Origin of the sequence: Flavobacterium tiangeerense (assembly GCF_007830355.1) — a bacterium.
In the GTDB taxonomy this organism is placed as follows: domain Bacteria; phylum Bacteroidota; class Bacteroidia; order Flavobacteriales; family Flavobacteriaceae; genus Flavobacterium; species Flavobacterium tiangeerense.
On sequence record NZ_VLKO01000010.1, the window covers coordinates 57672 to 115342 of the forward strand.

Genomic DNA, 57671 nt, shown 5'->3' on the forward strand with positions numbered 1-57671 from the left:
TCTAATCTTTCGTCACCAAAAGGGCGAATATGCAAAGATGCATCTATTTTAGTATTTGAAACTTTGTTGTCAGTTAGATCAACCTCATTATAACCTGTTCTTGAAACTTTATCAGTTGGCAAAGTAGGAGCAGGAATTACAGTTGACACTTCGTCACCATAAACATTGATACCATCATATCCGTAATGAGTTCTATCTCTACCAGCTACCGTTTTATCATCATAATTTACAGCATGCCATTCTGTTCCTCGCATGTAAGCAAAGTTGGCTTTAGCAGCAAAATACTTATTAAAAGCTTTAGCCATACGAACTCCATAGTCTACATAGTCATTTGTTCCGGCTGCTTTTTGGCTGGTTTGACCAAATTTAGCATACGCTCGAATTCCTTCACTAGTAAATGGACTTTTACTAGTCATGAATAATATACCATTAAATGCATTGGCACCATATAATGCAGAAGATGCTCCTGGTAACAACTCCACTGATTGCACATCAATTTCAGAAACACCGATTAAGTTTCCTAAAACAAAGTTTAATAATGGTGAAGAGTTATCCATACCGTCTACTAACTGCATAAATCTTGTATTTGCTACTGTAGCAAAACCTCTAGTGTTAATAGACTTAAAAGACATACTTGAAGTGTTCATTTGAACTTCTTTCATGTTCTCTAAACCATCGTAAAAGGACGGAGAAGCCGTTTTCTTGATTTCAGCGATTCCCATTCTCTCAATAGTAACTGGTGATTCAAGAACGCGCTCCGGAGTTCTAGACGCAGAAACTACGATTTCATCAAGCTTGTTCTCCTCATCTAGTAATTTCACAGCAACCTTTTGGCTACTTGAAGTAATAGATACTCTTTGTGAAGTGAAACCAACAGTAGACACCTCTATAACAAAGGGCGCTCTTTTTGTTGTTTTTAAGGTAAATGCACCTGTTACATCACTTGTGGTTCCTGCAGACTCTCCAACAACCTTGATGTTGGCTCCAGGAATTGGCTGGCTGTTACTGTCTGTAACAACACCTGAAATTGTGCTTTGCGCAAAAGATAGGCTGCAAAAAAACAATGTCAAAAAAAGTAAATACACTCTCATTGGTCTATAATTTGTTGGTTTATATAGCCAAAGTACAAATATTTTTGATATTATTAAAAAAGTAACAAATAAATTTCATATTTAGCATATATTTTAATGGAATTAAGATTAATTCACATTTTGTTATTGTTACTATTCTGTTAATTTTTATAGTCTAAAAATAGGTTTTCATTATGCATGCATACAAAAAATGAATATTTCACAATTATTATCTTAATTTTTAGCTATTTCGTAAAAGTGTAAAAAACCAGAAAAATCAAGTGCTAAAAGAATTTATATCATATCATAAAACAAAAAATATTGCCCATAAAAAAACCCCGAAAAATTAATTTCGGGGTTAAACTTATATCGAATTAGAAACTATTTATTCAACAGTAACAGATTTTGCTAAATTTCTTGGTTGATCCACATTACAACCGCGCATTACTGCAATATGATAGGAGAGCAATTGTAAAGGTATAGTTGTAATTAATGGCGATAAAGCGTCTGATGTTTCAGGTATCTCAATCACATAATCAGCTAATTCTCTAACTTGCGTATCCCCTTTTGTAACTACTGCTATAATCCTTCCACTACGGGATTTAATTTCCTGTATGTTACTTACAATTTTGTCATAATGACCTTGTTTTGGCGCAATAACAATAACCGGCATTGACTCATCTATCAATGCGATAGGTCCATGTTTCATTTCAGCGGCAGGATACCCTTCAGCATGAATGTATGAAATCTCTTTTAACTTTAAAGCTCCTTCTAGTGCAACTGGAAAATTATAGCCACGACCAAGGTATAAACAATTAGGTGCATCTTTAAACACTGCTGCAATTTCTTGAGCTTTAGCATTCGTTTCAAGAGCCTCTTTTACTTTTTCAGGTATAATTTCAAGCTCTTCTAAGTATGCGTGAAACGCCGAGTGTGACAATGTTCCTTTGGCTTTTGCTAATCTCAAAGCAATCATTGTTAAAACAGTAATTTGAGTAGTAAACGCTTTGGTAGAGGCAACCCCAATTTCTGGACCAGCATGTGTGTAAGCACCTGCGTGAGTTTCTCTTGAAATAGAAGAACCCACTACATTACAAACTCCAAAGACAAAAGCACCATTTTCTTTCGCCAATTTTATAGCAGCCATTGTATCGGCAGTTTCACCAGACTGTGAAATTGCAATAACGATATCTTTTTTGTTTATAATTGGGTTTCTATATCTAAATTCAGATGCATATTCTACCTCTACAGGTATTCTTGCAAATTCTTCAAAAATATATTCAGCTACTAATCCTGCATGCCATGAAGTACCACAAGCAACAATAATAATACGATCAGCGTTTAAGAATTTCTCTAAGTTATCCTCTATACCTGCCATTTGAATCAAACCTTCATTAGCATGCAAACGACCACGATAAGTATCTTTAATTACGTTAGGTTGCTCATATATCTCTTTCATCATGAAGTGATCATAACCTCCTTTTTCAATTTGCTCTAAATTCATTTGGAGCTCTTGAATAGTCGGATTTACAAGTGAATCATCTTTTATTTTACGAACTTTCATAGGCTTGTGCAACCTGATATTAGCCATTTCACCGTCTTCTAAATAAATAGCATTCGATGTAAATTCTATAAATGGCGATGCATCTGAGGCAACAAAAAATTCACCTTCACCCACACCAATAGCTAGTGGACTACCTAAACGGGCAGCAACAATTTCATTTGGGTTTTTCTTATCGAATACAGCAATTGCATAAGCACCTACCACTTGGTTTAAAGCAACTTGAACTGCTTTTCCTAATTTTAAGTTATCTTTTTTCTGTACTTCCTCAATCAAATTTACTAAAACTTCTGTATCTGTATCAGAATGAAAAACGTATCCTCTTTTTGAAAGCTCTGCTTTTAACGGAGCATAATTTTCAATAATTCCATTATGGACGATAGCTAAATCTCCTGAATTTGAAAGATGAGGATGTGAATTTACATCATTTGGAACACCATGTGTAGCCCAACGAGTGTGCCCTATACCTATACTTCCGTTGGTGGTTATTTCTTGAGATGCTTTTTGTTCTAGATCTGCTACTTTACCTTTTGTTTTTGAAACTTTTAAATTTTCTCCATCAAAAAGCATGACACCAGCACTATCATAACCTCTATATTCTAATCTTTTTAGTCCTTTAATTACTATAGGGTAAGCCTCTCTATATCCAATATATCCAACGATTCCACACATATTTTTTTCTTAATTAGGTTTTGTAAAATAAATTTCAAACTTCAATCTCTTATCTGCCGGCACTGTACTTTTACCTCCATACAAAACAGTCCCTAATGGATTCATAACTGATCCCGTAGGTACTTCACGTACAAATGAATTGGCTGATTTTACTTTGTATGAGGTAGATTTATTAATATCCTCAGTAACAACAAGTCCAAGTTTCACATTAGTAGAGTCTTTGTTGTTGATTAAATTCCGAATATGGTTTGTAATTCTAATCTTGTAAGTAGCACCTCTTTTTGTTGTAGCATCTTTAACTAATTGACCGCCATATATAATCTTTCCTTTCTTGGCATCCAAAGTATTACCAGAATCATCTACAGCATAATCAAACATCACTCGGTTGTTTGTAAAATCATACAAATATACTCTTTGAGGTTCTACACCACTAGCCATTGTAGCAGCATCTATGTGAAATACTAAATTAGCTTCATTGACCAAAAGCTTTTTCCCATCAGCAGGAAATCTTAAATCATCTAACTGATCAGATATTCCGTTTGCACTCGTAAGAGTACCCGATGCAGTGTAGCCTTTGACATCGGTTTTATCAAAAAGTTCTACTACAGCAAGAGAACCTTCTCCTCCTCTTAAGAAAAGTTTATCATCACCAGTAGTCGTGTTTCCAGTAAAAGGCAAATTATTGTAAGCAGAACCACTAGTAGAAAAATCATTACTCAATAAACTAACGGTATTACCCGTCATGTTAAGTTCGATTGTCTTTTTAACACGAGTAGTTGTGGTTACTCCGCCTGTTGTAGTGACTAAATCCTCATTGTATTTAATGGTAATCTTACCACTTTTAAAATTAAGCATAGCTAGATTTCCTGGACTAGTTCCTGCTTTTTCAATTTTAAAATACAAGCCTCTAAAATAATTTTTGAAAACATCATTATTAGCTAATTTTCCTGAGTTTATAGCATCAATAATTCGGGTTTTAAAATAACTTTTATTCAAATTCAATTGCATTTCAGGCGGACCATAAGTAGTTGTTTCAACCTTTGTAACTGTGTCTTTAGTTATTGTCTTTTTTGCAGTAGCATCAAAGAAAAACTCATCGTTTTGCGCTTTCTCTGAACTATCGTTTAAACGATTTGGTTTTTTAAAGTTATCGAAGTCTGCATTTTGATCTGAAAAATATCGTTGTTGTTGCTGAAAACCTCCGCTAGGATCGGCATCACGCATAAAAAAACCTGATTCATATACACTTAGCTTCATCTTGGCTTTTTCAGGCCCATAAATAGAATCTAATACATACGTGCGAGAACCATCGGTATTATTTTTAGTTTGATTATTATCAACAAAATAAGGAACCGTTAACACCACGCTTTCTACATAAGGATTTGTACTAACTGAGGTTACCACAGCAGCTAGTGTAAGTTGCGTATTAAAATTGGCAGTAGTTTCACCAAAATTGGTACTATTATAAATTCCTAGCGGGTTTACATCTAAATTATTAGACTGTACAACTCCCGTTTTTTGATTGTAGCCAGATACGCCGAACGATTGTTTGTTGAGTTCAAAATTGTTATCTCCTAATAAATCACCACCTATTTCATTGAAATCTTTATCGCATGAAGCCATAAAAATCACAGTTAAGCCAAGGAAAACTTTCTTGAATAAAGAATTATTAATCATATGTATTAAAAAGGGTTAATTTAAAGCATTTCGTTTATGTAGAAATTTGTATACGCCTCGGCGAATGCATCTTTCGGTGCGAAAGGTAAAAAAGGTTTTCCTGAAGATTCTATAAATTTTGTTAAACTTGGCGTCAGTGAATCAGAAGCAATAATCACTGCATCAGAATGCTTTATGGTGGTTTTAATAATATTCTCGTAGTTAGGGATTTCAAGATCAGCTATTGCATCTTCTGGAACACCATCAAATTTTACTTTATTGATCATTTCAACATCAAGAGTACCATCAAAAGACTGACTGTACACAGATGTTACAATCTTTGTTTCTGAAAATAAAGCTTCGTTTTTGTAAAAATGCTTCATATAAACAGGCAACATCGCTGCTAACCATCCATGAACGTGAATGATGTCTGGAACCCAGTTGAGTTTTTTTACTGTTTCTACTACACCTTTTGCAAAGAAAATAGCGCGCTCATCATTATCAGGATACATAACACCTTCTTCGTCAGCAAAAGTTGCTTTTCGTTTAAAGTAGTCATCGTTATCAATAAAATAAACTTGTATACGCTCTTTTGGTATCGATGCAACCTTAATAATTAAGGGCATATCCAAATCATTTACTACCAAATTCATCCCCGAAAGTCTAATTACCTCGTGCAATTGATGTCTTCTCTCGTTAATATTTCCATACCTTGGCATAAAAATTCTTATTTGCCCACCTTGATCATTAATCATTTTTGGAACGTCATAAGACATTAAAGAGACCTCGTTTTCAGCGAGATACGGCACCACTTCAGATGATACATATAATATCCTCTTATCTTTCATATTGTAATTTACTTTATTTATTGGCAATAAAAACCACGCAAAATTACAAAAATTTATGCAGTTATTAACTAAAATAGTAAGTTTGCATTTAATTTTAATAATACTGCCATGCCAATTTTCTATGGAAAAGCACCTTTGATGGACTATTTAAAATCTATTAAAGATAGTCAAAAGACTATTGGGTTTGTTCCTACAATGGGCGCTTTGCATGAAGGTCACTTAGCTTTAATGAAAAAATCATTAGAAGAAAATAACGCTACAGTGGTTAGTATTTTTGTTAACCCTACACAGTTTAACAATCCAGAGGACCTAGAAAAATATCCCCGAACGCTGGACGAAGATGTTAATAAACTTACAAATCTTGACGACAGCATTATTTTGTATGCGCCAACTGTTGAGGATATTTATGACGGAAAACCAACTTCCCAATCATTTGATTTTGACGGACTAGAAAACCAAATGGAAGGCAAGTTTAGACCTGGTCATTTTAATGGTGTAGGTACCATTGTAAAACGTTTGTTTGAGATTGTCACTCCCAACAACGCCTATTTTGGAGAAAAAGATTTCCAACAATTACAAATTGTAAAAAAGATGGTTTCTAAAAATCAACTTCAAGTAAATGTTATAGGTTGTCCCATACACAGAGAAGCCAATAATCTAGCTATGAGTTCTAGAAATGAACGTTTAACACCTCAAGAACGAGAGCAAGCCTCACTGATTTACAAAATTTTGAGAACTGCAAAAGATAAATTCTCAAAAGACAGCACACTTACAATTTCTAAATGGGTTCAAAAAGCATTTGAAAATAACACGCAATTCACTCTTGAATATTTTACCATTGCAGACGAAGCAACACTTTTAACCTGCACTCGAAAAAATAAAACTAAAAAATACAGAGCTTTTATAGCGGTAATAGTCAACAATATTAGATTGATTGATACCATTTCATTAAATTAATTTACCTTTGTAGCATGCAAATCCAAGTCTTAAAATCAAAAATTCACCGCGTTAAAGTAACCGGAGCAGATTTAAATTATATCGGCTCTATTACTATTGATGAATCCCTGTTAGAAGCATCTAATATTATTGAAGGTGAGAAAGTTTCAATTGTAAACATCAATAACGGAGAACGTTTTGAAACCTACGCCATCAAAGGAGAAAAGAACTCCGGAACCATTACACTAAACGGTCCCGCTGCCAGAAAGGTACAAAAAGATGATATCATTATTATCATTTCGTATGCAGGCATGGACTTTGAGGAAGCAAAAACATTTAAACCATGGGTTATTTTCCCTAATGAAAATGACAATTCACTAACATAAACCTGCTAACACAAGTAGGTTATAATGACACTACCACAAACACGCAACTTAGTTATAGGCAGTGTTTGTGGTTTTTTTGTACAAAATATTATAGAAACCTAATTGAATAATTAACCAATTAAAATCCTAAAATCACAGCCACATTAAGACTTACAACATAAAAAAAGAAAACACCTACTGTAAAAACAAATATTATAGTATCTTGCTTTGTAAATTACACATAACATAAGACCCCTACCAAATCTAATCTTGTAATGAAAAAGACACTATTATTATTGCTGTTTAGCGTGACCGTTTTTTCTCAAAAAACATCCTTTACATTCGATTCTCAAATACTCGGAGAGAAGAGAGAACTGACTATAAGCCTGCCGCTATCAATAGAAAAAAATCCAAATAAAAAATATCCAATCTTGATCCTTTTAGATGGAGATTATTTATTTGATCCCTTTTATGGCGCGTTACAATATGGTGCCTACTGGGATGATCTTCCTGAAACCATTATTGTTGGCATTCATCAAAATCAAAAAAACGAACGCATAGATGACTCTATGCATGATGACATAGAGGATGAACTCACTGGTAAAGGGGCCCAATTTTTTAATTTTATAGGAGGAGAGTTGATACCTTATCTAGAAAAAAAATATCCCACAGCACCGTTTAGAATCATTGCTGGACATGACACTACCGCAGGTTTTTTAAACTATTTTCTGTACAAAGAAAATCCGCTATTTCAAGCCTATATTTCACTTGCACCTGAACTTACAAAAGGCATGCAGGAAAGATTACCGGATGAACTTTCAAAAACCAAAAAATCAATTTTTTATTACCAAGCAAATGGAGATGGTGACATCCGCAAAATTCAAAATGGAATCAAAAACCTAGATGCTGGCTTACAGGAGGTTAAAAATCCATTAGTACACTATAAATTTGATAATTTTAAAAACACATCACATTATGCTGTGGTACTTCAAGCAATTCCTAATGCGCTTTACCATTTCTTTGAATCTTACAAACCAATTTCTTCATTAGAATTTAGTGAGAAAATAGCCAGTTTACCCTCTGGTTATGTAGACTATTTAGCGGCACGCTATGACACTCTTTATGAAAATTTAGGTTTAAGAACTCTAGTAAGACTCAATGATTTTAAAGCCATTGAAGCCGCAATACTAAAAAATAAAGCCTACTCAGAACTGGGACAATTAGCAGAAATTGCAACAGTTAATTACCCAAAATCCATGCTATCAGATTATGAACTAGGTTTGATGTATGAAAAATTGGGCGAACCCAAAAGAGCAGCAAAATACTATCAAACAGCTTCACAACAAGAAGAGATAGGGGATTTGACTAAAACGATGATGCTTGAAAAATACGAGGATATGACTACTCAAATACCAAAAAAATAATGTCAAAAGTAAAAACTACTTTTTTTTGCCAAAACTGTGGTGCGCAATATGCCAAATGGCAAGGACAATGCAACTCCTGTAAAGAATGGAATACTATTGCCGAAGAAATAATTCAGAAGCAAGAAAAAGTGGCTTGGAAGAGCGAACCCACTCCTACTAGCAAAGCACCAAGACCCTTGCGAATTAATGAAATTGATTCAGCAAAAGAGATTCGCATGGATACTACTGATGGCGAATTGAACCGCGTTTTAGGTGGTGGTATTGTACCTGGTTCTTTAATTCTTTTAGGCGGTGAACCAGGCATTGGAAAAAGTACGCTTTTGCTACAAATTTCCTTGAAATTACCCTACAAAACCTTGTACGTATCCGGCGAGGAAAGTCAGAAGCAAATAAAAATGCGTGCCGAAAGGATTACACCAAGCGGAGACAATTGTTACATCTTGACCGAAACCAAGACACAAAACATCTTCAAACAAATTGAAGCCATTCAACCAGAGATTGTAATTATAGATTCCATTCAAACCTTGCATACGGATTATATTGAATCGACTCCAGGGAGTATTTCTCAAATTAGGGAAACTACCGCCGAATTGATCAAATTTGCCAAAGAAACCAACATTCCTGTCATTTTAATTGGTCATATTACAAAAGATGGAAACATTGCTGGTCCTAAAATTCTAGAACACATGGTAGACACGGTGTTGCAGTTTGAAGGAGACCGAAATCACGTATACCGTATTTTACGCTCTCTGAAAAACCGTTTTGGCTCCACGGCCGAAATAGGAATTTATGAAATGCTTGGAAGTGGCTTGCGAGAAGTAGCCAACCCATCAGAGATATTAATTTCACATAAAAACGAGGAATTATCAGGTACGGCAATTGCCTCAACTCTGGAAGGCATGCGACCTTTGATGATAGAAATTCAAGCACTCGTAAGCACCGCGGTATATGGAACGCCGCAACGAAGTACAACCGGATATAATGCAAAAAGGCTCAACATGATTTTGGCAGTACTCGAAAAAAGAGCTGGTTTTAGGCTTGGCGCCAAAGATGTATTTTTGAATATTACAGGAGGAATTTCAGTAGATGATCCTGCAATTGACTTAGCCGTAGTAGCAGCCATCTTATCTTCAAATGAAGACATTCCGGTTAATAAAGATTTTTGTTTTGCTGGCGAAGTAGGACTTTCAGGCGAAATACGTCCTGTTAATAGAGTGGATCAGCGCATTCAGGAAGCTGAAAAATTAGGATTTTCGACCATTTTTGTATCCAAATACAATAAAATCACTTTAAAAAACACGGGTATACAAATTAGGATGGTCGCTAAAATAGAAGATGTAGCAAGTGAGCTATTTGGATAACTATATTTATTGTAGAAAAATTTAAATTATAAAATGGAAATTCAATATTTACCTGAGCAAATAGAAACCAACAGCGATAGTGAACTACAACTGTATGAATATTTTATTTCAAAAAGCATCAATAAAAACAAGGTGCAGCTTTCCAAAAATGTTTTTAGTTTTTTACTCAACGGAACCAAAGAACTCATTACCCAAAACCATACAACACGTATTGAAAACGATAAATTTGTCATTATCAAATCTGGTAATTGCTTGATGAGCGAAAGCATTTCTTTGAGCCAAAATTACCGCAGCATGTTGCTATTTTTTTCAGACAAAGCCGTTGAAGACTTTCTAAAGAAATACGATTATAAAAACAATACAACTCAAAATAACGATCCATTTATCATAGCCGAATATGATCGTGTCATTCAAAATATTGTTAAAAGTTTAATACACCTTCAGTCGCAACCTATTGACTTTGTCAACAAAATGCTGCCGTTGAAATTTGAGGAAATATTATTGTATCTCGTTCAAATGAAGGGAATCGATTTTTTATTGAATTTTGTACATCACCAAAATCCATCGGCAAAATCATTTGTAGATACGATGCACAAAAATGCTTTGAACAATTTAAGCATCCAAGAACTTTCGTTTTTATGCAACATGAGTGTTTCCACTTTTAAACGCAACTTTGATAAAGAATTTCACACAAGTCCAATACGATGGTTTCAAGAAAAAAGATTAGAACACGCAGCTTACTTACTACAAACCAAAAAAATGCGCGCCTCTGATGTCTATGAGCAAATAGGCTTTGAAAATTTGTCTAGTTTTGTTCAAGCTTACAAAAACAAATTTGGAACCACTCCCAAACAATCACAAATCAATATTTGAACTTTTAGCAACATTTTTTGAGCTTTTTAGTTTTAGAGTTTACCTCCTTATTAATGACTTTTGCATTGTAATTTAAAACCATTAGCCATGCAAAAATCAATTTTATTTTTATCAGCAGTACTACTATTTACAAGTACGCTTTTTGCTCAAAAAACATTTACACTAAGCAGTAAAGATATGGGCGGATCCTTTACCATTCAAAATGAATTTAATGGATTTGGCTGTAACGGAAACAATACATCGCCACAATTAAGTTGGGAAAATGCTCCTGAGGGAACTAAGAGTTTTGCCATTACTTGTTACGATCCAGATGCACCTACAGGAGCAGGATGGTGGCATTGGGTAGCCTTTAACATTCCTACCAATGTGAATGAAATTGTTTCAAAAGCAGGAAATCCAGCCTTAAATTTAATGCCAGCAGGAACTGTACAAAGTACTACAAGCTTTGGGGCAACTGGTTTTGGTGGTCCATGTCCACCGGTAGGTCATGGCATACACACCTATATTTTCACCGTTTACGCACTAAAAACAGACAAACTAGGACTAGACGCTACTGCAAACCCAGAGTTAGTTGGTTACAACTTATGGGCCAACACCCTAGCAAAAGCAACAATTGTAGCGCACTATAAAAGATAATAAAATTGAGGTCAAAGTAGCACTCGACGCTGCTTGCGATAGATTTGAAATCTCCGTAACCAAACTACATTTAACGGGTGAAGTTAGCGGTAAAACTTGGATGCCCAATCAGCAAAGCTTTAAGTGCAACTCCAACGGAATTAATTACCCAATTTACAACCAAATAAGTATAAAAAATGAACATTACATTACAACAAGCAGAAGCAGTAATCGCTGCAGCAAAAATCAAATCAGAAGAAATTGGAACTAAAATGGACATTTGCGTAGTAGACGCAGGTGCAAATTTAGTAGCATTCGCCAGAATGGATGGCGCTTGGATAGGATCTATTGACATTTCATTCAAAAAAGCAAAAACATCTGCATGGTTCACAATGGACACTGCAACTTTAACGCCGTTAGTAAAACCTGAAGCTCCGCTATACAACATTGAGCACAGTAATGGCGGATTGATTACATTTCCAGGAGGTGTTGTTATCAAAAACAATGCTGGTGAAGTAATAGGAGCTATTGGAGTAAGCGGAAGCACCGTAGAAGACGATCACCTTGTAGCTGATTTTGGAGCCAAAGCGATCCTGTAACCTACAAAATCAAATACTATTACAGCCTAACAATCGTTTGCTTTGTTAGGCTGTTTTATTTGTAGTCATAATAACTAGACTAGGAATAAAAATAAACTGCGTTTTGGACACATCCTATTTAGTAAAAACAATTTAAAGTATATATTTACCATTCAATTGCATAACTAAAAAACTAAAACAACTTTACTACCACCCTACAATGAAAACCTATCAAGACCAACTACAAATTGTAAACTCCTTTCATGAAATGGGAGAAACTATTGCTGCAGCACAGTTCTTGATGGAAGAATACGGCCTTACACACCCTAACTTTAAAGGTTTTGAACTCAGAGAAAAAGCCAAGCCTGAATTCATCCTAATGACTACCGAAGGTGCTTTGGGTGAACCACAAATTATTCGGATACCAGAGAACACTTTTGAATATCCGCTTCATTTAATGCTCAACTTACTCCTGCATGAGATGATTCACGTGGCACAAAAAATGCCTGAAAACACTATTCATGATAAAAATGAGAGAGAATGGCAGGCTTATTATGAAATGCTTTTTCATGAACAATATCCGCAAGTTCCTGAACTTTCTCATTTTCACAAACGCTTTTTTGCCAATAAAGCACTGGAATATTACAACCGAATGGGCGAAGCCTCTCCACTCCAAATAAAATACGGAACACAAAAACAAAATGTAGATTTACTGCTACTAGAAATAGCAGAGGAATTACAAAAAAAGTAGTTTGTAGCAACAACTGCTTTCACAAGTAAAATAGCCCTAAACAATCTATATGCTAATGGTTTATTAAACTTTAGGTTAACCGTATACAAAACAAGGGAAAAGTTGCTATTTTAGCCACCCCAAATCAATACAGTAAACATGAAAACCACAAAACAAAAAATTGGTCTTTTTTTTAAGATACTCCTCGTGGTAATATGCCTTATTGTTGGAGGTTTTTTTATTTTTAGAGATGCCGTTTTACAACAAACTTTAGATAAAATTTCAAATGAAATGACGGTAGAATACAACAGTAGTTTCACCGTTAAAAAAGCCTCATTTGATGGTTTATCTGGCCTTAGCATGACTGGAATTACGCTCGTACCTAAAGATGCTGATACTCTTTTTAAAATTGAAAAAATAAAAACAACGGTGAACCTCTTGAAACTAATTTCGGGCGAGGTGCAACTGGGAACATTAGACATACAAAACGGTTACATTCAACTGGTAAAAAAAGGAAAAAAAAGAAACTTTGATACGTTCTTGAAAAAGGATCCCTCAGCGGAAAAAACCAATGAAAAAAGGGATTACGCCGAATTCGCTTATGCTCTAATTACCAAAATATTGAATTTAGTTCCTACAGATATGGTGCTAGACAACCTTGCTTTTAAAATAGATGATAACGGCAATAAAACAAACATCAATTTTCAAAAACTACGTTTAGCGAATAAACAATTGGAGACATCCATAAAAGTAGAAACCAATACCATCTCACAACGGTGGAAACTTAAAGGTTTTGCAGATCCAAGAAATAAAAAAGCAGATATTCAGTTTGTAAACATTGATACTGGCGCCATTAAACTCCCGTATTTTGATGAACGTTTCAACTTGAAAACTAGTTTCAACACCATACGATTAAATCTTGAAAACATTGACAAAGATGGCGATGAGCTACACATTGCTGGCTTTATGGCTATTGCCAATTTAAAAATCAATCATCCTAAAATAGCCAATAAAGATGTAGTGTTGCAAAATGCTAAGTTTGACTACCGTTTTTTATTAGGTTCCGATTTCATTTCTATTGACAGTACCTCAACCGTACAACTCAATAAGATAAAATTCCATCCTTACCTTGCCTATGACACTGCTCTTGACACGCTATACAAACTAAAGGTAAATATCCCAAAAATGAAAGCTCAGGATTTCATAACCTCCTTACCTGAAGGCTTGTTTACGCATTTCAAAGGCATGGAAGCAAGCGGAACTTTCTCCTATAAATTGGATTTTGCTTTCAATCAAAACAAACCCAACCGTTTGGTTTTTGACAGTACTTTAAAGAAAGAAAACTTAAAAATTACAAAATATGGCGACGCGAACTTAACCAAGCTCAATGGAGAGTTTGTGTACCAAGCCTTGATTAATAACGTTTTACAAAGACCAGTTCTTGTGGGTACCGCAAACCCTAATTACACCCCATTAGATCAAATTTCGCCTTACCTGCAAAAATCAGTTTTAACTACTGAGGATCCTTCGTTTTTCTCACATCGCGGCTTTATCAGTGAGGCCTTCAAACAATCGATTGTAAAAAACATTAGAACCAAAAAGTTTGCTCGTGGTGCTAGTACTATAAGTATGCAACTCGTGAAAAATGCTTTTTTGAGCAGAGAAAAAACGCTTTCGCGAAAGCTTGAAGAAATATTATTAGTTTACATCCTTGAAAACAACCGCATTGTGAGCAAAGAACGGATGCTGGAAGTGTATTTTAACATTATCGAATGGGGTCCAAATGTATACGGAATAGGTGAAGCGAGTCAGTTTTATTTCCAGAAAACACCAGCGGAGTTGTCGCTAAATGAATGCTTATACTTGGCTCGAATTATTCCGAGTCCTAAGAAATTTATGTATCAGTTTAACGATCAAGGATTATTGAAAGATTTTGCCACAAAACAAGAGCTTTTTTTGACAAAAATAATGCTTCGAAGAGGACTCTTGACTCCAGAAGACACCTTGTATACTTCAATACCTATTTTTGTCTCAGGACCTGCACGTTCTTTTATAAAGTTCAAAGTACTAGATTCAACCTTAATAAAAGTAGATTCACTTGCCGAAGGGACTGAATTTGATTTCTAAATCTCTCCTAGAAACAAAAAACTCCAGCAGAAATGACTCATTTTCTGCTGGAGTTTTTGTTAAGGAAGGATCAATACAAAGGGTTGTTCTTAAAAAAATACTATTTTTAAATTAAGGTGCCGGATCTGGAATTGCAGCTTGTACTGCATCAATGTCTTTTAAAACCTCCTCCGAAAGTGTCACTTGAATCGTGTCAATGTTTTCTTTTAACTGTTCTAATGTTGTAGCTCCAATGATCGTGCTAGTTACAAAAGGCTGTTGTTCTATAAATGCCAAAGACAGTTCTGTCAAGGTCAATCCGTTTTTAATTGCAATTTCATGATACAAACGAGTGGCTTGAGTACTTTGCTCGCTGTTGTATCTAGAGTATTGCGGGAATAAAGTAAGGCGTGCTTTTGGATGTGATTCACCGGTTAGGAATTTTCCAGATAAAATACCAAATGCCATCGGGGAATACGCCAATAAACCTACATTTTCTCTCAGACAAACTTCAGCGGAAGCATTTTCAAAAAGACGGTTTAACAATGAATAGGGATTTTGAATCGTTTTTACTCTTGGCAGATTGTTGTATTTGCTTTCTTCCAAAAAACGCATGATTCCCCATGGATTTTCATTTGACAACCCAATATGCTTGATTTTTCCAGCTTTTACAAAACTGTCCAGAGTTTCCAAGACAGCGTGAATGTTATCTTCCCAAGCATCCTCTTGTACTGTATAGCCGCGTTGCCCGAAATAATTCGTTTTGCGCTCTGGCCAGTGTAATTGGTACACATCCAGATAATCGGTTTGCAGTCGTTTTAGACTTTCGTCTAAAGCAAACTTGATGCTCGCTGGCGAGAAATCTAACTTTTCTCTCATATACCCAAAATTAGGATTAGGACCCGCGATTTTGGATGCCAAAACAATCGATTCTCTTTTGCCTGATTTTTTAAGCCAAGTCCCTATAATTCTCTCAGTACTTCCATAGGTATCTTTATTCGCTGGAATAGAATACATCTCCGCAGTATCAAAAAAATTAACTCCGTTTTCTAGTGCATAGTCCATTTGGGCGTGACCCTCAGCCTCAGTGTTTTGTTGACCAAAAGTCATTGTACCCAAACATATTTTACTGACTTTTATATCAGTATTGGGTAAAGTAGTGTATTTCATAAAGTCGTAACGTTAAAAAGTCAAAAGTCATAAAGTCAATTGTTTTACTTGACGACTTTATGACTTTTGACTATGGAAAAATTAATTTATATCATTCAACATCTCTGCGATTGCATCTAATCTTGGCGTTAAGATAATTTCGATTCTTCGATTTTTTGCTTTACCCTCAGCAGTTGAATTACTTCCTAATGGTGAAAATTCACCTCTTCCAGCAGCAGTTAAATTTTGCTTGTTTATTTTTTTGTTTTCGCTCAAAATACCAACAATTGAAGTGGCTCTTTTTGTAGACAAGTCCCAGTTATCTGCAATAGGACCAGATGCTGTAAAGGCATCATCATCTGTGTGACCTTCAATCAGTACAGAAATATCTGGATTATCTCCCAATACTTTCCCTAGTTCTACAACCGCTTTTTTACCTTCAGATCCTACAGCCCAACTTCCTGAGTTAAAAAGGAGTTTATTCTCCATAGATACATATACTTTCCCGTTTTTTTGCTCAACGGTCAAGCCTTTTCCTTCAAAACTATTCAAGGCTTTAGACAAAGTTTCTTTTAGTTTTTTCATGCTTGCTTCTTTGGCAGCAATCAAATCTTCAAGTTCTTTCAGTCTTTGTGCACTTTTACTCAAACGCTCTTGCTCTAGTGCTAGTGCTCTCCCTTTTTCATCTAGTTGGTCCAGCAAATCCCTGTTTTTCTTCATGTTGCTTTGTAGCGCATCACCACTATTTTTTTCTAGCGCGGTATAGGAATCTTGAAGCATTTTATACTTGTTTTTACTTGCTTCTAAATCTGCTGCTGCTCTGGCAAGAGCAACTGTAGATTTGTCAAGATCAGCTTTTAAGGCGTCTCGGTCTATTTCGAGTTGGTTTTTAGCTTGCGATAGCGTAGCGTTTTCATCAGCTAAAGTTCTATTTTCTTTTTTAAGATCAGTAAATTTACTTTCTAGATCATTGTATATTTTCTTGGAAACACAAGATGTTGATAATGCGAGTACCAACAATCCGATTGAAATTTTTTTTATCATTTGTTTTAGTATTTATGTTGATTCAATTATTTAATACCCCGAAGTCATTAAGCTAAGAGCATTCCTCAAGCCCCAATAGCAGTAAAAATCCTTGTTGTTGTTTTTAAAAACAATAAGATTACTTCACTCAATTTTTATAAACGCAGGAGTTCAGTGAATTACATTTATAGCGAGAGCGGGAACAAGCTCCTGATCCTACTACTCTATTTCAACCAAAATAGGGCAATGATCTGAGTGCACAGCATCTGCTAAAATTACAGCTCTTTTTAATTTATGTTTTAAATTTTCACTTACAAGATTGTAATCAATCCTCCATCCTTTATTATTTCCTCTTGCTCCAGCACGGTAACTCCACCATGAATATTGATGAGGCTCCTTGTTAAAATGTCTAAAACTATCTACAAATCCTGATTTCATAAACTGATCAAGCCAAGCTCTCTCTTGAGGCAAAAATCCAGAAACATTTTTATTTCGCACTGGATCATGAATATCTATTGCTTCATGACAAATATTATAATCGCCGCAAATTACTAGATTGGGAATTTCTTTTTTGAGTTCGTTGATGTAGTTTTGAAAATCATCCATAAACATAAATTTATGATCCAATCTATCCATATTTGTTCCAGAAGGCAAGTATAAACTCATAACAGATACCGAATCAAAATCAGCTCGAAGATTACGCCCCTCAAAATCCATATGCTCAATTCCCGTACCATAAAAAACAGAATTAGGTTTTGTTTTAGACAAAATTGCCACACCACTATACCCCTTTTTTGTAGCTGGATAGTAATATTGATAGGGATAACCTGCTTGTGTAATGGCATCAACTGGAATTTGATCTTCAGTAGCCTTAATTTCTTGTAGGCATATAACATCAGGATTTGCATGCTGTAACCATTCTAGAAAACCTTTTGTAATGGCTGCTCTAATACCATTTACATTGTATGAAATAATTCTCATCAGGAAAAAAAATTGAAATTAACATTAAAATCATCAGGCTTAATTTAGAACCTAAATACCCAATTTTATGTATTAGTTTTAAAATCTTGTTTAAAAATATACGTTTCAAATGTAACAAAAAAGTAGAAGTTTGATGTAGAAAAATAGAGAAAATGGAGTTTTTTGCTATCTTTGTTTCTTGCACTAAAATAAAGAAAAAAAATACATGGGTCTAGTTACCGCGAAAGAAGTTGCAAAAGCAATTAATGCAGACAAGTACGGCGTTTTGGGTACGTTTTCTGGCTGGATATTAATGAAGGTGCTAAAAATCTCTACCTTGAATAAAGTATACAATAGAAACAAACACCTAGAAGATGTCGCTTTTTTGAATGGAGTTCTTGATGATTTAAAAATAAAATTCGAAATCCCAGAAGAAGACTTAAAAAGATTACCAAAAGAAGGCGCCTATATTACCATCTCAAACCACCCACTTGGCGGAATTGATGGCGTTTTGTTATTAAAATTAATGCTAGAACGCGAGCCAAATTTTAAAATTATCGCTAATTTTTTATTACACCGCATAACTCCGTTAAAAAAATACATCATGCCTGTAAATCCTTTTGAAAATCATAAGGATGTAAAATCAAGCGTGGTAGGCATTAAAGAAACACTGCGTCATTTAAGTGATGGCAAACCTCTAGGTATGTTTCCTGCAGGTGAGGTTTCTACATATAAAGATGGTAAATTAATGGTTGACAAACCTTGGGAAGAGGGCGCTATTAAAGTCATTAGAAAAGCACAAGTTCCTGTTGTCCCTATCTATTTTCATGCAAAAAACAGTAGGTTGTTTTACTTGCTTTCTAAGATTAGTGGGACTTTTAGAACAGCAAAATTGCCATCTGAAGTTTTTAGTCAAAAACGTAGAGTAATCAAAGTTCGTATAGGCAAACCAATCTCTGTAAATGAGCAAAACGAGCACACTACTCTTGAGGAATACTCTGAGTTTTTAAGGAAGAAAACCTATATGCTGGCTAATCCTTTTGAAAAGGAAAGCCCATTTTTACCTACTCCTACCTTAAAAATTCCTAAAAGTCCAAAAACGATTGTTACGGCTGCAAGCCAAGACAAAATGATCAAGGAAGTAGAAGGATTGCGTACAACAGATTGCCGCTTACTGCAAAGTAAAAACTACGAAGTGTTTTTTGCAAGAGCTTCAAAAATTCCAAATATTCTTCATGAAATAGGCCGTCTTCGCGAAATTACTTTTAGAGAAGTAGGCGAAGGCACCAATGAATCTATAGATCTTGACAAGCACGATCAATATTACCACCACTTATTTTTGTGGGATAACGAAGCTAACAAAATTGCAGGTGCATACCGAATGGGATTAGGAGCCGAAATTTACCCTAAATATGGCATAAATGGTTTTTACCTCAACGATTTATTTAGATTTGAACCTGAATTATATGATATGATGCACAAATCCATAGAAATGGGTCGCGCGTTTATCATTAAGGAATACCAACAAAAACCAATGCCACTTTTCTTGCTTTGGAAAGGAATTATGCACACTACATTACGTTATCCAGAGCATAAATTTTTATTGGGCGGGGTAAGTATCAGCAATCAATTTTCTGATTTTTCAAAATCACTGATGATTGAGTTTATGAAATCAAATTATTATGATCCTTATATTGCTCAATATATTCATCCTAAAAAAGCATATAAAGTCAAACTTAAAGATGCCGATAAAGATTTCATTTTCAACGAGACTGAAGCTGATTTGAATAAATTTGACAAAATAATTGACGAATTGGAACCTGGCAGTTTGCGCTTACCTGTTTTGATTAAAAAATACATCAAACAAAACGCCAAAGTTGTGGCCTTTAATGTAGATCCACTATTTAATAACGCGGTAGATGGCCTCATGTACATAAGAATAGCTGACATTCCCGAAAGCACTATGAAACCGGTAATGGAAGAATTTCAGGCCGAACTAGAACGAAAATTAGCCGAAAAAGAAGATTAATATCAGTAGCATTATATAAATCCCGTCTCGTCCTAAAAAGATAAGACGGGATTTTTTATGTTTTAAAACCATGCCTTTTTACCTACTTGATACGTTTGAAAAAACTCTTCATCTGATTTTGTCAAATAAATAATCCCTTCAATAAGTCCTAATAAAGTCGTTACGGTTCCACAGGTAAACAAACTAATCAATAACCAAATAATCCCTTCGGTGGTGTAACCCAAAAAAAACTTATGAATTGCTAAAGGTCCTAAAAGAATAGCGAGCAACCCTGCTGGAAGTTTCTTATTGTCTTGTCGGTTATGTTGTGGTTGATTCCAAGATTCGTATTTTTGATTTTCCATCGTTAGTTAATATTAGTTAATTAAGTAGTTTATATATTCTCATTTATAAAAAGGCAGCGTCAATTGGCTCCCAAAGTTCAATTTTATTTCCTTCGCAATCCAGTATCCAAGCAAATTTTCCGTACTCATAAGTCTGCATATCACCCACAATTGTTACACCTTCTTGTATTAATTTTTTCAATAATACCTCTAAATCAAGCACTCTAAAGTTTTGTATAAACTCTTTTTTGCTTGGCTCAAAATAAGTAGTATCTGTTGCAAATGGAGACCATTGCGTAGAACAATCCGCGCCGTTCTTATCTTTCCACCAAAAAGTAGATCCGTATTGATCTGTTTTTAAACCCAAATGCTTTTCGTACCAAGCCGTTAAACCTTTAGGATCATTGGACTTAAAAAAGAAACCTCCAATTCCAGTTACGAGCTCTTCTGGCTCGATATCTTTGGCTTGACCAAAATACTTTGCTTTTATTTTATCTACAATAACTTGTGCTAATCGTTCCTTACTTTCTACGGTCCAACCGGCAATATGAGGTGTTAAAATTACATTTTTAGCTTGCAGTAAATATTGAAACGCTTCGGGAGTATTTTTGTCACTGAAAAGAGTTTCAAAAGAAAGTTTTTCATATTCTAAAACATCAAGTCCAGCACCAAGAATTTTTCCTGATTGTAAAGCTGCTACCAAATCTTGGGTGACTAGATTGTTCCCCCGTGAGGTGTTGATAATCCAAAATGGTTTTACAAAGTTGTTGATAAAGGATGCGTTGATCATTTTATCAGTTTCTGGAGTCCAAGGAACGTGTAAGCTTAGCACGTCAACTTCTTGCTGAAAAGTATCGAGTGTTACTTGTTTCGCATTGACATCGCCTACGTTTTCTAGAATGTCGTAGCAAAGTACTTTTACATCAAAACCTCGAAGTTTTTTGGCAAAAGATTTCCCCATATTTCCGTAGCCAATAATACCTACCGTTTTACCATCTAGCTCATGACCTCTATTGCTTTCTCTACTCCAATGCCCTGCTCTAATTTCTTGATCCGCTTGATTTAAGTTATTGAACAATGACAGAATCATTCCTAACGAATGCTCTGCTACTGCATTCCTATTACCTTCGGGTGCGGCTATAAGCGCAATGCCCTTTTGCGTAGCATAATCACAATCAATACTTTCTAATCCAGCACCCACACGTGCTATAAACTGTAAATTTGTTGCCTTGTCTAAAAATATTTTGTCAATCTTAAAACGACTTCTAATCACGATTCCGTGATAATCCTGAATTTTAGATTCAATTTCCTCTTTTGAAGAAACATAATCACTGTGATTATGAAAACCAGCAGCTTGAAGTTGATCCCAGAGTACAGGATGATTGCTGTCTATGTGAAGGATATTGATAGCCATATGTTCTAAATTTTGATTACTCAAATAAACAAAAAAAATACGGTTTATGGAGTAAACTGATGCCATAAGCCTTTAAAATTGTAAATTTGTGCTTTGTATTTTTCACACTCCTACAAAACAAACTCAAAATAAATAATGAAAGTAACAAAAACATTTAAGGCCTTTTTTGAAAGTGAAAAAGCAGGAGGTATCTTATTACTTTTTGTGACTTTACTTTCAATTGCATTGGCTAACTCAGCAGTACAAAACAATTATATTGCATTTTGGGAAACCGAAATTGCAAGTCATTCTATTACCCACTGGATTAATGATGGTTTAATGACCATTTTCTTTTTATTGATAGGTTTAGAATTAGAACGAGAAATATATCAAGGAGAATTATCGAGTATTAAAGATGCTACATTACCCATTTTTGGCGCTTTGGGAGGAATGCTTATACCTGCTGGTATTTTTTTACTGCTAAACTTTGGTACGGTTACACAAAACGGAGCCGGAATTCCTATGGCTACAGACATTGCATTTGCAATTGGAATTTTATCGCTTTTAGGAAAAAGAGTTCCTACTTCTTTAAAAATATTCCTAACTGCATTGGCAGTCATTGATGATTTGGGAGCCATAATAGTCATTGCTGTGTTTTATACCGAGAGTATTGATTATATCAATCTAGGAATTGCATTTGCCATCATGGGAGTTTTATTTATTTGTAACAGACGCAACGTGCACCAACTCTATCCATACTTAATCGGTGGTGCAGCAATGTGGTACTTCATGCTAAATTCAGGAGTGCATGCGACGATAACAGGAGTTTTATTGGCCTTTGTTATCCCGTTTGGAGATGGAAGTAAAAAGACATCTTCTTACCGTTTGCAACACTTCTTGCATTATCCGGTTGCCTTTTTTATACTTCCCCTGTTTGCCGTTGCAAATACAGGAATTGCAATTAGTGCTAACTGGCAAGAAGGTTTAAATCATGCCAACACGATAGGGATCATTTTAGGACTTGTAGTGGGAAAACCTTTGGGAATATGGTTGTTCTCATTCCTAGCGGTAAGTTTGGGTATTTGTACACTGCCAAAGGATTTAAAATGGAGTAGTATTCTGGGCGCAGGAATGCTAGGAGGTATAGGATTTACCATGTCTATTTTTATAACCTTACTGGCTTTTAAAAACGATGGTGAAGAAGTAATTACCTATTCAAAAATTGCCATTTTAATAGCCTCTTTTATTGCAGGAACCATTGGGTTTTTATGGTTAAAATTTAATTTGAAACCCTTAAAAATGAAAAAAAATATATAAGACTATCAATGTGCTTCAAAAACACAAACCCTCATTTTTCATTCGAAAAATGAGGGTTTTTTGATTTCTTACGTAATTAAATCAAATACATTTTATCCTTTAATTTGTTTCAAAGAAGTTTTAATTCCGCGGATTAAGGACGAACTAAAACCATGCATTTCCATTTCATTTAACCCAGCAATGGTACATCCTTGAGGTGTAGTAACTCTATCAATTAATTGTTCAGGATGTATTTTTTCTTCCAAAAGCATTTGTGCTGCACCTTTTACAGTTTGCGCCGAAATAGCGAGGGCAGTTTGCCAATCAAAACCTATTTCGATACCCGCTTGCATAGAAGCACGAATATAACGCAAGGCAAATGCAGTTCCACTAGCTGCAAGAACCGTTGCTGCATCCATCAATTTTTCATCAATAATAGGTGCTGTGCCTAATGTTTGGAATAGCGATACAACTTGCTGCGCTTGATCCGTATCTTTTTCATGAAAAGCAATACAGGTTGCTGAAGCTCCAAACTGCGCCGCTATATTGGGCATTATTCGAATAGCACTATTTGTATTTCCTATTTTTTCTTGTAATTTCTCTATAGATAATCCACTCACTGCTGATGCTACAATTTTTTGAGATACAAAAGGTAGAATTTCACTTAATACCATATCTACTTGGTATGGTTTTATGGTCAAAATAATAACATCAGCCTCTTCTATTTGATGTACATTATTACTGGTAACAGTGGCACCTAATTTTTCCAGATACATAATTGAAGTCACATTTCTTCTAGTTATTGTAATCTTGTTTTCTGGTGAGAATTGAGATAATCCCAAAGCGATTGCTACGCCTAGGTTTCCTCCTCCAATAATATGTGCTTTCATGCTAGTTGTGGTTTTCCTCTCCTAAACCCTCTCTAAAGCAAAGGAAATTACTATGGAAAAGTGTTGGTTAGTTAGTTAATTGATTATGCTTTTTTAGAATCCTAAAATCATTTTTGCTATCGAAAAATAAATTAAAATTCCGCAAATATCGTTGCTAGTGGTAATAAAAGGTCCTGTTGCTAAAGCTGGATCAATCCCAAATTTATCTAGCAATAACGGAATAGAAGTTCCAATTAATGATGCAATAATTATTACTGATATGAGTGCAGTGGTTACAATAACCCCAATAATAATCTCAACATTTAATAAAAAATGACTTCCTATAAACAATATAGATGCCAATATTACACCGTTTAATAAGCTCAATGAAACTTCTTTTATCAACCTATTAAACAAGGAACCACTCAAGGTATTATTAGCCAAACCTTGAACTATAATAGCCGAAGATTGTACACCTACGTTTCCTGCCATCGCCGCAATAAGTGGTGTAAAAAAGAATAGGTTTCCGTGTTGTAGCATGGCACCTTCAAAAAGCCCCAATACTTTTACCGAGATAAAACCACCTAAAAGCGCTAAAACCAACCATGGTAACCTCGCCTTTGTGTGTTCAAATATGCTATCATCAGCTTCTACGTCTTGTGAGATACCCGCTGCTAACTGGTAATCCTCGTCTGCTTCGTCCTTGATTACATCTACAATGTCATCAATGGTAATTCTACCTACTAACCTTCCTAATTCATCCACAACAGGAATGGCTTCTAAATCGTACTTTTGCATGATACGCGCCACCTCAACATCCTCAGTATCTACTTTTACCGAGTTTAATTTTCGAATATAAACATCATTGATAGGTGTTCTTGATGAGGTAGTCAACAAATCCTTAAGTGACAAACGCCCTTTTAAACGGTCTTCATCATCTACCACGTAAATAGAATGGACTCTGGAGATATTTTCGGCCTGAATGCGCATTTCTTTCACGCACGTAAGCACGTTCCAGTTTTCATTGACCTTAACCAACTCTTTGTGCATGATTCCACCCGCGGTGTCCTCATCATATCGCAATAAATCAACAATATCTTTGGCATGCTCCACATCTTGAAGCTCTGATATTACTTCGGCTTTTAAGTCTTGCGAAAGTTCTGCAATAATATCCGCAGCATCATTGGTTTCTAGTTCATCTAATTCCTCCGCAATTTCCTTTGGCGAAAGCCTGCTTAATATGTTTTCACGCAAATCATCTTCTAATTCTAGAAGAATTTCGGCGGTTTTTTCACTGTCTAAAACTTTAAAGATGTAAGTAGCCTCGTTAAAGTCCAGCTCGTCTAGAATTTCGGCAATATCAGCATGGTGCATGTCATTCAATAATACTTCCAATTGCTGGTCGTTCTTGTTTTGAATGAGTTGCTCTAATTCTTGTATTAGTACTTTGCTGATTTTAAACTCCATCGGCTTCTATTTTTTGAGTAAGGGAAATAAATTGTGCTACATCTAATTGTTCTGGACGAAGGTTGAAAATTTCATCCTCACGCAAAACATCAGACAAATTTAAGGTCTTTAAGCTGTTGCGCAACGTTTTACGTCTTTGCTGAAAAGCGGTTTTAACTACTGTGAAAAATAATTTTTCGCCGCAAGGCAAACTAAAATCTTTTTTACGACGCAACCTTAAAACTCCTGATTTTACTTTGGGTGGCGGATTAAAAACATTTTCGTCTACGGTAAACAAATACTCCGCATCATAAAAAGCTTGTACCAGTACCGAGAGAATTCCATACGCCTTTGTTCCTTTCTTTTCACAAATACGTTCTGCTACTTCTTTTTGAAACATACCTGCAAACTCGGGTATTTGTTCTTTGTATTCTAATGTTCTAAAAACAATTTGTGTTGAAATATTATACGGGAAGTTCCCAATTATAGCAAACTGCTTCCCTTCAAAAATTTCATTGATGTTGTATTTCAAGAAATCTTTAGAGATAATTTTATCTTTCAATTTTGGGTAATTAGCATCCAGATAGGTTACTGATTCGGTATCAATTTCAATAACGTATGTATTTACAGGTTTATCCAATAAATATTTTGTCAAAACTCCCATTCCCGGACCTATTTCTAAGACATCATTATATCCTTCTAGGTTTAGCGTGTCAGCAATATCCTTAGCTATACTTTCATCTTTGAGAAAGTGTTGTCCTAAGTGTTTTTTGGCGGTTACTTTTTCCATTTTTTTGCTGAACTTATTTCAGTATGTATTTGTTTTGCCACTAAGGCATAAAGTTTATATTGTATCTGTGATCCGTTTTTTAGTCTGGACACTACGTATTTACTAGATTACGCTAATATTTATAATCTCCAATTAACTCAAGTTCAGTTCTAAAAGCAAGCATTTTATCTCCAAATAATCGAGCTCCTTCTTCACGAAAACTAGGTGCATGTTCTTGATAATAGCGCTGCAAGGTCTCCTTACTTTCTGTTTCATATTGTACAGAGTAGGTTACTCCTCCCATTTCTTCTTCAACCAATACGCGAACCAATCGGGCTGATGAAAACAATCCAGTTGCCAAGATTTCAGGAATGTGTTTGTGTTGCATCCAGATCATCCATTGATCGTGTACGCTTTCATGTATGTTTGTAGTAACGTTGTATATAATCATAAACTGACCCTGACCCTAAAAAAAGGGAAAACCTACCAGGGATAGTAGGGTTAAAAAAAATTAATATTCTAGAACAACGGTTGCCATCATGTAAAGCCTAGTTTTGCACCCATCATTTACTGTATTAAAGTATCTCCTCTTAGCATGCGATATTCTTTGCGGGCCGGCACAAAATGGATACTATCTTGATGATTAAAAATTATTTTCTCATACAATGGCTTAGCAATTTCGGGTTGTTGTAGTTTTTTATTGTTTATTTCGGCCGCATAAAATAAGGCTTCGTCAATGTAAATGCTTTCTTTGTGTGTTTCTATTATTTTTTGGTATTGGCTTAAAGCCAAAACAAAATCGGATTTTTTTTCATAAATTTTACCCAATCTCAACAACGTAACCGCTTCAATTTCATCAGCTTGCTCACCTGCCTTTTTTTGTAACAGTGATTGAAATTGAACAATGGCTTCCTCATCTCTATTTTGATACAAGAGGTAATCACCTTTTGCAAATTGTTTTAAGGCCGTTTGAGTAGAATCAGCAACGGTATTGTCATTTATCAGCAAGTAATACTCTAAGGCATCATTTGCAATCAACTGTGTATTAGCTGCTTTTAACTCCTTAAATTGTTTCAAAGCCCATTCAAAATCAGTTTTAAAATAGCTTGTTTTTGCTGCTTTCAAACTGGCTTCATGAGCTACAACATCATTTTTTAAATCCAATTCAATTTGAGAATAGTACAATAATGCTTGGTTGAATTTTTCTTCATAAAGTAAAATATCAGCCAACTCCATTTTTGTTTGTGCTATTTCATATTCATTCATCTGCATTTCAAGGGCAGACTTAATAATTTTTTTAGCCTCCTCTGGTTTTTTTAAATTGAATGCTGTAAAATGAGCTTGAATAAGTTGCAAAGATAGCGTAAAAGGACTTATCCCAAATTGTTTTAGCAAATCCTCTAGCGCCAGATTAATAGCCGGGTAATCAGTAGCTGATGCTTTTTCAATTTTCATTCGTATTAAGTACGTATTAGCTTGGACCAATAACTCCTTGTCCTGTGAGTTTTGCAACACAAAATTTAAAATCTCAATAGCGGCATCGGTTTTGTCTTCTTGAATGGCTTGTTGTCCTAGACTTACAATGTTAGCAAGCGTTTCGGGATTGCGTTTGTAAATGGCTTTTTCTTGTATAAATGCCTTATCAAATTCTTTTTGCTGGACATAAAACCAACTTAAAAAACGATTCCAGAAAATATCTTGTGTTTTTTGAGTTCTTACTATCAATGCTTTGCGCAAAATATCATTGAAATTAGCATCACCTTCATCAACCATAAAGCGTACTAATTGGTTTTGAATTCGAATGGAGTTTTCTGGATTCGTATACGCTTCATCTAGAAAAGTAGCAACCATGAGTTCCATATTTGCCATTTGACCGTAGAGCAACCCTATTTGATAATTGAAATTGAAATTTTCCTGCGTTCCAGAGACCATTTTATATGCTTTCAATGCATATTCAAGGAGCACTTTACGTTCAAACGCATTGGCAACACCGTAAACATCATTTGGATTTTTCTTTATGGATTCTAAAGCTCTTTCGTAGTAAGGCGTTGCCTTACTTTCGTTTTTTTGCAACTGATAATTATAGCCAAGTTCAACTAAAATAGTTGGCTGCTGGTACTTATCATACCTGAGCTGAAGTGCGTTTTGAGCGTTTTCAAACTGCTGCAATTGTTGCAAACAATCTATTGACCTTAAAAAATAAAGCGAATTTTGAGGTGTCTCTTTTAATAGTTCTTCATAACTGATTTTTGCTTTTTCAAAATCGCCTTTGTCATAATAATACTGTGCTAATTGCTCGTTTTGGGCAAAAGCAAATAGCGAGAATGACAAACTGATATACAGAAAGAGCTTTTTCATTATCAATATTCGTGTTTAGTTGCAGTCACAGTTTTCAGTCACAGCGTTTTTAACTGTGACTGATAACCGCAAACTAATTAATTTATAATATCAAATCCGCAGTAAGGACGTAATACCTCTGGTATTACAATTCCCTCAGGAGTTTGGTAATTTTCTAATATCCCAGCCATAACTCTTGGTAAGGCCAGCGCGCTTCCGTTTAAGGTGTGTGCCAATTGATTTTTTCCGTCTTTGTCCTTGAAACGCAATTTCAAACGATTCGATTGAAAAGTTTCAAAATTAGAAACCGAACTAATCTCTAACCAACGGTCTTGTGCCGTAGAAAATACTTCAAAATCATATGTCAATGCTGAAGCAAAACTCATATCACCTCCGCAAAGACGCAACACTCGGTAAGGTAATTTTAATTCACGCATAATACTTTTCACGTGTTCTACCATTCCATCAAGTGCTTCATAAGACTTATCAGGATGCTCTACTCGCACAATTTCGACTTTGTCAAACTGGTGCAAACGGTTTAATCCTCGTACATGCGCACCGTAAGAACCTGCTTCACGACGAAAACATGGCGTATAAGCCGTAGTCAATACTGGCAATTCATTTTCGTTGAGGATTACATCACGAAACAAATTTGTAACAGGAACCTCAGCCGTTGGAATCAAGTACAAATCATCGGTTTTGTCATGGTACATTTGGCCTTCTTTGTCTGGCAATTGTCCAGTTCCATAAGCAGATGCTTCATTAACCATGTGCGGAACCTGAACTTCATTATAACCTGCTGCCGTATTTTTATCTAAGAAATAATTGATCAAGGCACGTTGTAAACGAGCGCCTTTACCTTTATACACTGGAAATCCTGCTCCAGTGATTTTTACTCCCAATTCAAAATCAATGATATCGTATTTTTTTACCAAATCCCAATGTGGTTGTGCCCCTTCATGCAAAACTGGAACGGCACCTTCTTCAAAAACATTTAAGTTTTCCTCTGGTGTTTTCCCCTCAGGAACAATACCAGCTGGAAGATTAGGCAGTGTGTATAATTTTTCTAAAAGTTCAGCGGCTAGTGCCTCAGCGGTTTCGGCTAGCGCTTTGCTTTTCTCTTTGTTTAAAACTGTTTTTTCTTTAAGGATTGCGGCTTTTGCTTTCTCACCCGCTTTCATCAATTCGCCAATATCTTTGGATAATTTATTAGATTCAGATAAAATAGTGTCCAGCTCTACTTGCGTAGCGCGACGTTTTTCATCTAGTTGTACCACTTCTTCAACAACACTCTTGGCATCCAAATTTCTTTTGGCCAAAGCATTGATTACTTTTTCTTGATTCTCTCTAATAAATGCAATTTGTAACATAGCTTGATTTTTTTGCGCTAACTTATATGATTATGGAAGCAAATTTAAGGAAATGTTTGGTAAGATTGGGACAAAGTTTTTTAGGAAAATTTATTTCACGAAGATTCGCATAAAAGCCACAAAGATTCACTAAGTTTTATGCAGAAATCTTTGCGCTGCTTTGTGTTTTTCTTGGTGTGTCTATGCGAAATAACTCTACTCTCTTTTGATCTCGTGACCTACAAAAGCTTCAAGAGTTGCAAACATATCATCTATAGAAAGCACTTCAAGATCTGGGTGCGACATTAAAAAAGCAGCATTAAGTTCTACTATATTTTCTTCTATTTCGAAAAAAGTATCGATGTTGAGTGCGTCTCTAGTGAGATTTACCCCTTCTAATTTTCCTTGTAAAAATTTATTGAGTTTCACATTACTCATTAAACTTACTTTTTTAGATTGTTGCTGGAATAATTCTAGATGTTTTGGTGCTTCAATCAAGGCCAAACCTTCTTCAATAAGTTCATTTAATTCTTTATTCCATCCAGAGCGGTGAACAAATTGTGCAAAATTGCCATCAACATGTTGCGCTACGTAAAAATCTAAATAATAACTCATCAATGCATCTTCGTGAATCAAATCGTCATCAATTTTCTCTTCACGCATTAAGTTGACTACTGAAATGTTTGAGTTAATTATGTCTTGTGGGTTTTCACTTTGAGCAGCGTTTTCTGAGATGATAATTTTTCCGAATTCCATTTGAGTTGCGTTTTATATTATAGGTTGCAAATTTCGGGTAAAAGATTGAGGAATCGAAATATTTGTTTTAGCCAAAGATTAACACAAATTTTTTAGCGTCAGCATTTAACTCACATCAGATTCATTATTGTTCTTTTTCTGATTCATTTTGGTTACCAATGCCTTCAAGCGTGCTGCTTTTGCTGCTTTCTCTTCTTGCAATTTTGTCTTTTTCCTATTGAGGAGTTTGGTGTGCAACGCTTTGTTTTTGGTGTTTTTTTCGGGTCCTTTAGGCATGATGTAGAGACTTATTTAATAGTGTTTGCCATTTGAGACTGTTATCACAAACTTAAAACGATGCAAAGGAAACTATTTTTCGGCATTTTGCTATTTTAATATTGAATTAAGTTGTTCTTGAACTAGAGATTCCTCGTTCGTCGGAATGACAAATGGGCTAAAAATACTATTTCTCTAGCCCCAATAGCAGTGAAAATCCTTTCCATTTTTTCTTTAAAAATGGAAAGATTGCAACGGATAGTGGGACATCGCAGATTCAGCAAAGCTAAATAGCTTCAAATAAAATTCTATTGCTTATTTTTGCACCTCAATAAAATTGAATCATGAAATGAGCGTAGCAAAAAAATGGGTGATACATCCCGTCGTGCTAGGCGAATTACATGTGAAAATAAAAAAATAATATTAGCAACACATGATACAGAATCCAAAAAGATATACGATTACAGCGGCATTGCCGTACACGAACGGACCGATTCACATTGGCCATTTGGCGGGTGTTTACGTACCGTCAGATATTTATTCTAGATATTTAAGATTGCAAGGAAGAGACGTTCTGTTTGTTTGCGGAAGCGATGAACACGGTGTGGCTATCTCTATGAAAGCCAAAAAAGAAGGCATTACGCCTCAGCAAGTAATTGATAAATATGATGGAATCATTCGTAAATCGTTTTCTGATTTTGGAATTTCATTTGATAACTATTCTAGAACATCTGCTAAAATTCATCATGATACGGCTTCGGAATTTTTTAAAAAATTGTACGAACAAGGCGATTTTATAGAAGAAGTAACCGAGCAATTGTATGATGCCAAAGCAGATCAATTTTTAGCAGATCGTTTTGTAATGGGAACTTGCCCAAAATGTGGCAACGAAGAAGCATATGGCGATCAGTGCGAAAAATGCGGCTCTACGCTTAATGCTACCGATTTGATTAATCCAAAATCGACCATTACGGGAGAAACTCCCATCATGAAAGCAACGAAACACTGGTTCTTGCCTCTTGACCGTTACGAAGATTTCTTAAAAGAATGGATTCTTGTAGGACATAAAAACGACTGGAAACCGAATGTTTACGGCCAAGTAAAATCATGGATTGACGGAGGATTAGAACCTCGTGCGGTAACGCGTGACCTAGACTGGGGAATTGATGTTCCTGTTGAAGGTGCCGAAGGAAAAAAATTATACGTGTGGTTTGATGCGCCTATTGGATACATATCGGCTACGAAAGAATGGGCTTTGCGCGAAGGAAAAGACTGGGAACCGTACTGGAAAGATCAAGACACAAAACTGGTTCACTTTATTGGGAAAGACAATATTGTATTTCATTGCGTGATTTTCCCGGCAATGCTAAAAGCCGAAGGAAGTTATATTTTACCTGACAATGTTCCTGCTAATGAGTTCTTGAACTTAGAGGGCAATAAATTATCTACGTCTAAAAACTGGGCGGTTTGGTTGCACGAATATTTAGAAGAATTCCCAAATCAGCAGGATGTATTGCGCTATGCCTTAACATCGAATGCACCGGAAACGAAGGATAATGACTTTACTTGGAAAGATTTTCAAGCTAGAAATAACAATGAACTAGTGGCGATTTTTGGCAACTTCATCAATCGTGTGGTAGTTTTAACCAATAAATATTACGACGGAATTGTTCCCACACCGAACGAACTTTCTGAGGTAGACGAACAAACTTTGGCTGAATTGAAAGCCTATCCATCAGTAATTTCAAGTTCTATCGAAAGATATAGATTTAGAGAAGCACTTGGCGAAATGATGAATGTGGCTCGTTTAGGAAATAAATATCTAGCCGATGAAGAGCCTTGGAAGATGATTAAAACCGATGAAGAACGTACAAAAACTCAAATGTATGTTGCTTTGCAAATTGCTGCAGCTTTGAGTTCGCTTTGTGATCCGTTCTTACCTTTTACTTCTGTAAAATTATCAAGAATGCTGAATATCAACATCAACAATTGGAATTTGGAATTTGAAGATTGGAATTTATTACCCGCTGGTCACCAAATTGGTCAAGCCGAATTACTGTTTTCGAAAATTGAAGATGAAGAAATCCAAAAACAAATAGATAAATTGGAAGCAACCAAAACAGCTAACAAAGCCGAGAATAAAGTAGCTGAACCACAAAAAGAGCTGATTCAGTTTGAGGATTTTGCCAAAATGGATATCCGCACAGGAACCATATTAGAAGCCGAAAAAATGCCAAAAGCAAATAAACTTCTCGTTTTGAAAATTGATACTGGAATTGATATTCGAACGATAGTTTCGGGAATTGCGGAAAGTTTTAAACCAGAAGATATCGTTGGAAAACGCGTGACGGTTCTCGTGAATCTAGCCCCAAGAAACCTTCGTGGTGTAGAAAGTCAAGGAATGATTTTAATGACTACAAATACCGAAGGAAAACTAGTGTTTGTAAATCCTGATACGGATGGTGTAGCCAATGGGGAAACGATAAATTAAATAAAAATGAACCACGAATTCGCTAATGAATATGTACTTCTATCATATTAATTAGCGAATTCGTGGTAAAATAAATAAAAATGAACCTAAAAGTAATTGCTTTTGATGCTGATGACACCTTGTTTATCAACGAAACCTATTTTCTAGAAACCGAAGAGAAATTTTGTGCACTCATGAGTGATTATTTGTCACATCAAGGACTTTCGCAGGAATTATTTAAGGTCGAAATAGCCAATTTAAAATTGTACGGCTACGGAATAAAAGGTTACATTTTATCCATGATTGAGGCTGCAATGAATATTTCGAACAACACGATTCCGATTGAAATAATTGAAAAAATCATTCAGTACGGCAAAGAACTTTTAGAAAAACCTATTGTTTTACTAGATGGTGTTCAAGAAACCTTACAAGCCTTACACGGAAAATACAAACTTGTGGTGGCCACCAAAGGCGATTTATTAGACCAGCGCAGAAAATTACACAATTCGGGGTTAGGCCATTATTTTCATCATATTGAAGTGATGTCAGATAAGCAGGAAATTGATTATACAGACTTGATTAAACGATTAGAAATTCAACCCTCTGAATTTTTCATGATAGGCAATTCATTGAAATCCGATGTTCTTCCTGTTTTAGCGATTGGTGGATATGCCGTTCACATTCCGTTTCACACTACTTGGGCACATGAAAAAATTGATCATACAGTTGAGCATGATAACTTTCGAACCCTAGAAAAACTAACAGATGTATTACCTTTTATACAATTATAGTTGGTGAAATTTACATTATTAATGTAAAGCCGCGTTATACCTCAATTAATATCATTTTTTTGGAGTTAAAAAAGAATACATGCAAAAAATTAATAGCTAATTTATTATCAATTATTTAACATTACCTTCAATTTATAGAATTAAAAGTAAATATTGTATAATTAACTGATTGAAATTTCTCATTTAAATATATGTTGTAAATTTGCAAAGAATTTAAAAATCATAAAAAATGAAAAATTTAATGTTTGCATTAGTTTTTGCAGGTGCAGTTTCTTCTGTAAATGCTCAAACTGAAACTAAAGAAGTAAAAAATACAGATTACAACAAATGGTCTATCGAATTAGCTGGTGGTGTTAACAAACCACAAAGACCAATGGGATCAGGTTATTTTACTTCAACTCCAAGTCCTTATGTTGCCGATCTAGGTGTACGTTACATGTTTAACAATAAATTTGGTTTGAAAGCTGATTTTGGATACAACAGTTTTGAAGGAAAAAGCAACTCTGCTAATTTTGACACAAAATATTACAGAGCTAATCTTCAAGCAGTAGCAAACTTAGGTAGAATTATGAGCTTTGAAACTTGGACTAATACAATAGGTTTATTAGGACATGCTGGTTTTGGTTTAGCTCAATTAGAGGATCAAAATTCTGCTTTAAAAGACAGAATGGGTAATTTTATGGCAGGTATTACTGGTCAAATTAAATTATCAAACAGAATTGCTCTTACAGGTGATTTCACAACTATCCTTAATGCTGCACAAGATGCAACTTTTGATGCTTCAACAACTAGAAACGCAAGAGGATTCTCTGGAATTTTGTTTAATGGTACTGTAGGTTTAACAGTTTACTTAGGTAGTAATGAAAAACATGCTGACTGGGTACTTGACAACAACAGCGAAATTGACAAATTAAAGCAACAAATTGCTGATATTGAAACTTCAATGTTAGATACAGATAAAGATGGTGTTGCTGATTATTTAGATCAAGAGCCTAACACTATTGGTGGTGTAATGGTTGATACTAAAGGTAAATCTATTGACTTGAACAACAATAATGTTCCTGACGAATTAGAAAGCTATTTATTGAAAACTTACGGAAGTAATACTGATAAATCAGCTATCGTAAACAACAGTACATTAATCAAAAACTTAATCAACGAAGGTTACGTAAGTACTTATTTTGATTACAACAAATCTACTCCAACAAACGTATCTACTGAAGGAATTGATTTTATCTTGACTTACTTAAGAAACAACCCATCTGCATCAGTTGACATTATTGGTCATGCTGACGAGTTAGGAAGATCTGAGTACAATGATAAATTATCTACAGCAAGAGCTAACAGCGTAAAAGACGTTTTAGTTAAAGCTAATGTTGATGCTTCAAGATTGAACGTTGTTGCAGCTGGTGAAGATGCTTCAGTAGCAAAAGATTCAGATGCAGCTAGAAAATTAGTAAGAAGAGTTACTTTCAGAGTAAAATAATTCTCCACTTATAATTACTTAAAAGCCCTAAAGGAAATTCTTTTAGGGCTTTTTTTATATTTAACAATCAAAGAAATTAGAAGCGTATGGCTGAATTAAAAATTAGCAATACTTTTGAAAAATAAATTAATTCCATTCCCTTTGAAACAACTTTTAGACATCGATAATTGGGCGCGTAAAGAACATTTTCAATTTTTTAAACAATTTGAAGAGCCCTTTTTTGGAGCAACTGTACAAATTGATTGTTCACTGGCTTACGCCAAAGCTAAAATGCTAAACACCTCCTTTTTTAGCTACTACCTTCACAAAACACTTATGGCTGTAAATGCCATAGAACCTTTTAGATATCGCATTGACGGGGAAACCGTTGTAATACACAATCACATCAATGCATCAGCAACAATAGGAAGAGAAGACGGGACTTTTGGCTTTTCTTTGATTGAATTCGACCCAGATTATGCTGTTTTTGAAACCAGTACCGCAACAGAAATTAAACGTATTCAAACCACCACTGGACTTTTTACCCGGAATTTTAATGATGATAACGTCATCCATTTCTCGGCAGTTCCTTGGTTAGACTTTACTTCTCTATCACATGCAAGAAGTTTTAGTTTTGCTGACAGTTGTCCAAAAATCTCCTTTGGTAAAATGACCGTTGATGATTCAGGAAAAAAAACCATGCCCATGTCTGTGCACGTACATCACGGGTTAATTGACGGCTTACACCTAGGACAATTTGTGGATTACTTTCAAGAATTGATGAACCAATAAGCTAAGCATCGCTTGAGTTTAATAAATTAACTAAAAGTCATTTTCCGCCATGTTCCCAATAGCATTTCATCCTATTTACCAGCATCCGTTACCAGAAGGGCATCGATTTCCCATGCTTAAATACGAACTGCTTCCGCAACAATTGTTGCATGAAGGAACCGCATTGCCAACTGATTTTTACCAACCCGAAATTTGCGATTTAGCTCCGGTTTTAGCTATTCATCAAAAAGAATATGTCACAGATTTATTAGAACTCACCTTAAACGCAAAAGCGGTGCGTAAAATAGGTTTTCCACTTTCAAAAGAACTAGTAGAACGGGAACTCATCATTGCCCAAGGAACTATTTTTGGCGCACAAAAATCATTTGATACGAAAGTCTCATTCAATATTGCAGGAGGTACGCACCATGCTTACACAGATCATGGCGAAGCATTTTGTTTATTAAACGACCAAGCCATTGCAGCGCAGTTTTTATTGGACACTAATATGGCCAAAAAGATTTTAATCATCGATTTAGATGTACATCAGGGAAACGGAACTGCTGAGATTTTTCAAAACAATTCAAAAGTATTTACGTTTTCTACACATGGCAAAACAAATTATCCGTTCAAGAAAGAAACGTCAGATTTAGACATTGCATTTGACGATGGAACAACCGATGCGGAGTTCTTGCAAACCCTTGCAACTGTAATTCCGCAATTGATAGAAACGCAAAAACCCGATTTCATATTTTATTTGGCTGGTGTCGATATTTTGGCCACAGATAAACTAGGGAAATTAGGTTGTACCCTTGATGGTTGTAAAAAACGAGATGAATTGGTTTTTGAATTGTGTTCCAAATTCCAAATTCCAGTACAAGTTTCTATGGGTGGCGGCTACTCTCCCGATATAAAAACTATTATTGAAGCCCACGCCAACACCTATCGAATGGCAAAAAATATTTTTTAAACGTTTTCCAATAATTCAAAACAATAAGAACTGATTCATGCTTTTTTAATTACAAAAAAAAAACACGAACCTCAATTAAGAAATCCGTGCATTTTATAAAATAGTAAGAATACTATTTCCCTAAAAGCAATACTTCACTTGCTACTATTTCAGTGATATAGCGCTTTTCACCGTTTTTATCCTCGTAAGTTCTGTGGGATAATTTTGCTTCAATTCCAATTTCTCTGCCTTTGGTCACAAACTTTTCAATGATCTCAGCTGTTTTTCCCCAAGCGGTAACACGGTGCCACTCTGTTTGCTCTACTTTGTCTCCGTTTTCTTTGTAATACACATCATTTGTAGCGATGCTCACGGTGGCTAATTTTTTTCCTCCTTCAAGTGTTTTAACTTCTGGATCTTGACCTACTCTTCCGATTAATTGTACTCTGTTTTTCATGGCGTGTAAATTTAATAATTGGTGTATATGTTTATTTGTCAAAACGTTCATTCGAATCAACAGGGCAAAGATGCGACAGTTTCAAAACAAGAATCGGTTGCTAACTATTTACTTTCGGTTGTAACTATTTGTAACCGTTTGTAAATGTTAAAAAAAAAGTTATATTTGTTGTAAATCAATTTATTATGCAGGCCAAAATTAACAAAGTAGAATTACGAAATCTGAAATTTGACGACTACAAAGAACTTAAAAAATCTATGGTAGAGTCCTATCCAGAAATGACCGGTTCCTACTGGAGAGAACATCACATCGAAAAATTATTGAGTATTTTCCCAGAGGGTCAACTCGTGATTTTAGTGGACGGTAAAGTTGTTGGCTCCGCATTATCCCTTATCGTTGATGAAAGTTTAGTCGATAAAAATCATAATTATTCAGACATTACTGGAAAATATACCTTTTCTACCCACAATCAGAAAAGCGATATTTTATACGGAATAGATGTTTTTATACACCCCAATTACAGAGGTCTAAGACTGGGAAGAAGACTTTATGACGCCCGAAAAGAGCTGTGCGAACAATTGAACCTGAAGGCTATTGTTTTTGCAGGACGAATACCTAATTACGGAAAACACGCCGACACACTTAGTCCAAAAGATTATATTGATAAAGTGAAAAGAAAAGAAATGCACGACTCAGTACTTTCTTTTCAATTAAGCAATGATTTTCACGTAATCCGGGTGATGAAAAATTATCTCGAAGGCGATACAGATAGCAAAGAATTTGCTGTATTACTGGAGTGGAACAACATTTATTATGACGAAAGCCCTAAGCTAATCAATCTTGCAAAAAGCGTAATCCGTTTAGGACTTGTACAATGGCAAATGCGCCAATTGAATAATCTTGAAGCCTTATTTGAACAATGTGAGTTTTTTGTAGATGTTGTATCCGGTTACGGTAGTGACTTTGCGTTGTTTCCAGAACTTTTTACGGCTCCTTTAATGGCCGATTACAACCATTTATCTGAGGCAGAAGCTATACGAGAACTAGCCAAACATACAGATCCCATTCACAAACGCTTTCAAGAATTAGCCATTTCATATAACATCAATATCATTACAGGTAGTATGCCATACCTGGATAACGGTACTTTATATAATGTTGGTTTCTTGTGTAAAAGAGACGGAACCTCTGAAATGTATGCCAAAATCCACGTTACACCTAATGAAGTACAGCATTGGGGAATGACTGGTGGCTCTACCATTAAAACCTTTGATACGGATTGCGGCAAAATAGGAATCATGATTTGCTATGATGTGGAATTTCCGGAGCTTTCCCGCTTGATGGCCGATGAAGGCATGAACATCTTATTTGTTCCTTTCTTGACCGATACACAAAACGCGTACACACGCGTAAAGCATTGTGCACAGGCACGAGCCATAGAAAACGAATGTTATGTTGCCATTGCTGGTTGTGTGGGGAATTTACCAAAAGTAAATAATATGGATATTCAATACGCACAATCTGCCGTTTTTACGCCCTCAGACTTTGCTTTTCCTAGTAACGGAATCAAAGCCGAAGCGACACCAAATACCGAAATGACCCTTATTGTAGATGTAGACTTAGATTTGCTGAAAGAATTGCATGAGCATGGCAGTGTTCGCATCCTTAAAGACCGTAGAACTGATTTATACGACATCAAAAAAATAAATCCATGAGTAAAACCTGTTTAGAATGCGGAGAAAAAATTGTGGGACGCGAGGACAAGAAATTTTGTAGTGATGGTTGTCGCAATGCTTACAATAATAAAATAAACAAGGATAGCACCAATTACATGCGCAACATCAACAACAGGTTGCGCAAGAACTATCGCATTTTATCTGAACTAAATACCGAAGGAAAATCAAAAACTACCCGTGCAAAACTAGTAAGCAAAGGATTTGATTTTGATTATTTTACAAACATCCTTCAAACTAAAACAGGAAACACCTATTATTTCCTCTATGACCAAGGCTACATGGTTTTAGAAAATGATTATTATATGCTTGTCAAAAAAGACATCTAAATACCACAACCCCAAAACCTATTAACCAAAAATGAAAAAAGATTTTTCTTCAATTTACATGAGTGTTTTTATTCTTGTTGTATTAGCGGCACTATACTACACAATGATGCCGCAATTTACTTCAAACAAGGACACATCACTAGTTGATTTTTCTGCAACACGGGCTTTTGAACAAGTAAAAGCTATCGCTCAAAAACCGCATTATGTAGGATCTAAAAACCATGAAATAGTTGCCAATTATTTGCAACAAGAGCTTGAAAGTTTGGGTCTAGAAACCACCATTCAAGAAGGTTATACACTAAGTGATTGGGGAAATCTTGTATATTCTAAAAATGTTTTAGCACGAATAAAAGGCTCTTCAAACTCAAAAGCGCTTTTGCTGCTTTCTCATTATGATAGTGCACCACATTCTTACTCACCAGGCGCTAGTGATGCTGGCTCTGGTGTAGCAACTATTATTGAAGGAATAAGAGCTTTTTTGTATACCAAAACACCTCATAAAAATGACATCATCATCATGTTTTCTGATGGTGAAGAATTAGGGCTAAACGGTGCAGCACTTTTTGTAAACCAACACAAATGGGCCAAAGATATAGGAGTCGTTCTAAACTTTGAAGCTCGAGGGACATCAGGACCAAGTTATATGCTCATGGAAACCAATGCTGGCAATGGTTCATTAGTAAAAGAATTTGCCGAGGCCAAAACCACATTTCCAGTATCAAACTCTTTGATGTACAGCATTTATAAAATGTTACCTAACGATACTGATTTGACTGTGTTTAGAGAACAAGGAAACATACAAGGGTACAATTTTGCTTTTATAGACGATCATTACAATTACCACACCGCTCAAGATGACACTGCCCATCTTGATATAAACACGCTTGCCCACCAAGGTACGTATTTGATGCCTTTGCTAAAACATTTTTCCAATACAAATTTAAACAAACAAGCATCTCAAGAGGATTTTGTTTATTTTAGTTTGCCTCACACCTTTGTGTACTACCCATTTAGCTGGACTATTCCAGTGGTCATAGGTTGCTTTGTGATGCTGGTATTTTTTATATTTATAGGAAGAGCTAAACATCTATTAACATTTCAAGATATTGGAAAAGGATTTATTCCTCTTTTTGGATCGCTAGTTACAGCAGGAATTGTGACCTTTTTAGGTTGGAAACTTCTACTCGTACTCTATCCTCAATACAACGATTTGCTTAACGGGTTTACCTATAACGGTCATGAATATATAGCAGCTTTTGTATTCTTATCACTTGCAATAACGATGGCGTTTTACGGTCATTTTTCAAATAAAAAGAGAACCATGAGTCATTATGTAGCACCACTAACATTGTGGATACTTATCAATGGTTTATTAGCGATATATTTACCTGGGGCTGGGTTTTTAATTATTCCTGTATGTTTTGGATTGTTAGTTTTTGGACTATTTGTAATTACTCAAAAATCAAGTAAAACAGTCAATTTAATACTTAGTATTCCTGCATTATTAATTATAACTCCATTTATTCAAATGTTTCCTGTGGGACTAGGATTAAAGGTTCTTTTTGGTAGTTCAATATTAACGGTTTTAACGGTGGGAATTCTCTATTTTGTTTTTGGGGCATACGCCAAAAAAAGAATTTGGACTATATGCTTTTTATTTATATCTATCGGTTTTTTTGCAAAAGCACATTATGATTCTGGTTATGAATTTGGAAAAGCAAAATCAAATAGCCTACTTTATGTATATGATTCTGATAAAAAAACAGCAAAATGGGCTACTTATGATAGTAATCTTGACACTTGGACCAAAACGTATTTGGGCAATAATCCAGAAAAAGCCTCAACGCTCAACGAGCTTCCCTTATTTAGCAAATACAACTCTGGTTTCACCTTTACTACCGCTGCACCCGTAAAAAACATTGCTCCGCCTACTGTTACTTTTATTTATGATAGAACTATTGGATCAAGAAGGTATTTAAAAATTCAGATTGCTCCAAATAGAAATGTAAACAGGTACGATGTGTTTGCCAATGAAGGTATGAAAATCAACAATTTTATAGCTAATGGAACAACAGCTGTCGATAACAAAAAAGGAGCATACGAACGAAAAGGTAAAAAAATTGTTAGCTATTATGTAGTAAACAATGCTCCGCTAGTACTGCAATTTGACATAGAATCTGGAAATAAATTTGATATGGAATTGCTAGAAAGCTCTTTTGATTTAACCACAAACCCAGTATTTGAACTAGCAAAAAGAGAGAACTGGATGATGCCTACACCTTTTGTATTGAATGATGCAGTTGTCATTAGACAAAAAATAAAACCTAGTCCTGTTGTTGTAGTTCCGCCGGTGAAACTCAAAACACCTATTGGCTACAGCCGATACAAAAAACAATCCTTACAAGACAGCTTGACAATAAAGTAAGCACAAAATCATGACAAAAATTAGCATTTTAGGTTGCGGATGGCTCGGTTTACCTTTGGCGAAAGCCTTATTGAAAAAAAACTATGAGATAAATGGATCAACAACATCTGCAGAGAAATTACAAATTCTGGCAGATGCTGGAATAAATCCTTTTTTAATATCGCTCCATGAGGATGCTATATCTGGTGACATTACTGGTTTACTGCAAGATTGTTCTACTTTAATACTAGATATTCCTCCTAAGCTTAGAGGAGCCGGAACTGAAAATTTTGTTTCCAAAATTAGAAATCTAATTCCTTATATTGAAAAAGCTGGTGTAGAAAACGTTCTTTTTATTAGTTCTACCTCGGTTTACGGGGACCAAAACACACTGGTTACTGAAGAAACTATTCCTATGCCAGATATCGAAAGTGGCAAGCAATTGCTGGCAACCGAACAACTTTTACAAAGCTATATTGATTTTAAAACTACAATAATTCGTTTTGGAGGCCTCATTGGTGCCGATCGTCATCCCATAAAATTCCTAGCGGGTAGAGAAAATTTAGAAAACCCAGATGCTCCCATAAACTTAATTCATCAAGAGGATTGCATAGGGATTATCAACGCTATTTTGTCACAACAGGTTTGGGGCGAAACCTTTAATGCAGTTACACCATATCATCCTAACAGAAAGGACTATTACACTCAAAAAGCAGTCGACTATAATTTGGCTTTGCCAAAATTTGATCAACAAGGTCTAATTTCTGGAAAAACTATTTCAAGTTCTAAAATCGAATCGGTTTTAAAGTATACTTTTGCACAACCAAATTTATAATGTGAAAACTAAAATTAAAAACGCTTTTTCGTCACGAGTAAACGCTATTGGATTGCCCATTTTGGCCTTATGTTGGATCAGTTTTTTTTGGGGAACCACCTGGATCGCCTCAAAAGAAGGTGTAAAACACATGCCCGCCCTGCAACTAGTAGCCATTAGGCAGTTTTTGGGAGGGTTCCTTTATATTTCTTATTTCTTGTTCAAAAAAACGCCTTGGCCAAAAGGCAAACAATGGAAAACCATCATAATACTAAGCTTTCTAAACTTTGTTTTGAGCAACGCATTAAGTACGTGGGGCGTGAAGTACATCAGCAGTGGTCTTGGTGCTATTATTGGGGCGTGTGTGCCATTGTGGATTGTAATTATTTCTTTCTTTCAAGGAGAGCGCTTGTCTAAGTTCTCTATTCTAGGTTTAATAATTAGTTTTAGTGGTGTTTGTATTATTTTTTATGATCATTTAAGTGATTTTTTGATTCCAGATTTTAAATTTGGTATCATAATCTCCATCATTTCCACTTTGACATGGGCTTTTGGAACCTTATATACGAAACAGAAAGCAGCTAGTTTCAATCCGTACTTTAGTTTAGGAATCCAAATGTTATTGTCTAGTATTTTAGTGTTTGCTTATACGGGTGCAGCAGGAATATCGGTTCCACTACATGAGATACCGGCTATTTCATGGTGGTCTATTGCGTATTTGGTTATTTTTGGATCGGTACTTACTTTTATTGCCTTTATTTATGCGCTGCAACATTTACCGGCATCTATCAGTAGTGTTTACTCGTACATTAACCCAATTATTGCCGTATTGCTTGGCGCTATAATCTTTGGGGAAACCCTAAATGCCGCCATTGCCATAGGTGGTAGCGTAACTTTATTTGGGTTGTATTTAGTAAATTACGCCTTGCGAAAAGCACGCGCAAAAGAATAAAACCCCCAATAATTTACAACACTTATTCTTGATTTTAGGAGCAGGCATGCATCTTATCCAGTCGTTTTGTCCTGCTGTACGCTACAATCTGCTTTGCCATCCCGAAGTTTCGGGACTAGCACAGCAGGATTTCCACTCCCATCAGGGCTATAAAGATCCTATCGGTTTTCATTACTTAACTAAATCCAAGTACCTTACAATCACACGATACAATATCCGACGAAGGCCATGCTTAGGTACGAAAGCTAAGACACCTAACAGGTTTCTAAAACCTGTTAGGTCTGTACAAATCCCATTTGCTGATTTTGTAATGAAAATAAAACGAACTATCGTAGCCCCGATGGAAGCGGCATCTTTGCTGGGGAAGTCCCGAAACTTCGGGATTGCACAGCAAAATATAGCGTACAGCGGGACGAGTAGTGTATGGAGCAAAAAAGTACTGCTCCTAAAAACAAGAGCCTTCCACTACTTAAAATTTGACTTTTAGGCATAAAAAAACCCATTCGCCTTAACGAATGGGTTTTGCATTTATTAGATACTAAATTACCAGATTCTTACACGTTTTTCAGGTGCAATGAACATACCATCATTTTCTTTGATATCAAAAGCTTGATAAAAAGTATCGATGTTTTGCAAAGGCACATACGCACGGTACATTCCTGGAGAGTGCGGATCTGTTTTTACTTGGTTTTTCAAGGCCTCATCACGCATTTTTGAACGCCAGATAGTTGACCAAGAAATAAAGAAACGTTGTTCAGGAGTGTATCCATCAATCAAACCTGGATTTCCGTTTTCTTTCAAGTACAATTGTAAACCGTCATAAGCTGCATTTACACCACCTAAATCACCAATATTTTCACCTAATGTAAATTTACCATCTACAAAAGTTCCTGGAATTGGCTCCAATGCGCTGTATTGTGCCGCTAAAGCTCCTGTTAAAGCTGAGAATTGTTTTAAATCATCTGCTGTCCACCAGTCAACTAAGTTTCCGTCAGCGTTGTAACGCGATCCTGAATCGTCAAAACCGTGTGAAATTTCGTGACCAATAACGCCACCAATTCCGCCATAATTTACAGCTTCATCAGCTTGGTAGTTGTAAAAAGGTGGTTGCAAGATAGCTGCTGGGAACACAATCTCATTGTTTGAAGGGTTGTAATAGGCATTTACGGTTTGTGGTGACATGCCCCAACGTTCTTTATCAACTGGTTTGTTCAACTCAGCAATGTTTTCTTCAAAACGCCATTTGGCCATGCTTAAGGCATTTGAAAAAAAGCTTCCTCCTTCTTCTGGACTCTTGATAGTCAAAGCAGAATAGTCTTTCCATTTGTCAGGATATCCAATTTTGATTCTGGATTTGTTCAATTTAGCCAAGGCACTTACCTTAGTTTCAGCTGACATCCATGACAAGTTGTTGATTCTATTTTCGAAAGCACGGAAAATGTTTTTGATCATTTTTTCTGCTTTGGCTTTAGCCTCAGCAGGGAATTTTTTCTCTACGTATAATTTTCCTAAAGCTTCACCTACAGCACCATTGATAGTTTGCAATGCTCTTTCGTCACGTGGTCTTTGGCTTACCGCACCTGTTAAGGTTTTCCCGTAAAACTCAAAGTTGGCGTTTTCAATATCGGTAGACAATTGGCTTGATGCTCTGTTCAATAAACTCCAACGCATGTAAGCTTTCCACTCGTCAACTTTGTTTTCTTTCAACATCGTTTCAAGTGCCACCATGTATTTAGGTTGTGATACAATTACGGTATCCACTTTAGCCAAACCAATTTTAGTAAAATAATTATTCCAGTTGATTGATGGCGTTAATTTACTCAACTCAGACAAAGTCATTGGATTGTATGACTTACGACGGTCTCTGCGCTCTACTCTATCTAATCTTGGTTTAGACATGGCAATTTCAAGCGCTAAAATTTTCTCCGCATTTGCCTGTGCTACCGCTGGCTTATCGCCAAGAAACTGTAACATTTCAGCAACGTGAAGCACGTATTTTGCACGTTTTTCTTTAGAATCAGCATCTTCAGAAACATAATAATCTCTGTCTGGCAAACCTACTCCGCCTGGACCTACATTAATTACATTTCGGCTACTGTTTTTAGCATCGGTACCAACGCCAGCTCCCATAAAACCAATTCCGCCAATTGGCTCCATTTCGATCAATAATGCTTCAAGATCTTTAGCATTTTTAACCGCATCAATTTTTTTAAGGAAGGGTTTCAATGGCGCAATACCCATTTTGTTACGACCAACTGTATCTAAAATAGACTTGTACAAATTAATCGCTTTACCTTGATCGGTATTTGATTTGTAAGTTGGGTTTGTTGCTGCTTCTTTTAAAATAGCTAGCGCATCCGCATCTGTTCTTTGACGTAGTTCATCAAAACTTCCCCAACGGGTTCTATCCGCAGGAATGGCAGTGTTGTCTAACCAAGTTCCATTCACATAACGAAAGAAATCGTTACTTGGCTTTACCTTTTTATCCATGTAATTCACATTAATCCCTGGTTCTTTAACCGTAGGATTACTTTGGGCTTGACCCACTGCAAAAGCCATCATTGCAGGAATCACAAAAAGCAATTGCTTATTGTTGGTTTTTTTCATTTTATTTAGTTTTTTAGTTAAGTAAACAAAGCTATTAATAAATATTATGATAATATAAGTTCCCAAAGATTATCACAAAACATTTCTTTTTGACACAAAAATTTGAAAAAGGTTTAAACCCTGCAGCCTTTTTTTTATCTAAAAACAAGTTTCCACTAAAAATAAAACTCTGTTAATTACAATACAAAACCATTTACGATTGTGTATTTTTGCACCAAAATAAAACCATGTTAGAAATCTTAAAAAAATACCGATTATTTATTGGGGTTTTCATTGTGCTTTCAGCAATCATTTTATCCCTTTTCTACTCGGCATTAAAGCCTGCAAAGTCACTTCCCATTTACAATCCAGCTGATGTGAATCCAGAGTTGGTAGATAGCACCGTACAATACAAAAGTAAATACCATACTATAGCTGATTTTTCATTTGTAAACCAAAATGGAAAAACCATTACACAAAAAGATTATGAAGGAAAAGTCTATGTAGCTGATTTCTTTTTTACAACTTGTGGCTCCATTTGCCCAAAAATGTCAGTGAATCTAGAGGGAATTCAAAAAGCTTTCGCCAACAATCCTAAAGTGAAATTATTATCTCATACCGTTTTCCCAGAGACGGATAGCGTTCCTGTTTTAAAGGCTTACGCCAAAAAACATAATGTGGACGATGCCAAATGGAATTTAGTTACCGGCGATAAAAAAGAAATCTATGCCATGGCTAGAAAATCCTACTTGGCTGTAAAACTGGGTAAACCAAGTGAATTATACGACATGGTGCACACTGAAAATTTTGTTTTGGTTGACACCAAAAAAAGAGTTCGGGGCTTTTATGACGGTACTAATAAAGAGGATATGAAGCGCTTGATAGAAGACATCCATTTTTTAATCCAAGAATAATTTAAAACGGCATTACATTTATATACATAATACATTTAATACAACTGTTTTAGGCTAGCTATTGAAGGTTAATAATTGTTACTTCAATAAGTTGTGTTTGCTGTAAAATGTGTATTTTTGCAATCTTAATTCAATCTAAATAAGTTTTGCTTACTACCATATATTCCTTAAAAAAAGGCGAAAAAGCCATAATTAAAGACTTTGATATCGATGCCGTTCCATTAAAATTATTGGAAATGGGTTGCTTACCAGGGAATCAAGTTGCGTTGTTACAAATTGCTCCATTTGGAGATCCTTTGTACTTAGACATCAATGGTTCACATGTAGCCATACGTATAGAAACAGCCAAAGAAATAGAAGTTGACATTATAAAAACCAACTTATGATAAGCAAGCAAAACATTAACGTTGCATTGATAGGCAATCCTAATGTTGGGAAAACCTCCGTATTCAATCAGCTCACGGGATTAAACCAGCAGGTAGGAAACTATCCTGGAATAACCGTTGAAAAAAAGATAGGTTTCTGCAAATTACCCAATAATATCAAAGCTAATATCCTAGATCTTCCGGGAACCTATAGTTTAAACGCCAGTTCTATTGATGAAAATGTTGTTATCGAATTATTGCTAAATAAAAACGACAAGTTATATCCTGATGTAGCACTTGTGGTTACAGATGTGGAGAATTTAAAACGAAACTTACTGCTTTTTACCCAAATAAAAGACTTAGAAATTCCAACTATTTTAGTCATTAACATGGCTGATAGAATGAAATTTAAAGGAATCTCACTTGATATTCCATACTTAGAGCAACATTTAAAGACTAAAATTGCTCTAGTTAGTTCTAGAAAAGGTTATGGCATTGAGGAACTGAAGCAATTAATTGTGAGTTTCAAAACCATTTCGAGCGAACCATGTTTAAACGCTTCGGTAATTGATACGGAATATTTTAACAGCTTACGAAAAGCGTTCCCAAACCAATTGCTGTATAAATTATGGTTGGTTATCACACAGGATGTGAACTTCTTGAACTTAGAACGAAATGAAATTAGAAGTTCGTTTACCAAATCACATTCTGATTTAAAACGTTTGCAACAAAAAGAAACCATCAAACGCTATCAATTTATAAACGATGTGTTGAAACTAGGCTTAAAAATTGACACTAGTATTGCCAAAGATTACCGCAGCAAACTAGATCGCGTACTTACTCACAAGATATGGGGTTACGTAATTTTCTTTTTAATCTTGTTTGTCATTTTTCAATCTATTTTTGAATGGTCTAAAATTCCAATGGATTTCATTGATGCTTCTTTTGCATCTTTGAGTTCACTAGCCGCAGAGCAGTTACCTGCAGGTGTTCTAACAGACTTAATATCCCAAGGTATCATACCCGGGATAGGTGGTATTCTTATTTTTATTCCACAAATCGCATTCTTATTTATGTTTATTTCCATACTTGAAGAAAGTGGATACATGAGCCGTGTAGTATTTTTGATGGATAAAATCATGCGGAAATTTGGCTTGTCAGGTAAAAGTGTAGTGCCCCTTATTTCGGGTACAGCTTGTGCTATTCCTGCAATTATGGCCACTCGAAATATCGAAAACTGGAAAGAACGATTGATTACTATTTTGGTAACACCTTTTACCACTTGCTCTGCCAGACTACCTGTTTACGCGATTATAATTGCACTTGTTATTCCTGATGAACGTTTGTTTGGATTTTTAAACATGCAAGGAATGACTTTGATGTTGCTGTACTTGTTAGGATTTGGGATGGCCATTTTCTCGGCTTATATTCTGAATAAAATATTGAAAATTCAAAGTAAAACGTATTTTGTAGTTGAAATGCCGAATTACAAATTGCCTTTGTTTAAAAATGTAGGTATCAACGTAATCGAAAAAACGAAAGCGTTTATATTTGGCGCGGGTAAAATTATACTTGCCATTTCGATAGTACTTTGGTTTTTAGCTTCATACGGACCGGGAGAAAAATTCAACAAAGCAGAACAAATTGTTACCCAAAACACCATCAACAAACCATTATCGCCTGCTGATTTTGAAAATGCAGTTGCCTCACAAAAGCTAGAGAACTCCTATATTGGAATCATGGGAAAAGCCATTGAACCTGCCATTTCACCATTAGGATACGACTGGAAAATTGGTATTGCGATCATCAGTTCATTTGCAGCTAGAGAAGTTTTTGTGGGAACATTAGCCACCATTTATAGTGTAGGCGGTAGCGAAAACGAAGTGACTATCAAGAACAAAATGGCTGCCGAAATCAATCCGGTGACTGGAGAAAAGATCTTTAACTTTGCCTCCGGAATCTCATTACTATTGTTTTACGCCTTTGCCATGCAATGTGCCAGCACGCTTGCGGTAACTAAAAAAGAAACCAATTCATGGAAATGGCCTGCAGGACAATTAATTTTTATGTCTGGTTTTGCTTATGCAGTTGCCTTGATTGCCTATCAGATCCTAAAATAAAATAGTGAACAAACGTTAAACTTCTATTTTTTATTATTCTTAATTTGTCTAAATAAGATTTGCATTTTACCTTTGCACCGTAGAATTAATCTAAATAAAAATGACAAGAAATTTAGTAGCACTTGCAATCTTAGCGTCGGTATCCCTATTCGCACAAGAAAAAGAGCTAACTCAAGCACAAAAAGACAGCATTGCAAGAGCATCGTCCTTAAGCATTGATTTGCAACCAGTAATTATTACCCCTTTTAAACAAAGTCCAGAAAGACAGCCAGAGGTAAAAGGAACAGTGATTTTTTCGGGAAAAAAGAATGAAGTTTTAAAACTATCTGCCTTTACCTCTAACTTGACTACCAACAATGCGCGCGAAGTGTTCTCACGTGTTCCAGGTGTAACTGTTTGGGAAAACGAAGGATCTGGAATTCAAATTAACATCGGAGTTCGTGGTTTAAGTCCAAACCGTAGCTGGGAATTGAATACCAGACAAAACGGTTATGACATTTCATCAGATGTATTTGGCTACCCAGAAGCGTATTACAACCCACCTTTAGAAGCAGTAGAAAACATTGAACTAGTTCGTGGTGGAGCTTCATTGCAATTTGGACCTCAATTTGGCGGAATGGTGAACTACGTTTTAAAACGCGAGCAAAACAAAAAATTCAGCTTTGAAACTCAAAACACAGCCGGAAGCTATAACCTAATGAGCAGTTACAACGCTATTGGTGGTAAAATAAACAAGTTTTCTTATTATGCCTACAACCACTCTCGTAGTGCCGATGGATGGAGAGAAAACAGCCAATATAAAGTACGTAACTCACATGTATTTTTAGAATATGCCTTCACAGAAAAAACCAAACTAGCAGCAGAATACACCAATATGGATTACCAAATGCAACAAGCAGGTGGTTTGACTGATGCGCAATTTGCTGAAAATTCCAGAAAATCTTTTAGAGAAAGAAACTGGTTTGGAACTCCTTGGAATTTGTTTGCGTTAACACTAGATACGCAATTATCTCCTTCTATTAAATCGAATACTAAACTTTTTGGTTTAATTGGAGAAAGAAATAGCGTTGGATTTACAGCAACACCAAACAATCCTGACACTAACGGAAATAGAAGAGTTGACCGTGATTTTTACAAGAACTTCGGAATCGAAAACAGAAACACCTATACGTACACCTTAGGGAAAAATAAAAACACTTTGGCATTTGGAGTTCGCGCTTACCAAGCACAAACGCAAAGACAACAAGAAGGAGCAGGTACTGCAGGGTCTGATTTCGACTTAAGTACGTCAGCAAAATATCCAAGAGACTTGCAGTTTAAAACACAAAACATTGCTTTTTTTGCCGAAAACCAATTTAAGGTGACCGATAAATGGAGTGTTGTTCCTGGAGTACGTTTTGAGCACATCACTGCTGAGGGAGAAGGTCGTTTTGGAATTAATTCTACCGGAAATGACGTTCCGTTTGAAAGTAAACAAATGGTTAGAAACAAACCTTTGTTCGGATTAGGAATGGAGTATAAATTAGGAGCAACAAACTTGTACGGAAACATTACACAAGCATATAGACCTGTTTTATTCTCAGATATTACTCCGCCTGCTATAACAGATGTGATAGACCCAAACTTAAAAGATGCCTCAGGATATAATGCTGATTTAGGATACCGCGGTGTTGTAAAAGGATTTTTGAACTTCGATTTTAGTGTGTTTTACTTGAGCTACAATAACCGTATTGGTGGCGTAAGACAATTCAAAAATAATGACGACACAACACAAGGTACTTTCTTGTTCAGAACGAACTTAGGAGAAACCGTAAACAAAGGAATTGAAGGTTTTGTAAACGTGAATATCACTAAATATTTTGGTGTCGAAAAAACTTTCGGAAACGTAGATCTTTTTGTAACGATTAGTTTTATTGATTCTCGTTATACTGATTTCGAAATACCTTCTGGACCTGGATCAGCTATTGCAACGACTAACTTAAAAGGTAATCGTGTTGAAAACGCGCCACGTTACATTCACAATGTAGGTTTGAGCTATAGTACTGACCACTTTTCGTCTACCTTGCAATACAAAACCTCAGGTAAAGTGTTTACAGATGCTAACAACACAGTAACTCCATCTGCTAATGGTTTAACGGGACTTTTAGACGGTTACCAGGTAATGGATTTATCAGCAGAATACAAGTTCCTAAAAAATTACAATATTAGATCTGGAATTAACAACGTATTGAACAAAGATTACGCAACCCGACGTGCGGGAGGGTATCCTGGACCGGGTATATTACCTGGTGAAGGCAGAACTTTCTTTATATCAGTTGGGGCTCGATTTTAATTATTGAGATCGTAATATGGTTTCATACAGATTGACACTATCAAAAGCACTTAATTTACAAATAGATTAACAACAAAAAGCAACCCTCTCAGGTTGCTTTTTGTTACTTTTACAAGATGAATATCCAAGAAATTATAGCATTTGCAACTCTAATTGCAGCAGTGTTTTTTTTGATTAAAAAATTCTTTTTCAAAAAATCAAAAAAAGACAAAAACTGTGGTAGCTCTGACTGTGGCTGCAATTAAACTTATTTGTAATACCCAATATTTAATTGATAGGCTTTCGGATCAATAGGTATTCCCTCTTTAGGATAAGGAATAATTCGCAAACTTTTAATGTTTTTTTGTTTTTCGGACAGATATTTAGAAAACCACTTTTTATTGTCCTCTTCATTTTTCATAGAAAACACCAAAGTCGTATCTTCAATCCATTTTGATTCTTTATACAGCGAAACAACAACACTAACTTCCCCCGCCCAAATGCAGGTTACACCTTCAGGACATCGGGAATCATTTTCAATCGCCTTCAAAACAAGCTGAAATCCTTTTTGATTGGGACATACTTTTTGCTTTATAGTTACGTATTTAACTTTTTCTGATTTTGGGCTTTGCGCCAAAGCTACAATACTGATTATCATAAAAAGGAATAGAATTGACTTTTTCATAAGCTCTGTTTAAAAGATTAAAATTTCTTTTATTTTTAAAATTAATGGAACACTAAAATACTATCCTAATGCCACATCCAGTGTCATCATTACAATAAATCCACCAACGAAGCCCAGCGTGGCAATATCGGTGTTCTTGTCCTGTTGTGTTTCCGGTATCACCTCTTCTACCACTACAAAAATCATAGCACCCGCTGCAAAAGCTAATGCATACGGCAAAATAGGTGTAAAAAAAGTAACTGCAAATGCCCCTAAAACTGCGGCAACTGGCTCCACTAGTGCTGAGGATTGACCATACATAAAACTTTTCCATCGGCTCATTCCCATTCGTCGCAACGGCATAGCAACGGCGATTCCTTCAGGAAAATTCTGAATTCCAATTCCTATCGCTAAAGTTACAGCTCCAGCAATAGAAGCTTCTGGAATCCCAGCGGCAACACCACCAAAGAGAACTCCAACCGCCAATCCTTCAGGAATGTTGTGTAAGGTGATAGCAGAGACTAACAAAGTAGTACGTTGCCATGGTGATTTGATTCCTTCGGTAACTTTAAAATTGATGTGCAAATGCGGTAACACTTTATCAATTCCGAAAATGAAAAGCGCACCAAGAAAAAAACCAAAAGCTGCTGGAATCACTTTTGCGAATCCTTCACCACCTGTCATCTCTATGGCTGGTGCCAATAAACTCCAAAAACTGGCCGCAACCATAACACCTCCCGTAAATCCGAGCATTCCGTCAAGAACGGTTCTATTCATAGTTTTAAACATAAAAACAAAGGAAGCTCCTAACGCGGTTAGAAACCAAGTGAACAAACTCGCATACAAAGCGGCTAATATTGGATCGATACTCGTGAAATAATCTACTATAGATTGAAACATAATTATTTGATATATAAATTACTGGCTATTTTATTTGAAATGGTTATTTCTTTGGTTCCAACGCGAATTCGGAAAGAGGAATCAAAACTTTCCTTTTCCATAATTTCAATTTGGGAACCCAAAGCAATTTCCTGTTTGTCTAAATATTTTAAAAAATCAGACGAAGTATCTTTTACACCCACACAAATCCCAATTTGGTTTTTCTCAAATTCAGAGAGCAGTTGTTTTTCTACTTTGATTATGCGTCCATTAGCATCCGGAATGGGATCGCCATGGGGGTCCTCAGTAGGATTTCCAAGGAAATCATCTAATTTATTGATCAGTTCTTCCGACTTAATGTGTTCTAATTGTTCAGCAATGTCGTGTACCTCATCCCAAGAAAAATCCAATTTCTCCACGAGAAAACATTCCCAAAGTCGGTGTTTTCTAACGATCATCTTCGCCGCTAATTTTCCTTTATCAGTAAGGGAAACGCCTTGGTATTTTACGTAGTTTACTAAATCTTTTTCGGAGAGTTTCTTGAGCATATCAGTAACGGATGATGCTTTGGTTTCCATTTTTTCAGCAATGGCATTCGTACTGATATCAGCATCTGAAACCCAAGTTAAGTGGTAAATGGTCTTGAGGTAATTTTCTTCAGAAAAGGTCATTTAAATTAAGATTGAAGAGTAGCAATTTTCAACTACATCAATTAAGTTATTGATACAAATGTAATTAAAAAATTTGTTTTGCAAAATATAATTTTTAGGTTTGTCTAAAATTTAATTTAATAATAATGAAAATAATAGTCCCTCTATTCCTATTTCTACTATTTAACTTAGGCTACAGCCAAGAAAAGACAAGGGTTTCTGGAATTGTTTCGTCAGAAAAAAAAGGAATTACGGATGCTCGTGTTTTTCTAATTGGGACAAAATACATCACCGAAACGGATAGCTTGGGGCAGTTCAGTATTACAAATATTGCTGAAGGAAATTATAAAATTCAAATTATAGCTGAAGGTTTTCAACCTTTAACAAAGAATATAATCGTCAAAATTAATGCAAACAACGTTTTGAATTTCGAACTTGAAAGTACTGAAAATCAACTAGACGAAGTGGTGGTTTCAGGCACGCTAAAACCTGTTAAAAGGTTGGAAAATCCTGTTCCTGTTGAGATTATTTCGGCTGCTTTTTTAAAACAAAACCCAACCAGCAATGTTTTGGATGCCTTGCAAAACGTAAACGGTTTAAGACCTCAAAATAATTGTAATGTTTGTAATACGGGTGACATTCGCATTAACGGACTTGACGGTCCGTACACCATGGTAACTATTGACGGGATGCCTATTGTGAGCGCTCTCGGCACCGTTTACGGGCTTTCGGGCATTCCTAATGCAATGATTGATAAAATAGAAGTGGTCAAAGGCGCTGCGTCTACCCTGTATGGCAGTGAGGCAGTAGGCGGTTTGATTAACATTATTACCAAAAAACCGTTTGCAGTTCCTTTATTTACAGCTGATGTTTTTACTACTTCTTGGCTCGAAACAAATGTTGATCTTGGCTACAAAACCAATATTGGCTCGAATGCTACAGCACTTTTTGGCATAAATTACTTCACTTACAACAATCCTATTGATAACAATAACGATAATTTTACCGATGTTTCTTTGCAAAACAGAGCTTCTTTTTTCTCCAAAATAAACATCAACAGAGCTTCAAAAAAAGAGCTTAGCCTTGTATCTCGATACCTTTATGAAGACCGCTGGGGCGGAGAAATGCAATGGAACAAGAGTTTTAGAGGCGGAGACCAACTGTATGCCGAAAGCATTTACACTTCACGCTATGAATTTCTAGGAAAATACGAACTTCCCGTCGCCGAAAAAATGTTCTTTCAATTTTCGGTTATTGGTCACGACCAAAACTCCGTTTACGGAAATGCTACTTTTTTGGCCAATCAAAAAATAGCTTTTGGCCAATTGTTGTGGGATAAAAACTGGGGCAACCACTCGGTGCTTTTTGGTACGGCTCTTAGATATCAATTTTATAATGACAATACGCCCGCAACAGCAAGCGCGAATCATTCTAAAATCTACAGTGCTTTTGTTCAAGATGAAATCATGCATAACGAAAAAACCAGCACGCTCTTGGGCTTACGCTACGATTACAATGACAATCACGGTTCCATTTTTACACCTCGTTTTGCGTTTAAATTCAAACCAACGCCAACCGATATCTTACGATTCAATTTCGGAACAGGTTTTAGAATCGTCAACCTTTTTACCGAGGATCACCAAGCTTTGTCTGGCGCTCGAGAAGTCGTGATAAAATCAAACTTGAAACCAGAAACCTCATACAACATTAACTTAAATTATCTGAAAAAATTCAAATTAACCAATGCAGGCTTAGTCAATCTTGAACTTACGTCTTGGTACACCTATTTCACAAACCGAATTTTTGCGAACTACGACATCAATCCAAATCAAATAATTTATGATAATTTAAACGGCAACTCTACTATTTTCGGACTCAGCGCCAATGCTGATTGGGTTAGCCCGTTTGGGCTCAAAGCCAACCTTGGAACCAGTTATTATGATGCCATGACCACACAAGATGGCGTTAATTTGAGACCATTATTTACAGAAAGATACAGTATAAGTTGGGGATTTAGTTATGATATTACAAACTGGTTTTTATCTTTTGATTATACAGGAAATCTAACTGGACCCATGCGTTTGCCGTTACTAAGCGAACTAGACCCGCGTCGAGAAATTTCTAGACCATATAGTATTCAGAACATACAAATGACTTTCAAAAAAATTCATAATCTGGAGTTGTACACCGGTATCAAAAACCTACTTAACTGGACACCCAATCGTGGAAATCCGTTCTTGATAGCTCGCGCCAATGATCCTTTTGATAAAAATGTACAAGTTGATAATCCTTATGTGCTCACTTTTGACCCAACCTATGCGTACGGGTCCAATCAAGGAAGACGTTTTTTTATAGGTCTGCGTTACCACTTTGATTAATTTTTTGCTCTTAAAGTTGTATTTTTGAGCCATGAAACACTACGATTATATTTTTACTGGTTCAGGATTATCGGCTTTGATGACCGTTTATAAAATGGTGCAATCTGGGAAATTTAAGGATAAACGTATTTTGTTACTGGATGAAAACTCCAAAAAAACAAATGACAGAACCTGGTGTTTCTGGAAAACAACCGATTCACTTTGGGAACCGGCTATTTCTAAAAAATGGGATTCGGCTTTGTTTGCCAATGCAGCTTTTCGCAGGGATTTAGACTTGCAACCGTATCAGTACAATATGGTGAAAGGACTTGATTTTTACAACCAAGTTTTTGATTTGCTTTCGAAACAAACAAACGTCACTTTCTTGAATCAGAAAGTCTTGACTATTGAAGAATCCGAAACTATAATTTTGATACAAACGGAAAGCGAATCTTTTTCGTGCTCCAAATTATTCAATAGTATTTACCACAAACAAAAAGCGGAAAACCAAACTAAATATCCCGTTTTACAACAGCATTTTATAGGTTGGTTTATCAAAAGTGAGCAGGCTGTTTTCAATAATGAGCAAGCCACGTTCATGGATTTTTCGGTTGAGCAAAGAGGAAATACCCGTTTTATGTACGTGTTGCCCACTTCAAAAACCGAAGCTTTACTGGAATACACTTTGTTTTCGCACCAACATTTAAAAAAAGAAGAATACGAAAACGAAATCCAACAATACATCGAAAAGCTGGGGATTACAAACTACGAAATCGTTGAAAAAGAACAAGGCAGCATCCCGATGACGTGTTATCCTTTTTGGAAAGCCAATACTAAAAACGTGATCAACATTGGTACTTCTGGCGGTTGGACCAAGGCGAGTACGGGTTACACTTTCAAAAATTCCGATAAAAAATCAAGTGAATTGGTAGCCTTTCTAC

48 protein-coding genes and 1 pseudogene (2 of these 49 cut by a window edge) are annotated in these 57671 nt (G+C 35.7%); 27 read left to right on the forward strand and 22 right to left on the reverse strand.

Annotated elements, in window-relative coordinates; all coding sequences use genetic code 11:
* From IQ05_RS12400 to IQ05_RS12415, 4 genes are all read right to left on the reverse strand, one after another.
* Window positions 1–1091 carry the 5' portion of a TonB-dependent receptor domain-containing protein gene (locus IQ05_RS12400; RefSeq protein ID WP_144893410.1) on the reverse strand. The gene continues 1669 nt to the left of window position 1, outside the view, so the window shows 1091 of its 2760 coding nt (coding positions 1–1091); its start codon is at window positions 1089–1091; its stop codon lies off the left edge, out of view.
* Window positions 1092–1455: 364 nt separating this feature from the next.
* A complete protein-coding gene (glmS, locus tag IQ05_RS12405) occupies window positions 1456–3303 on the reverse strand; it encodes a glutamine--fructose-6-phosphate transaminase (isomerizing) (protein ID WP_144893412.1) in 1848 nt (615 codons plus the stop codon).
* 9 nt (window positions 3304–3312) lie between these two features.
* Complete coding sequence (locus IQ05_RS12410) at window positions 3313–4980, reverse strand: DUF4270 domain-containing protein (RefSeq protein ID WP_144893414.1); 1668 nt, start codon at window positions 4978–4980, stop codon at window positions 3313–3315.
* A 20-nt stretch (window positions 4981–5000) separates the two neighbouring features.
* Window positions 5001–5807, reverse strand: coding sequence for a glycogen/starch synthase (locus IQ05_RS12415; protein ID WP_086453098.1), 807 nt, complete (start codon window positions 5805–5807; stop codon window positions 5001–5003).
* Window positions 5808–5915: 108 nt separating this feature from the next.
* On the opposite strand from IQ05_RS12415, the gene panC reads away from it, so the two are divergent.
* The 9 genes from panC (at window position 5916) to IQ05_RS12460 (ending at window position 14816) form a co-directional block, all read left to right on the forward strand.
* Window positions 5916–6764 carry a pantoate--beta-alanine ligase gene (panC, locus tag IQ05_RS12420; protein WP_144893416.1) on the forward strand — a complete coding sequence of 283 codons (849 nt, stop codon included), beginning with the start codon at window positions 5916–5918 and terminating at the stop codon, window positions 6762–6764.
* A 14-nt stretch (window positions 6765–6778) separates the two neighbouring features.
* The gene (panD, locus tag IQ05_RS12425) at window positions 6779–7129 is read left to right on the forward strand and encodes an aspartate 1-decarboxylase (protein ID WP_086453096.1); all 351 of its coding nucleotides are present in this window, start codon (window positions 6779–6781) and stop codon (window positions 7127–7129) included.
* A gap of 254 nt (window positions 7130–7383) precedes the next feature.
* A complete protein-coding gene (locus IQ05_RS12430; RefSeq protein WP_144893418.1) occupies window positions 7384–8532 on the forward strand; it encodes an alpha/beta hydrolase-fold protein in 1149 nt (382 codons plus the stop codon).
* Window positions 8532–9893, forward strand: coding sequence for a DNA repair protein RadA (gene radA / locus IQ05_RS12435; RefSeq protein WP_144893420.1), 1362 nt, complete (start codon window positions 8532–8534; stop codon window positions 9891–9893). The genes IQ05_RS12430 and radA overlap by 1 nt, the downstream gene beginning before the upstream one ends.
* Window positions 9894–9926: 33 nt before the next feature.
* Complete coding sequence (locus IQ05_RS12440; protein WP_144893422.1) at window positions 9927–10766, forward strand: helix-turn-helix domain-containing protein; 840 nt, start codon at window positions 9927–9929, stop codon at window positions 10764–10766.
* A gap of 87 nt (window positions 10767–10853) precedes the next feature.
* Window positions 10854–11402 (forward strand): YbhB/YbcL family Raf kinase inhibitor-like protein, encoded by a 549-nt coding sequence (locus IQ05_RS12445; RefSeq protein ID WP_144893424.1) that lies wholly within the window; start codon window positions 10854–10856, stop codon window positions 11400–11402.
* 176 nt (window positions 11403–11578) lie between these two features.
* Complete coding sequence (locus tag IQ05_RS12450) at window positions 11579–11980, forward strand: GlcG/HbpS family heme-binding protein (RefSeq protein ID WP_144893426.1); 402 nt, start codon at window positions 11579–11581, stop codon at window positions 11978–11980.
* 199 nt (window positions 11981–12179) lie between these two features.
* On the forward strand, window positions 12180–12710 hold the full coding sequence (locus IQ05_RS12455) for a hypothetical protein (RefSeq protein ID WP_144893428.1): 531 nt from the start codon (window positions 12180–12182) through the stop codon (window positions 12708–12710).
* 138 nt (window positions 12711–12848) lie between these two features.
* Complete coding sequence (locus IQ05_RS12460) at window positions 12849–14816, forward strand: transglycosylase domain-containing protein (protein ID WP_144893430.1); 1968 nt, start codon at window positions 12849–12851, stop codon at window positions 14814–14816.
* Between the two features lie 111 nt (window positions 14817–14927).
* Here the strand turns inward: IQ05_RS12460 and IQ05_RS12465 are convergent, their stop codons facing one another.
* The 3 genes from IQ05_RS12465 to IQ05_RS12475 form a co-directional block, all read right to left on the reverse strand.
* Entirely contained in the window at window positions 14928–15965 is a 1038-nt protein-coding gene (locus IQ05_RS12465; RefSeq protein WP_144893432.1) for an aldo/keto reductase, read from the reverse strand.
* 81 nt (window positions 15966–16046) lie between these two features.
* Window positions 16047–16988 (reverse strand): OmpA family protein, encoded by a 942-nt coding sequence (locus tag IQ05_RS12470; RefSeq protein ID WP_144893434.1) that lies wholly within the window; start codon window positions 16986–16988, stop codon window positions 16047–16049.
* A gap of 198 nt (window positions 16989–17186) precedes the next feature.
* A complete protein-coding gene (locus tag IQ05_RS12475) occupies window positions 17187–17948 on the reverse strand; it encodes an exodeoxyribonuclease III (protein WP_144893436.1) in 762 nt (253 codons plus the stop codon).
* A gap of 205 nt (window positions 17949–18153) precedes the next feature.
* Between IQ05_RS12475 and IQ05_RS12480 the strand changes: the two genes are divergently transcribed.
* Complete coding sequence (locus IQ05_RS12480; RefSeq protein WP_086453085.1) at window positions 18154–19956, forward strand: GNAT family N-acyltransferase; 1803 nt, start codon at window positions 18154–18156, stop codon at window positions 19954–19956.
* A 62-nt stretch (window positions 19957–20018) separates the two neighbouring features.
* On the opposite strand, the gene IQ05_RS12485 is transcribed toward IQ05_RS12480, so the two are convergent.
* Together IQ05_RS12485 and IQ05_RS12490 are read right to left on the reverse strand one after the other, a co-directional pair.
* Complete coding sequence (locus tag IQ05_RS12485; protein WP_144893438.1) at window positions 20019–20300, reverse strand: TM2 domain-containing protein; 282 nt, start codon at window positions 20298–20300, stop codon at window positions 20019–20021.
* Between the two features lie 454 nt (window positions 20301–20754).
* Window positions 20755–21693 (reverse strand): annotated as a pseudogene (locus IQ05_RS12490) (2-hydroxyacid dehydrogenase); the annotation flags it as partial.
* A 135-nt stretch (window positions 21694–21828) separates the two neighbouring features.
* On the opposite strand from IQ05_RS12490, the gene nhaA reads away from it, so the two are divergent.
* Complete coding sequence (nhaA, locus tag IQ05_RS12495; protein ID WP_144893440.1) at window positions 21829–22989, forward strand: Na+/H+ antiporter NhaA; 1161 nt, start codon at window positions 21829–21831, stop codon at window positions 22987–22989.
* Between the two features lie 92 nt (window positions 22990–23081).
* Here the strand turns inward: nhaA and proC are convergent, their stop codons facing one another.
* The 8 genes from proC to IQ05_RS15420 form a co-directional block, all read right to left on the reverse strand.
* Window positions 23082–23858 (reverse strand): pyrroline-5-carboxylate reductase, encoded by a 777-nt coding sequence (proC, locus tag IQ05_RS12500; RefSeq protein WP_144893442.1) that lies wholly within the window; start codon window positions 23856–23858, stop codon window positions 23082–23084.
* Between the two features lie 93 nt (window positions 23859–23951).
* Window positions 23952–25304 carry a magnesium transporter gene (gene mgtE / locus IQ05_RS12505; RefSeq protein WP_144893444.1) on the reverse strand — a complete coding sequence of 451 codons (1353 nt, stop codon included), beginning with the start codon at window positions 25302–25304 and terminating at the stop codon, window positions 23952–23954.
* Entirely contained in the window at window positions 25294–26073 is a 780-nt protein-coding gene (rsmA, locus tag IQ05_RS12510) for a 16S rRNA (adenine(1518)-N(6)/adenine(1519)-N(6))-dimethyltransferase RsmA (protein ID WP_144893446.1), read from the reverse strand. Before rsmA ends, mgtE begins: the two co-directional genes overlap by 11 nt.
* Before the next feature lie 112 nt (window positions 26074–26185).
* The gene (locus IQ05_RS12515; RefSeq protein WP_144893448.1) at window positions 26186–26503 is read right to left on the reverse strand and encodes a DUF4286 family protein; all 318 of its coding nucleotides are present in this window, start codon (window positions 26501–26503) and stop codon (window positions 26186–26188) included.
* Window positions 26504–26619: 116 nt separating this feature from the next.
* On the reverse strand, window positions 26620–28410 hold the full coding sequence (locus IQ05_RS12520; protein WP_144893450.1) for a tetratricopeptide repeat protein: 1791 nt from the start codon (window positions 28408–28410) through the stop codon (window positions 26620–26622).
* 77 nt (window positions 28411–28487) lie between these two features.
* Window positions 28488–29759, reverse strand: a complete 1272-nt coding sequence (gene serS / locus IQ05_RS12525) for a serine--tRNA ligase (protein ID WP_144893452.1) — start codon at window positions 29757–29759, stop codon at window positions 28488–28490.
* Between the two features lie 195 nt (window positions 29760–29954).
* Window positions 29955–30494: a DMP19 family protein gene (locus IQ05_RS12530; protein ID WP_144893454.1), complete on the reverse strand. Its 540-nt coding sequence runs from the start codon at window positions 30492–30494 to the stop codon at window positions 29955–29957.
* Window positions 30495–30599: 105 nt separating this feature from the next.
* On the reverse strand, window positions 30600–30770 hold the full coding sequence (locus IQ05_RS15420; protein WP_167496946.1) for a hypothetical protein: 171 nt from the start codon (window positions 30768–30770) through the stop codon (window positions 30600–30602).
* A gap of 412 nt (window positions 30771–31182) precedes the next feature.
* Here IQ05_RS15420 and metG point away from each other — a divergent pair, with 412 nt between their 5' ends.
* The 5 genes from metG (at window position 31183) to IQ05_RS12555 (ending at window position 37216) form a co-directional block, all read left to right on the forward strand.
* Window positions 31183–33240, forward strand: a complete 2058-nt coding sequence (gene metG, locus IQ05_RS12535; protein WP_144893456.1) for a methionine--tRNA ligase — start codon at window positions 31183–31185, stop codon at window positions 33238–33240.
* An 80-nt stretch (window positions 33241–33320) separates the two neighbouring features.
* Window positions 33321–34010: an HAD family hydrolase gene (locus IQ05_RS12540; protein ID WP_144893458.1), complete on the forward strand. Its 690-nt coding sequence runs from the start codon at window positions 33321–33323 to the stop codon at window positions 34008–34010.
* 229 nt (window positions 34011–34239) lie between these two features.
* Complete coding sequence (locus IQ05_RS12545) at window positions 34240–35496, forward strand: OmpA family protein (RefSeq protein ID WP_144893460.1); 1257 nt, start codon at window positions 34240–34242, stop codon at window positions 35494–35496.
* A gap of 141 nt (window positions 35497–35637) precedes the next feature.
* On the forward strand, window positions 35638–36267 hold the full coding sequence (locus IQ05_RS12550; protein WP_144893580.1) for a chloramphenicol acetyltransferase: 630 nt from the start codon (window positions 35638–35640) through the stop codon (window positions 36265–36267).
* A 49-nt stretch (window positions 36268–36316) separates the two neighbouring features.
* Window positions 36317–37216: a histone deacetylase family protein gene (locus tag IQ05_RS12555; protein ID WP_144893462.1), complete on the forward strand. Its 900-nt coding sequence runs from the start codon at window positions 36317–36319 to the stop codon at window positions 37214–37216.
* Window positions 37217–37328: 112 nt separating this feature from the next.
* Here the strand turns inward: IQ05_RS12555 and IQ05_RS12560 are convergent, their stop codons facing one another.
* On the reverse strand, window positions 37329–37652 hold the full coding sequence (locus IQ05_RS12560) for a single-stranded DNA-binding protein (protein ID WP_144893463.1): 324 nt from the start codon (window positions 37650–37652) through the stop codon (window positions 37329–37331).
* Between the two features lie 185 nt (window positions 37653–37837).
* On the opposite strand from IQ05_RS12560, the gene IQ05_RS12565 reads away from it, so the two are divergent.
* The 5 genes from IQ05_RS12565 to IQ05_RS12585 are packed head-to-tail and all read left to right on the forward strand — an operon-like array spanning window position 37838 to window position 43884.
* Window positions 37838–39367, forward strand: a complete 1530-nt coding sequence (locus IQ05_RS12565) for a bifunctional GNAT family N-acetyltransferase/carbon-nitrogen hydrolase family protein (RefSeq protein ID WP_144893465.1) — start codon at window positions 37838–37840, stop codon at window positions 39365–39367.
* A complete protein-coding gene (locus IQ05_RS12570; protein WP_144893467.1) occupies window positions 39364–39714 on the forward strand; it encodes a hypothetical protein in 351 nt (116 codons plus the stop codon). Before IQ05_RS12565 ends, IQ05_RS12570 begins: the two co-directional genes overlap by 4 nt.
* Window positions 39715–39745: 31 nt before the next feature.
* Window positions 39746–42139: a M28 family peptidase gene (locus tag IQ05_RS12575; protein WP_244289573.1), complete on the forward strand. Its 2394-nt coding sequence runs from the start codon at window positions 39746–39748 to the stop codon at window positions 42137–42139.
* Between the two features lie 10 nt (window positions 42140–42149).
* Entirely contained in the window at window positions 42150–42953 is an 804-nt protein-coding gene (locus IQ05_RS12580; protein WP_144893470.1) for an SDR family oxidoreductase, read from the forward strand.
* Window position 42954: 1 nt separating this feature from the next.
* A complete protein-coding gene (locus IQ05_RS12585; RefSeq protein ID WP_244289574.1) occupies window positions 42955–43884 on the forward strand; it encodes a DMT family transporter in 930 nt (309 codons plus the stop codon).
* 543 nt (window positions 43885–44427) lie between these two features.
* On the opposite strand, the gene IQ05_RS12590 is transcribed toward IQ05_RS12585, so the two are convergent.
* Window positions 44428–46491: a M13 family metallopeptidase gene (locus IQ05_RS12590; protein WP_144893472.1), complete on the reverse strand. Its 2064-nt coding sequence runs from the start codon at window positions 46489–46491 to the stop codon at window positions 44428–44430.
* A gap of 227 nt (window positions 46492–46718) precedes the next feature.
* Between IQ05_RS12590 and IQ05_RS12595 the strand changes: the two genes are divergently transcribed.
* From IQ05_RS12595 to IQ05_RS12610, 4 genes are all read left to right on the forward strand, one after another.
* Window positions 46719–47384 carry an SCO family protein gene (locus tag IQ05_RS12595; protein ID WP_144893474.1) on the forward strand — a complete coding sequence of 222 codons (666 nt, stop codon included), beginning with the start codon at window positions 46719–46721 and terminating at the stop codon, window positions 47382–47384.
* 146 nt (window positions 47385–47530) lie between these two features.
* Complete coding sequence (locus IQ05_RS12600) at window positions 47531–47770, forward strand: FeoA family protein (RefSeq protein WP_144893476.1); 240 nt, start codon at window positions 47531–47533, stop codon at window positions 47768–47770.
* The gene (gene feoB, locus IQ05_RS12605) at window positions 47770–49869 is read left to right on the forward strand and encodes a ferrous iron transport protein B (RefSeq protein ID WP_144893586.1); all 2100 of its coding nucleotides are present in this window, start codon (window positions 47770–47772) and stop codon (window positions 49867–49869) included. Before IQ05_RS12600 ends, feoB begins: the two co-directional genes overlap by 1 nt.
* Window positions 49870–49969: 100 nt before the next feature.
* Entirely contained in the window at window positions 49970–52201 is a 2232-nt protein-coding gene (locus IQ05_RS12610) for a TonB-dependent receptor family protein (RefSeq protein ID WP_144893478.1), read from the forward strand.
* A 247-nt stretch (window positions 52202–52448) separates the two neighbouring features.
* Here the strand turns inward: IQ05_RS12610 and IQ05_RS12620 are convergent, their stop codons facing one another.
* From IQ05_RS12620 to IQ05_RS12630, 3 genes are read right to left on the reverse strand one after another with little or no spacing between them, the layout of a single operon-like run.
* Entirely contained in the window at window positions 52449–52865 is a 417-nt protein-coding gene (locus tag IQ05_RS12620; RefSeq protein ID WP_144893482.1) for a hypothetical protein, read from the reverse strand.
* Window positions 52866–52925: 60 nt separating this feature from the next.
* Entirely contained in the window at window positions 52926–53744 is an 819-nt protein-coding gene (locus tag IQ05_RS12625) for a ZIP family metal transporter (RefSeq protein ID WP_144893483.1), read from the reverse strand.
* A 2-nt stretch (window positions 53745–53746) separates the two neighbouring features.
* The gene (locus IQ05_RS12630) at window positions 53747–54394 is read right to left on the reverse strand and encodes a metal-dependent transcriptional regulator (RefSeq protein WP_144893485.1); all 648 of its coding nucleotides are present in this window, start codon (window positions 54392–54394) and stop codon (window positions 53747–53749) included.
* A 125-nt stretch (window positions 54395–54519) separates the two neighbouring features.
* Between IQ05_RS12630 and IQ05_RS12635 the strand changes: the two genes are divergently transcribed.
* Window positions 54520–56751, forward strand: coding sequence for a TonB-dependent receptor (locus IQ05_RS12635; RefSeq protein ID WP_144893487.1), 2232 nt, complete (start codon window positions 54520–54522; stop codon window positions 56749–56751).
* Window positions 56752–56782: 31 nt separating this feature from the next.
* Window positions 56783–57671, forward strand: partial view of a lycopene cyclase family protein gene (locus IQ05_RS12640; RefSeq protein WP_144893489.1) — the 5' portion only. 293 nt of this gene lie beyond the right edge of the window; 889 of the gene's 1182 nt are visible here — the first part of the coding sequence; it begins with the start codon at window positions 56783–56785; its stop codon lies beyond the right edge, outside the window.

Excerpts from the sequence above, each read along its gene's own strand:
- glmS (WP_144893412.1), bottom strand. The coding sequence starts at position 3,303 with ATGTGTGGAATCGTTGGATATATTGGATATAGAGAGGCTTACCCTATA.
- IQ05_RS12410 (WP_144893414.1), bottom strand. The coding sequence starts at position 4,980 with ATGATTAATAATTCTTTATTCAAGAAAGTTTTCCTTGGCTTAACTGTG.
- IQ05_RS12415 (WP_086453098.1), bottom strand. The coding sequence starts at position 5,807 with ATGAAAGATAAGAGGATATTATATGTATCATCTGAAGTGGTGCCGTAT.
- panC (WP_144893416.1), top strand. The coding sequence starts at position 5,916 with ATGCCAATTTTCTATGGAAAAGCACCTTTGATGGACTATTTAAAATCT.
- panD (WP_086453096.1), top strand. The coding sequence starts at position 6,779 with ATGCAAATCCAAGTCTTAAAATCAAAAATTCACCGCGTTAAAGTAACC.
- IQ05_RS12430 (WP_144893418.1), top strand. The coding sequence starts at position 7,384 with ATGAAAAAGACACTATTATTATTGCTGTTTAGCGTGACCGTTTTTTCT.
- radA (WP_144893420.1), top strand. The coding sequence starts at position 8,532 with ATGTCAAAAGTAAAAACTACTTTTTTTTGCCAAAACTGTGGTGCGCAA.
- IQ05_RS12440 (WP_144893422.1), top strand. The coding sequence starts at position 9,927 with ATGGAAATTCAATATTTACCTGAGCAAATAGAAACCAACAGCGATAGT.
- IQ05_RS12445 (WP_144893424.1), top strand. The coding sequence starts at position 10,854 with ATGCAAAAATCAATTTTATTTTTATCAGCAGTACTACTATTTACAAGT.
- IQ05_RS12450 (WP_144893426.1), top strand. The coding sequence starts at position 11,579 with ATGAACATTACATTACAACAAGCAGAAGCAGTAATCGCTGCAGCAAAA.
- IQ05_RS12455 (WP_144893428.1), top strand. The coding sequence starts at position 12,180 with ATGAAAACCTATCAAGACCAACTACAAATTGTAAACTCCTTTCATGAA.
- IQ05_RS12460 (WP_144893430.1), top strand. The coding sequence starts at position 12,849 with ATGAAAACCACAAAACAAAAAATTGGTCTTTTTTTTAAGATACTCCTC.
- IQ05_RS12465 (WP_144893432.1), bottom strand. The coding sequence starts at position 15,965 with ATGAAATACACTACTTTACCCAATACTGATATAAAAGTCAGTAAAATA.
- IQ05_RS12470 (WP_144893434.1), bottom strand. The coding sequence starts at position 16,988 with ATGATAAAAAAAATTTCAATCGGATTGTTGGTACTCGCATTATCAACA.
- IQ05_RS12475 (WP_144893436.1), bottom strand. The coding sequence starts at position 17,948 with ATGAGAATTATTTCATACAATGTAAATGGTATTAGAGCAGCCATTACA.
- IQ05_RS12480 (WP_086453085.1), top strand. The coding sequence starts at position 18,154 with ATGGGTCTAGTTACCGCGAAAGAAGTTGCAAAAGCAATTAATGCAGAC.
- IQ05_RS12485 (WP_144893438.1), bottom strand. The coding sequence starts at position 20,300 with ATGGAAAATCAAAAATACGAATCTTGGAATCAACCACAACATAACCGA.
- nhaA (WP_144893440.1), top strand. The coding sequence starts at position 21,829 with ATGAAAGTAACAAAAACATTTAAGGCCTTTTTTGAAAGTGAAAAAGCA.
- proC (WP_144893442.1), bottom strand. The coding sequence starts at position 23,858 with ATGAAAGCACATATTATTGGAGGAGGAAACCTAGGCGTAGCAATCGCT.
- mgtE (WP_144893444.1), bottom strand. The coding sequence starts at position 25,304 with ATGGAGTTTAAAATCAGCAAAGTACTAATACAAGAATTAGAGCAACTC.
- rsmA (WP_144893446.1), bottom strand. The coding sequence starts at position 26,073 with ATGGAAAAAGTAACCGCCAAAAAACACTTAGGACAACACTTTCTCAAA.
- IQ05_RS12515 (WP_144893448.1), bottom strand. The coding sequence starts at position 26,503 with ATGATTATATACAACGTTACTACAAACATACATGAAAGCGTACACGAT.
- IQ05_RS12520 (WP_144893450.1), bottom strand. The coding sequence starts at position 28,410 with ATGAAAAAGCTCTTTCTGTATATCAGTTTGTCATTCTCGCTATTTGCT.
- serS (WP_144893452.1), bottom strand. The coding sequence starts at position 29,759 with ATGTTACAAATTGCATTTATTAGAGAGAATCAAGAAAAAGTAATCAAT.
- IQ05_RS12530 (WP_144893454.1), bottom strand. The coding sequence starts at position 30,494 with ATGGAATTCGGAAAAATTATCATCTCAGAAAACGCTGCTCAAAGTGAA.
- IQ05_RS15420 (WP_167496946.1), bottom strand. The coding sequence starts at position 30,770 with ATGCCTAAAGGACCCGAAAAAAACACCAAAAACAAAGCGTTGCACACC.
- metG (WP_144893456.1), top strand. The coding sequence starts at position 31,183 with ATGATACAGAATCCAAAAAGATATACGATTACAGCGGCATTGCCGTAC.
- IQ05_RS12540 (WP_144893458.1), top strand. The coding sequence starts at position 33,321 with ATGAACCTAAAAGTAATTGCTTTTGATGCTGATGACACCTTGTTTATC.
- IQ05_RS12545 (WP_144893460.1), top strand. The coding sequence starts at position 34,240 with ATGAAAAATTTAATGTTTGCATTAGTTTTTGCAGGTGCAGTTTCTTCT.
- IQ05_RS12555 (WP_144893462.1), top strand. The coding sequence starts at position 36,317 with ATGTTCCCAATAGCATTTCATCCTATTTACCAGCATCCGTTACCAGAA.
- IQ05_RS12560 (WP_144893463.1), bottom strand. The coding sequence starts at position 37,652 with ATGAAAAACAGAGTACAATTAATCGGAAGAGTAGGTCAAGATCCAGAA.
- IQ05_RS12565 (WP_144893465.1), top strand. The coding sequence starts at position 37,838 with ATGCAGGCCAAAATTAACAAAGTAGAATTACGAAATCTGAAATTTGAC.
- IQ05_RS12570 (WP_144893467.1), top strand. The coding sequence starts at position 39,364 with ATGAGTAAAACCTGTTTAGAATGCGGAGAAAAAATTGTGGGACGCGAG.
- IQ05_RS12575 (WP_244289573.1), top strand. The coding sequence starts at position 39,746 with ATGAAAAAAGATTTTTCTTCAATTTACATGAGTGTTTTTATTCTTGTT.
- IQ05_RS12580 (WP_144893470.1), top strand. The coding sequence starts at position 42,150 with ATGACAAAAATTAGCATTTTAGGTTGCGGATGGCTCGGTTTACCTTTG.
- IQ05_RS12590 (WP_144893472.1), bottom strand. The coding sequence starts at position 46,491 with ATGAAAAAAACCAACAATAAGCAATTGCTTTTTGTGATTCCTGCAATG.
- IQ05_RS12595 (WP_144893474.1), top strand. The coding sequence starts at position 46,719 with ATGTTAGAAATCTTAAAAAAATACCGATTATTTATTGGGGTTTTCATT.
- IQ05_RS12610 (WP_144893478.1), top strand. The coding sequence starts at position 49,970 with ATGACAAGAAATTTAGTAGCACTTGCAATCTTAGCGTCGGTATCCCTA.
- IQ05_RS12620 (WP_144893482.1), bottom strand. The coding sequence starts at position 52,865 with ATGAAAAAGTCAATTCTATTCCTTTTTATGATAATCAGTATTGTAGCT.
- IQ05_RS12625 (WP_144893483.1), bottom strand. The coding sequence starts at position 53,744 with ATGTTTCAATCTATAGTAGATTATTTCACGAGTATCGATCCAATATTA.
- IQ05_RS12630 (WP_144893485.1), bottom strand. The coding sequence starts at position 54,394 with ATGACCTTTTCTGAAGAAAATTACCTCAAGACCATTTACCACTTAACT.
- IQ05_RS12635 (WP_144893487.1), top strand. The coding sequence starts at position 54,520 with ATGAAAATAATAGTCCCTCTATTCCTATTTCTACTATTTAACTTAGGC.